The sequence below is a fragment of the Clostridium sp. D33t1_170424_F3 genome, assembly GCF_015667585.1.
In the GTDB taxonomy this organism is placed as follows: Bacteria; Bacillota; Clostridia; order Oscillospirales; family Acutalibacteraceae; genus Anaeromassilibacillus.
Map to the genome: position 1 here is coordinate 1 of NZ_JADPEG010000021.1, position 57671 is coordinate 57671.

The following is a 57671-nucleotide window of genomic DNA, read 5'->3' on the forward strand; positions in this document are numbered from 1 at the left end:
ATCAAGGTCGATTTTCCCGCGCCGTTCTCTCCCATCAGAGCATGCACGCTGCCGGGCCGCACTTTCAAAGTTACTCCGTCCAGCGCTTTTACGCCGGGGAATACTTTTGTTATGTTGTTCATTTCCAGCACATATTCGCCCATACAATCAATCCTCCTTCTTGCTAAAATTAAGCGGGGAACGGAAAGCGCTTGCTTTCGCGTTCCCCGTAGAACAATTTCCTAAAGAAACTCTAAATGAAAGTGTGCTGCGTTCCGCGGTAATTAGGACATGTAATCCTGATAGTTGTCAGCGGTAACCTTGACATAGTCGATCCAGACATACTTGCCGTCTGTGATCTCATAGCCGGTGTTCTCTTTGTTGATCTCTTTGCCCTGAGCAGCAGCAACAGCGATGTTAACAGTTGCTTTACCCTGGTTCTCAGCATCGTTCAGAACAGTACCCAGCAGGGAGCCGTCTTTCATTGCTTCCAGAGCCGGAGCAGTTGCGTCAACGCCAACAACCGGGATGTACTTGGCAGCGTCGCCGGTGTTGTAGCCTTCTGCCTTCAGAGCTTCGATTGCGCCGAGAGCCATGTCGTCGTTGTTGCACAGAACAGCTTCGATTTTATCCACGCCCTGGGAGGAAAGGAACGCCTTCATCAGGTCGGTCGCCTTAACTTTATCCCACATTGCGGTGTCAGCTGCGAGCTGCTCAACGCCGAAGCCAGCTTCTTCGATTGCCTTCGGAGCATACTCGGAACGGAGGGTAGCGTCCTGATGGCCCGGCTCACCCTGGAGCATGACGTACTGGACTTTGCCGTCGCCGTTCTTATCTGCTTCCGGATGCGCGGTGAAGTAGTCAGCGATGATCTGGCCGGACATTGTGCCGGACTGCTCAGCGCGGCAGCCTACATACCATGCCTGATCATAGAGGTTCATGTCGTCCTCGGACGGCTGACGGTTCAGCAGAACGATCGGCAGGCCAGCATCCTTCGCCTTGGTGATGATCGGGCCGGCAGCGGTCAGGTCAACCGGGTTGACAGCCAGAGCGTTAACGCCCTTGGTGATAAAGGTATCAACCTGCTCGTTCTGGGTGGGCTGCTTGTTCTGGGAATCCACGATGTCGATCTTTGCGCCCAGAGTCTCAGCCTGTGCGGTCATGTTGTTACGAACGCCGGTCATGAAGGTATCGTCAAACTTGTAGATACAGGTACCAACGGTGACTTCACCCTGCGGCTCTTCCGGAGCTTCACTGGGAGTTTCGCTGCCAGCGCTCTGCGGCTGGGACTCAGCCTGGGACGGAGCGGGATCATTGCCGCAGCCTACTGCGACGGAAGCCATCATCATGGCAGCCAACATAAATGCTAATACTTTTTTCATACCTGAAAATCCTCCTACTTTCTTGTAAAAATCTTCTTCTGGTTTTGCAAATTCAACCCGTCATGTGTATTTGCACAAATCCGGGCAGGATTGCTGTTTACTATTAGTAAGTATAACTTCCGTGCTTTAAAAAATCTATATAAAATTCTTCGGTCTTCCATGAAATATCTTCGGTCTTTTGCTCGATTCTTTCTATCAAAAACCGATGTTCTTTGTGAATTATAGCGGTTTATTCGAAATAAGAATCCATTTTCACCCCACATAGACGCTGAAAGTCAGGCTTTTTGACGAAAATCCACCAGATGATGTGGTCGCGCTCCTTTCTCCCGGGCCGCGGCATATCCGCCTGCCCCCATGCATAAAATCAAACGATGCAAGTAAGGGAGGGACACGGCAAATGGAAGCTTACGCACTGGCCAAAAACGCGGTGGTTCCGCTTCTGGCGTCGCCGGAAGAGCACGCGGAGCGGGTGGACGAGGCGCTTTGCGGCATGTTTTTGCAGATTCTGGAGAAGTCAGGCCGCTTCTACCGGGTGCGCACCTCCTACCGGTACGAGGGCTGGGCCGCCGGAGAGGGGCTCTGCTTCGGCGAAGAACAGCTCGCGCTGTGGCGCACCGCCCCCAAGCGCGCCGTGTGCATGTCTTTTGCCGACGTACAGGCGGAACCAAAGGTACAGGCGGAACCGCTGCGCAGCCTCACGCGTGGGGCCGCCGTTTCCCCCGTCGGCACGGCGGCGGACGGCTGGCAGAAAATCCGCCTGCCGGACGGAACAGAGGGCTTTGTCCCCTGCCCGGCCATCGCGCAGGTGCTCCCCGCCGACCGGCCGGAGGCGGCGTTCCGCAGCGGCGTGGTACGCACCGCCCTTTCCTACCTGGGAACGCCCTACCGCTGGGGCGGCAAATCGCCGCTGGGGATCGACTGTTCCGGACTGTGCTTCATGGCCTACTATTTAAATGGAAGCGTCATCTTCCGCGATGCGCGCATGGAACCCGGCTTTCCCGTCCATGAAATTCCGTTCCGCAGCGCCAAGCCGGGCGATCTGCTCTATTTCCCGGGCCACATCGCCATGCTGATCGGAAACGGGCGATATGTGCACGCCACCGCGGGCAACGGATGCCACGGCGTGGTAATCAACAGCCTGAATCCCCGCTCCCGGGAATACCGTGCCGACTTACCTCCCAAGCTGACCGCTGTGGGCAGTATTTTCCCCTGCGCCGCGGCGCAAAACAAACGCCGCCTTTTTTAAATATAGAACAGCAAACCGCACGGAGTATTTGCTCCGCGCGGTTTCAGCTAATACATATTAAAAGGAGGAACGTATTTTCAATCATAAAACGGAAAACGGATAATCCGCATCGCACTGCGCCGGATAGGAAAAACTTGACCCATTGGGGGACAATATGCCCGTCGCCTGATGGCTGGCGGAAAAACGATTCGCCCCTTTCAGGAAATAGTCGTACCGGATCGCGCCGCCTATGGGATCGTCCCATGTGACGTCCACCGCGTACCAGCCGCCGCCGACCTGTACGCTGCACCACATATGCGCCGTTCCTCCGGCTGTTCCGCGCACCAGAACGCAGGGGATGCCCAACTCGTCCAAAACGGCCTTGTATGCACGGGAATAGCCCTCACAGACCGCCGTTCCCTTGACCAGCGCACCATAAGCGCCAAACACATTGACGCCCTGCTGGCTGCGGGTCGTATAGGCCGCGCGGGCGGCAAGCGCATCGTGCACCGTCCTGAGCTGCGCGGAAAGATCGGCTTCCTTCCGCGCGGACGCGGCAATCCGGTCAATTTCAGTGTTCAGCTCTGTGATCGCAACGCCAACCCTGCCGGGAGAAATCATCCCTTCAGCAAAATAATCGCTGTCCCCGCTGCCTTTCCCCAGAACTGCCGTACAGTAGCGGCCGCTCTGCGTCGCGCGCAGCGTCAGCTTGGAAAAATCTACATAAAACACATCCGGATAATCATTCATAAACGCATCGCGCCCCGCCTGAAACGCCGCCGTCAAAGAACGGCTGCCGTCCAAGTGCGCGCGCACGTCGCTGACCGCCAGCTGATCGCCTCCAAACGTTCCGCGGATCAGATCGATGCTCCCTGTGCCGCTGCGCAGGCTGCCGTTGCGGTGCATCTCTACCAGCGCATTGTAAAAAATCTTCGCCTGCTTGTCCAGCTGATCTCCAAACCAGCTCTGCACATCCACGACAGCCCCCTGTGATACAGCCGCAGGCGTCTGTTCTGCCGCAGCCAACGCGGGCTGCACCCCCGCGCCGAATACGACAGCTGTCAACAGCAACAATGCCACCCGTGCATTGATTTTCACTTTTTCTTTTCTCTCCCCATTATTCCCGATTATCGTTACGCGGCCCGGCGTTTTCACCAACGGGCAGTCCGCACCTGAGCAGTTTTCCGTACAAAAAAAGCCCTGCTCTCAGCAAGGCGCATCAACCAAACAGGAGGTCTTCAAACAGACTTCCCAAACCGCTTCCCTGACGGGAAGGCAACCGGCTGCCATACTGCCATCGGCAGGTTAGGCCCTTTGACTTTGCGTCCCTGCATTTCTCCAGGTTTGCCAATATGAAATTGTATAAAACGCATCTGTCCATACACTGTGTTAAGTGTATGCTTTTCCTATGAAAAAAGCAAGTGTTTTCTGAAAATTCTGTGGATTTTTTTAATAATCATTTTTATTCTTACCAATAAACAGCTTCCTCTGTGCGGCGTTTCATTCCATTCCGCGCAAAAAGCTTTTTCAGTTTTATGCGCCTTTGATAAGCATAAGAAAAGCGCCCGCGATCGGTCAAAGCCGCCGCTTGGGGAACGGACAGGCCACAAAACCGGGCAGGCGCTCTCTTTCCGAGTCAATCGGACACAACCGGCCGCCGTTCTGGGCCGCCGGATGCCGCATGCCGAGGCATGCTTGAGGATGTGTATGTGGGTAATTGGGGATATTTTCATTATATAGAGTGCGAAAGCGGAATGCAACGGCGATATGGAAGAACAAAATCCAATTTCATCCAGCCCATTTCGTCACATTCTCCAAATTCGCTTTTGCCTAATCAAAAGGAATCGGGCGAAGCGCAACAATCGCACCCTTCGCCCGATCAAACACTCTTTACTTGACGTTTTTCCTTTGGGTTATTCGTCCGCGGAATAGATCAGATTCCCTTCCGGGCGGACCTTCGCGCTGTCCGAATACAGCAGGTCCAGCGTCTCCTGGGTTGCAATGCCGGTCGCCTTGAGCCCATTGACATACTGGAAGTCCATTACGGACTGCTGGGTTCCCTCGCCATACAGGCCGGTGGGCTGCACAAAGAGGTAGCCGAGCTCCGCGAGGCGGTTCTGCATCTTTTTGACCTCATCGCTCTCATCGCCCGGGTTCAGCGTGCCAGTCGTGCTCTGCGGCGGGGTGGAACTGACGTCGCCCACGCCCATGTTCGGATCGCCGCCCATCGGCGCGCTGCTTGTCCCGTCGCCCGGCTCCAAGCTGGTCGTACCCTGTGTGAGCGCCGGATACACCGTGCCCGCCATAAAGCTGACGGCGGTTACCACGCCGTTGCCCTGCCAGCGCATCAGGGAAGGGTCCATCTCATATACGCGGCCCTCCTGCACGGCGGTCAGCGCCTTGTATTTTTCCGTCTGCGCCAGGGTATCCTTTAATCCGGTCGGACAAAAGATGTACTGCGGCTGCACCATCAGCAGCGTGTCTATGCTCATTTGGTTGCCGGCTCCATCGGACGCGGCGTTTACAAGGCCCGCATATTCGATCAGCTTGCCCGCCAGCGTGTCTCCGGTCACCACGCCGCCCGCGGCATCGAGCAGATAGCAGACGGAAACCGGCGTGTCGGTCTGCGGGATCTGGCGGTTGATGTCGTCCATCATGGAGAAAATGCCCTCCGCGATCCGTTCGCCCCGCTCATAGCCTTTATTGCCGCCCTTGACGGCCGCGCCCACCTGCGTGTACAGGCGGGTAAAATCCTCGCGCCCGGTGGCCGGGGCGATCGCCAGCACGTCCACGCCCGCGTCGTTCAGGGCTTTCTTCTGCTCCTCCGTCGGCGCCGTTTCCGTCAGCACCAGGTCCGCGCCCGCGACGCGCAGGGCCTGCGCGTCGTTCAGCGTGAAGTCCGGCAGGACGGAAAGGTCCGTCTGGGTGCACTCCGCGCTTTTGGCGCGCAGCTGCATTTCATAGCCGATGGCGAGGATGACCTCCGCAAGGTTCGGCGAAAGCACCGCCACACCCTCCGGCTCATCCTTGATCGTTACTTCGTTGATGGTCACGGGGTAATCCTGCGCCGCCGCGCCGGAAGTGATATCCCCCTGCGGCCCGCAGCCCGCAAACGCGCCCAGAATCAGCAGGACGCTCAGCAGCGCCGCAAGCGTTCTTTTCAGTATCATTCGGGTACTCCTTCCATTAAGCAAGCGGCTGGCCGCGCCGGATACGGGCCTCCGCGTCGTCCACATACTGTTTTGCACAGCGCGGGGAGCGTCCGCCGCGGGCGATCGCCCAGCGCTCCGCGCCCGCCTGAATCTCCGGCAGGTATTCGTCCAGCTCCCGCTGCCGCGCCAGAAGCTCCACAATCTCCAAAAAGCGCGCCTTGTCCGGCAGGCAGAAATTGATCGACAGGCCGAAGCGGTCCGCCAGCGACATGCTCTCCTGTATGGTATCGCCGAGGTGGATTTCGTCGCCCTCGCGGTCGGAGAAACTCTCGCGCAGCAAATGGCGGCGGTTGGAGGTCGCATAGATCAGCGCGTTCTCCGGCCGGGCCGCGAGGCCGCCCTCCAGCACCGCCTTCAGCGCGGCGTAGGTGTCATCCTGCCGGGAGAACGAGAGGTCGTCGATAAAGATGATGAATTTCAGCGGGATGGCGGCGATCTGGTCCACCAGCGCCGGAAAATCCATCAGGTTTTCCTTGGGAATTTCAATCACACGCAGGCCCTGCGGGTAAAACTCATTCAGCATCGCCTTGACCGTGGAGGATTTGCCCGTGCCGCGGTCGCCGTAAAGCAGGCAGTTGTTGGCGGGCAGCCCCTGTAAAAAGGCCAGCGTGTTGTCAACGGCCAGCTTGCGCTGCAGATCGTAGCCCTTGAGGTCCGCCAGCCGCTGCCCGTCCGGGTAGGCGACCGGCTGGATTTTGTGGCCGCGCCAGATAAACGCGCGGTACCGGGCATACATACCGCAGCCGTTGGCGCGGTAATATGCCGCCATCTTTGGCAGGCACTGTTCCAGCTCCCCGGAAAGCACCGCAACCGGTTCCCCGGTTTTCCATTCCGGCAGCTCCAAAGCGGCGATTTCCTGGGCAAACGCAGAGCCTTCGCGCAGGTCCCGCGGCGTGAGGGAGGCCACCCGGCGGATGACGGAGAGGTCGCGCCGGACCGCATGGCGCACACCCTCCGGAAGCACCGCTGTTCCGGCCGCCGCCGCGAGGGAGAACGCGTTTTCGTCAAACAGCGCGGTGCCGGTGAGGCAGCCCGCGAGGTTTTCGCTGAAGCCGCGCGCCGACAGCGCATCGAAGAACGCGCCCCATGCGTCCAAAAATGCTTCCAGCGAGGCGCCGTTCGCCGTCCACAGCAGGCGGTAAAAGGCTTTGGGAACCGTTCGGTTTAAAATTCCTTTATAGATAGAGAGGGAAGCCAGTTCCATGGCTGCTTCTTTGACAAGATTCAAGAAAAAGACTCCTTTACCGATACAAACTCATATGGATACATGATACCCTGCGGGCGTTTTTATGTCAAGTTATCCAGGGCTCCTGACTTGCGAATTTACAAATTGTTTGCTAGTATGTATGTAAGAATCCATCCGTTATTCCATTCTACAGAAAGGCAGATGGTTATGATGAAGCACAGCTCTTACCGCCTTGCGGCATGGATCGTTGCCGCCTGTATGATATTCCTGTTCACCTCCTGCGACCAGCCCGCCGATCCGGAGGTCATCCTGCGGGAAGCTCTGGCCAATTCGGAAAAGCTCGCCAGCTGTGAAGCTACTTACCGCTATTCCCTCACATACCGCAGCGAAGAAAAGGAAACGCAGGTCTCTACATCGGTTGACTCCACCTACTTCTCCGATCCCTTCCGCCTGAGAGAAGAACGGACAACGGACGGGACGGCTTCCACCACCTATCTCGATGCGGAAGGCCAGGATACCTGGTATTATGCAAAGATGGAAGACGGCTGGAAAAAAGTAAACGTCGAAAACCAGGACCGTTCTCCAACAAAGCTGCTGCCTTCCCTCAGCCTGCTGAAAAGCGCGGAGCAGCCAAAGCTTGTCCGCGAAGAAGAATGGAACGGGACGCCCGCCTATAAGCTGGAGCTTTCCTTCCCGGCGGAAACGCTCCAAAACACCATCGCGGAGATTGTCGCGGCCAGCGGCATGGGCAATGGGTCCCAGACCCTTGTTCCGGCCCTTCTGGAAAGCGTCCCTCCCTTGTTTGGTTATGGCTACATTGCCAGGGACAGCGGGCTGCCTTTGGCTTTGGAATTGGACGCCACCGATGCGCTCAACACCGTTTTCAGCAACATCGACGGAGAGAGCGTCCGGATTACCGTTTCGGAGAGCATCATTTCCGGGACCATCCGCAATCCGAACAGCGCGGCCCCGTTCGACCTTCCCCCCGAAGCCGCCGCCGCTGAAACCATGGAGGCGGCAGGATAAGACCCGCGGCCTGCAAAAGGCAGAACCGCGGCGACGGCGGAAAGCCTTCCGCGCACAGCTCCCGTAAAGGCGGCGCGGAAGGCTGACAGGGGAAACGGTTTCAAGTGTTTTCAGGCAGGATTTATTCCTGTCCGGCCGCCGTATAGCTGTTTTTTTCACGTTTCTTCTCAATTCTTCTGTTTTTATAAGCCGGTTCCGTCAAATGACTTGACTTTTTTGCGTTGTCTCTTTAAAATAGAGAACGTATCTGGAATATGGAACGGAATCGAAGCGGCCATGCCGGGCCTGACCCGGACGCGTGTTAAGACTCTATACAAGAATTGCATATATTTACATGGAAGCGTATCGAAGTGGTCATAACGGGCCTGACTCGAAATCAGGTAGCCCTCACGGGCTCGTGGGTTCGAATCCCACCGCTTCCGCCATAAACCCGCATAGAATCTAATTCTATGCGGGTTTTCCTTTCGCCTTATGTTGCATTGGAATCGCCTCCTTTTTTAAATGGTTCCCAGGAAACCACAAACCGCCATATGGGCCCTATATTCATTCCACTGCATGGCGTGGTCCTTTTTGGTTCCCAAATCCACTAAAAGCCTATAAAAAGAGGCACGGACTTGCAAGAAGATACATGCTATCTTTCCAAATCCGGGCCTTTTCTTTTCGGCGCATTTTCTGATTCAGCCGGTTCCTTTTTAGTTGTTTTTCCATAAAAAAGAGGGTAGAGAGAGAAAACATGAACTTTTCCCGTCTGCTTGATTTTTGGTGCACTTCTCCCTTTGAATAAATTGAGCTAATGCAACAAGCTTGCCTTGCGGCAAGCCTGCATAGATTAGTTTTTGCTTTTAATCTGCAAATCAGGAAATTTAAGAATTTTGGGTGGAACCAATGTGTCTTTTGGCAAATCAAGGAGATACTCAACTTCTTCTGGAGATAGACTTAAACTATAAGAAAATGAAAGTTCATCCATAAATTCTTTGGGCGTAAAGACTTTTTCATTAAGTAACATTATTACAGCCGTTTTCAATAGTGCAGGCGACGCTGTAATCAAAATATCGTCTAACGGTTCCTCTTTCCTAAGTCCTCGTCTTTGAAGTATACGAATCATTGACTGATATTCATCCATAGAAATAATACCCAAATTGTATGCTCTGCGATTCATTGCTTGAATAGAAACTTTCCACTTTCTTTTTAATTCTGTGTAATAAGGAATTCTTAATTCACTACGCAAAGCATCCGCTCGGAACGAATCTTCTGGTAAGAGGAATGCAGAGGCAAATCTATTCGCCTCTGCCTCTCGCTCCTTAAACTCAGTGCGTTCTAACGCCTCTACATCTTCGCTCCACTCATGCAAGCAGATATGACCTAATTCATGGGCAATATCAAAATGAATTCGCGCAGCGGATGTCTTGTTATTAGAATAGCCAATGAGGTATATCATTTCCCCATTGACATCTACCATTTGGCTAAAAGCATCAATGTCGTCTGTGGATGTTGAAAAAGATGTAACTAAAATACCATGCTGTTCAACTTCATGAATCAGGTTGTCGATCGGGCGTTTTCCGAGATTCCACGTTTCACGCAATTTTTGAGCTGCTTGCTCTGGTGAGCATCCGGAAAAATCCGGTAAATCAAGTGGCGGGAATTCGATGTAATCCTGCAAATAGTAATATATTTCTGCAACGAATTCCATTTTTTGAATCTGTTCTGCCCGATATTTTTTATTTGTAGTTAATAGTGCACGGAAATACGTGGAACCAGTTATTACATCCCTGTCGGTTTCTGTAAAAAATTTTGTAGGAAATCCTAAAACTTCTGAAATGTGTTTAACAATAGAATTGTCTATGGGTTTTGACTTTCCATTTTCATACATCGAAACGGTTTGACGTTGGCAATCTATTTTTTGTGCTAATTCTGCAACTGTCAAACCACGATATGTGCGGGCTTTTTTCAAGCGTTCACCATTAAATGATATTTCCATTGAAATATCCTCCCTATTCTCCTAATTGCGGAGGTAGTTATTTTTCTTCACTTTTTTCATCCACTTGACGGAGAGGATTTGACTCTTTACGCGCAGTAGCCTTAGCTGTTAGCTTCAGGCCACGAGCGGGGGTATTAGCAGGATCCTTTGGTTCTTTAACTTGATCGGCAATTACACTTTCTTCCACCAAAATAGAACTACTCCAATTCTGCTCGGAAACAATGTTCAAATTTGTATCTACCATAACTGCACGAACAGAGGTCAATACAAAACGGGCACTTTCAAAAAGCACCAACACATGACGGCGAACAATTGCTCCATCCTCAAGCAAATTAGCTAACAGAGTTTGGATGGATTCGGCAAGCCGTGCTTCATCATCAAAATGAGTCGGAAACATGGATAGTTGCTCAATTGGTGCTTTTAAATCGGAGTTTAGGTGACGTACTAGCATATCAACGTAGTGCATACGTCTGCGCTTTCCTACCTTTGCCCGAATTTCCGCAAAACGCTTTTCGCGCATGAATGTGTACAAAAAGCCAGATTGTTTTTCATATACGAGAATCATTTCCCATGGCCCACGTTTGGATGTATATGCCATACAATCTGGACTATTGAAATGACGGCACAGATCTGTATTTAGCAAGTCCCAAATACGTGTTGGGGTGCTATTTTGGGTTCTTAAACCATGTAACCGAACATCCTCCCTGATTTTATCACCCACTGCATCACTAATGCACTGGGTAATAATAGACCTAATGGCAGGGTCGACTTCCAACGTGTTTTTATTCAAAACTTTACACCTCCATAAACAGCTATCATGCAATTTCTTGTGTGTATTATAGGCGTTTTTTTTGAAAGTGTCAATAGTAACAGTCTAACATTTCTATATTGACGTTTTTAAAGGTCTAATTAAAGAATTTTGTGTGGCTATATTTTATCCTAAAGACCATTTGCCAGCCTAGCCCTATAGTCTTCTATAGCGTCGTCATAGTTCAACAGGAAAAAAAAGAAGTCCCCCATTCCTCCGGAGGTTCGGCCAGTTGTTCCACATCGTCAGAGAATGGCAAGCCCAACACGCTGTACAGCATCCGCAGCACTGTAAATCGGCTCGTGATTCCTCAATAGCTCTCTGCCTTGCAAACGCCATCTGTATGCGAAATAAGCGGGTTTGCGGGGAAATCAGGTAGCCCTCACGGGCTCGTGGGTTCGAATCCCACCGCTTCCGCCATCGAACTGAGTCTGGACGCACATCGCGTTTCGGGCTCAGTTTTTTCTTTCCCCTTTTCGCCCGCGTTTAACTCCGATGCGCCCGTTCCCCTGTCCATCTGGCGGCGTATATTACCTGTTTGGCATTTCTAAATACAAGGCATATTTCATATGAGCGATTCCTGTGCTATACTATGGGCAAAGGGGTGGGAGTATGGAACTGCGCGTTTTGCGTTATTTTCTGATGGTGGCCCGGGAGGAAAACATCACAAGGGCGGCCCAGCTTTTGCACGTGACACAGCCGACCCTATCCCGTCAGCTCATGCAGCTGGAGGAGGAACTGGACGTCAAGCTGTTTCAGCGGAGCAGCCACTGCATTGTCCTCACCGAGGAGGGGATGCTCTTAAAGCGCCGCGCACAGGAAATCATCAGCCTGGCGGAAAAAACGAGGCAGGACCTGGCGCAGAAGGATATCCAACTGTCCGGAGAACTCTCCATCGGCTGCGGCGAGCTGCAAAGCGTGGAGTTCCTTTCCATGCTTCTGGCCAGGTTTCAAGCGGCGAACCCCCTTGTCCGGTTTCATATTTACAGCGGCAACGCAGACAGCATCAAGGAACGCATTGAAAACGGCCTATTGGATATGGGGCTTTTACCCGAGCCTGTGGATATAACGAAATACGCGTTCCTGCACGCGCCGCAAAAGGAAACCTGGGGCGTGCTGGTGCACAAGGACTCTGCGCTTGCCCAAAAGCAGGCGGTCTGTCCCTCCGATCTGTTGGATTCCCCTCTGATGATTTCCAACCGCGATCTGGTTCAGGATTTTATTTCCAACTGGTTTGGCGTTGATCTCGACGATTTGCAGATTATATGCCGATATAATCTGCTTTACAATGCGGCAATTATGGTGCGCAGCAAAATCGGCGTCGCCGTCTGCATCAAGCTGGATTGCAGCTATGCGGATACCCGCTTCGTCCCGTTTTCACCGCCCGTGGAGAGCGGCTCCGTTTTGGTGTGGAAGAAGGATCAGATGACATCCCCTACCACAGCAGCATTTCTTGCATTCTCAAAGAAATGCATTACGGGCATTTCTGAAAATACAATATAAGTATTGGACATATCAACCGGTGAATCTTATGATAAAGGCGTACCCCAAAAGGGTACGCCTTTATTTTTTGCTCACTTTGGAGAGGAGTAAAAGACGGGATGACAAAGACGGAAGCAAGTGAATTTTACAACATTCCTTTGGAGGTACTGGACGAATATGAACGCTGGGGGCTATGCGGGGAAGTCAAAAAAGTGATGGGCGCCTGGCAGTACGACGACAGGGACATCGAGCGCCTCAGCATGATTATGACGCTGCACGACATTGGGTTCAGCAACCGGGAGATCGAAGCCTATATGCGGCTGATGCTGGAGGGAGACTCCACCGAACAGGAGCGTCTGCGCATGCTGGGCCACAGGCGCAGCGATACGCTGGACGCGATCCATCTCCGGGAAAAACAGCTGGACCGGATCGACTATCTTCGCTTCAAAATGAAACAGAAAGGTTGAATGATAATGGAAAAACAAACCGCAGGGCGCGACGCCCTTGGAACCTTTGCTCCGAAATTTGCGGAATTGAACGACGACGTGCTGTTTGGAGAGGTATGGGCCAGAGAGGATCAGCTCTCTGCCCGCGACCGCTCCATTGTGACCGTAACCGCGCTGCTGTCGAAGGGCATTTTGGACAGTTCTCTGCAATACCACATCGGCAACGCCAAAAAGCACGGCGTCACCGCCGGGGAAATGGCGGAGATTTTGACGCACGCAGCCTTTTACGCAGGCTGGCCCAACGCCTGGGCAGCTTTCAAAATGGCAAAAGACGTATACGATAAAGAATAAAACGGAGGTCTGCATCATGAATAACGAAACAGAAAAAGCGGGCATCTTCGGGCTGGGCAACCCCAACGACGCCTTTGCGCAGTATTTTATCGGGCGGAGCTATCTGAACCCGGTCGTCACAGAGGGCATCGGCATTTTTAACGTCACCTTTGAGCCGGGCTGCCGCAACAACTGGCATGTTCACCATGCCGGCAAGGGCGGCGGCCAGATCCTGCTGTGCATGTCCGGCCGGGGCTGGTATCAGGAGTGGGGCGGGGAGCCCCGCGAACTGCATCCCGGCGACGCAGTGGTGATTCCGCCGGAGGTCAAACATTGGCACGGCGCGGCCAAAGACAGCTGGTTTGCGCATCTTGCGCTGGAGGTCCCCGGCGAAAACGCCTCCAACGAATGGTGCGAGACGGTAGACGAGGAAACCTATTCCAAACTCCAATAACTGCCGCGGTTTTTCAGGATGAAATCCATTGGGTTACCGGAACTTGCGCCTCGGTCAGGCTGGCCTGTGGCGAGGAGATATTCGCATATAGCATCACAATGTAAATCTCCAAAGCGCAGATGGATTAAAACAGCATACATGCCAGCGCCCCTACTTCACAGAAAAAGAAGCAGGGGCGCTATTTTTGGAGTGTATGCAGGCTGTAATCAGCGCTGCCACGTTTTCCCGGTGAGGTATTCAAATGATACAAACCACGATACCCTTAACCGGCGGCGGGCCCGGTGGTGATCCACCGGGCCCGCCGACGCAGTTTCTGACAGAAAAGGAGAATCTGGTTCTTCGTTTTTTACTTGCTCCTATTCGATAATAGCTCCCGGAGCCGAGCGCCTTATGCACTCCTGAGAGTGCGCATCATCAGAGATACGGAACAGGATCGGCTGCCGGATTTTCATCCCACTAACCGCAATCCTCCGCAAACTGCCTTTGCGGGCTGCACGCGCAACGAGTGCCTGCTCTAATGAGGCAATCGCTTATCCCACAACCGTGAGATCGCCGCTGTTCACGGCCGCTGTCACAACGCCGTTTTTCCCGATGACCACACGATCCCCGGATACCGTCATCACCGTATAGGTATCCCGGTAGACAAACGCCGCAAGACTGCCGCCGGTATAGGTTTTCGCACCGTTCTTGACCGTAACCTTAGCGCCCTTCGCAATTTTCCCATTCACTTCCGCATACTGCTTGAGAATATCCGCTTCGTCCACCCATCCGTATACCGTGGAGCCGCCGCCGGCAACGGCGACCAGATGGTAGGGATGTTTGCCGTTGTAAATCTGTGTAACGACCGCCTGGCCGGGCTTGCAGGACGCCGCGCTGGATGCGTTGGCATTGGCATAGTGCTTTGCGCCGGTAAAGCTCACGGTGTCGCCCACGCGGATTTCAACCGCCGGATTTCCCTGTACCGGCGGTTCGCCCTGCGGCTGTTCCACACTGGAATCCGTGCTTCCGCCCATGACATAGTTCTGCGCCGTCTTCTTCAACGCCTGGTTGACATCGCCGTTGGCGCGGAATTCCGCGGCAAGGGTGTGGACGCCCGCACCGGCCCGCTGAAACACATTGCTGTAAATGGTGAATTTTGCGACGCTCTCTTCCGCCAGATAATCCACGTTTTTCTCCAGCTTCTGGCCGTCCAGCCACAAGCCCATACATTCGGACAGCGCGCCTTCGACTTCAAATATTTCACCGGCATAGGAAGTCCGGTCGGGAATCCGCCTCGTGACGGCATGGCCCGCGTCGACGGCGGCGTTTACATTCTCGTTGGTGTTTTCCCTGATCTCCAAGGTCAGATTGGCATACGCAGCAGCGGCGGAGGCGCCGCTCATCTTCACCTGGAATGTAAATTTGCCGCTCTCCTTCGGCACGCCGTAAAGCTCGCCGTTGGGCTTGAGCTCCAAACCCGCGGGCAGATTGCCGCTTTGCTTTACGAAGGTGACCGGGCTTCCGGCGTTTGCATTTCCGGCCTGAATTTTCGCGCTGTAAGGAATATACTTAACGCCCGCCGGAACTGCAACGGCGGGAACCGCGGAGCCCACAACCGCCGTGCCGGCGCCCTGCGAAGACGGACTCCGCGAGGACGTGCTGCCGCCGCCGGAAGACTGCCTGCCGGCGGTATAGTTCTGCGCCGCCCTCTTCAAGGCTTTGTTGATGTCTCCATCGACACGGAATTCCGCGGCGATGGTATGCGTGCCGCTGCCCGCCTTCTGGAAGGTCTTTCCATAGATGGTGATCTTTGTGCTTCCCTCTTCCGCCAGGTAGTCCGCGTCTTTTTCCATCTTTTCGCCGTCCAGCCAGAAGTCCATAAATTCGGCCAGGACGCCTTCAATCTCAAATACTTCGTCGGTATAGCTGGTCATCCTGTCCGGCACACGTTCGGTAATCATGTAGCCCTCATCCGTGGCGGCGTTTACATTCGTATTGGTGTTTTCCTTGACCACCAACGTGAAGGTGGCATATGCTTCGCTGAAGTAATAAGTGCTACTGGACATCTTTACTTCAAATGTAAAACTGCCGCTTTCCTTGGGCGTACCGTAGATTTCGCCGTTGGGCTTCAATACAACACCCGCGGGCAGTCTCCCGCTCCATTGGGTAAAGGTGACCTTGTTCCAGTCGTACATGTTGTTGGTCTGGAGCATGGTGCCGTAGGGGACGTATTTGACGCCGGCCGGAATCTCAGTTGTGGTAATAGTGGGATCACCGGCGATGCCGGTCAGTTCGATATCCACTAGCTCCTGTCCTTCGGCGTAGATAGTCAGGGTGCCGCTGATCTCACCTTCGCCGTTTGGGATAATACGCACCTTTGCGACATTTGGCAGCTCGCCATGCGTGCCGTCAGGAATTTCCAGCGTGTCAAAGGCAGCCAGGGTATTGTTGCCTTCGCCGCCGACCGTCCAATAATCGTCCAATCGCACGTGTTGGGCGTCAGTGAGCGTCGCACTAAGCCCGGTCAGCGGTGCAGATCCCACGTTCGCAATAAAAATGTCGTGCACCCGGCCATGAAAGCCATTCAAAAACAGCTCGCGGCGCGCGCCCTGCGGACCATTGATGCCGTTTACATACAGTTTGGGGCCGGAGAAATCCTTCTTGACAAACGTAACCCAGTAATTCTTTACATTTTCCTTATCCCCGGAGGAGGCGGAATACTGTACCGGGCCCTCCGCAAAGTTCTGGACAGACACACCGGATCTTTGCTCCACAGCGGGCGTGCCGGCGTACATCTTGACCTCACGCCCTGTATAAAACTCCGGGGCCAAAGCGGACAAATCCGCATCTTCATCCAGGACCAGTACGGTCTGGAAGCCGTTGTAGTAATAAGTGTCATCCTCATAGGGAACCACATAGTAGTCTCCGACTTCTCTGGATCCCTGCACGCGGAAATAGGTATCTCTGGAGCCGGGACGCTCCACCGGTTCAGGGGATTCTGTGGATTCATCGCCGTCCTCCGCGCGGATGACAACATGAAACACCTTTCCACCAGCAAAGATGGAGAATGTCAATCCTTCTCCGCCGTAGTTGGCCAGATACCCCCTGCTGCTGAACAGAGACTCTTTGACGTCCTTCGCACCGGCGGCAAGAGCGGCGCCCTGATCTGCGTAATCTCCCACGACCGCCAGTTCCACCGCGTCGTTATTCTTTTTTCCCTCCTGATAAAAGGAAAGGCTGTGGTAATATTGGCCGCTGGATGGATACTCCTTGTAGAGGGTATAAGTGAGAGTTTTCACACCGTTTTTATCGGTGGTAGAGTTTCGACTACTAGATACATCAGTACCTGTCTCATCATAAAGCCAATTATTTGTTCCAATGCCAGTAAGCATGGTATCGAAGTTCATGTTAAAGGTTTCCGCCCCAACTAACTCGCTACCTCTGAAAAGGAATATTGAAAACTGATTGAATTCACTTGGATATGGATAACCAGCGTCATCCGCATCCATATCTACATTCCAGGCGTTTGATGTGATGTTATCTTGGCCACCGTCTCTTCTAAATCTTTCGATGCTTAGATGCACAGTATCAAACCGGTCAGCAGCGTCAAAATCTTCGTCAAATGCCAGACCCCATCGGAAGCCATTTTCGATTGGCGCAGTATTAGACACATCAATATATAAATCGCTCGTCGCTCCGTAACTATCATATTGGGTACCAAGGACGGGAATTGGATAATTTTCCTTTCCGGGAATCCACAAGGTAGGGACCAGCCATCCGTCGTCATCGGACTTAATTAAATTAATATCATAGTAGATATTGGTATTGTCCAGTTGTTTGGCGGAACCTACTACGCAGCGAATATTGTCAACCTCATCCCCTTGCAGGTCAATTCTGTCATTTAGGTTGTTAATCGTATAGATGTCATCATATCCTGTACTCCAGGCCACCTTGGCATCAGCCGGGATATCCGGATCGGTCAGAAGATCGCTGAGTTTAAACCGGCGCAGCTCCGGCGGGAGATACGCAGTCAGATCCACCTCTCCGGTCCGCTCCTCCAGGGGCAGCAGGGAGAGGCTGCTCATCAGCTCGCTTTCGCTGATGGTTTCCCTTTGCATCCAAGCGTTCGCATTCGCCGCTGTCTCTTCCACCGCTGTGGGGGCGGCGGGTTGCACGGCTTCCTCCGGGGCGGCGGCCGCCGCGATGGACAGCGTGGAAACCAGCATCACCAGGGCAAGCAGAGACGCAAGCCCCCGTTTCCATTTTCCTGTGTTTCTTTTCTTTTTCATTTTCTTTCCTCCTGCTTATTTGATTTTGCAAGGGTTTTGAGCTCCTGCAAGGAATAAATGCGGCTTTGCCGCAGATTACCCAAATCATCGTCAAAGACCAGCGTTTCCCCCACAACGTCGCACAGGCCGGGCAGATACGCCAGCGTCTCAAATTCCCGGTTCAGAAGAAGCCCGTAGCGTTCCCCCTGACCGGAAAGGTATTGGGTTACAATATACTCCCCCGTCTCCGTAACATAGGTGAGATAGGAGTCTTTTTCCAGTTCCTTATAGAGTTTTCCTGTGCGTTTGTCATAGACAACAGGCGTTTCGTGGAGGGGCGCCGTAATCTTCCACCGGGAAAGTTCAAAGTTCTCCTCCAGGCTTTTATCGGGCTTTTCCCCCCGCCGTTCCCAGAGGACGGAGCCGTCCGCGGCGGAATACGCCCGCACCGTACCGTCCTCGTAGGTAACTTCCAGACGGGACTCCCCGCCTTCCCGGCGGTATTGCTGGTCATAGACCTGCATCGCATCGGGAAAGTTTCCCTGTACGAGAAGTTCTCCCTCCCGTGAAAGGAGATAAAAACGGTCGTATTGGAACAGCATGACCGTTTTTCCGTCGGCGCTCAGGCGGGCCTCCGCATGCGGATACGACGGATCGTAGGAAAGGAGCTGGGCCTCCGGATAGTCTTCCAGCTTCAGGACTTGTACGGTCGGAGTCTCCCGGCTGGCCAGCGCCACATAGGGCCCCGCGATTCCCAGCAGTTCACAGCCCGTTTCCCGCGTTCCCTGAACGACCATCTGGGCGGAACCGTTAAAAAGGAAGTACGCCCCGCCTGCGGCGGACGCCAGCGTATATCCATCGCCGTTCCTCACAAATTTGAGAATATCCGCGGAGGTATAAGCCAGCTCCTTTTGCTCTCCCGTGACCGGGTCAATTTGAACCAACACATTTTCTGACGCCACGCAAATCCCCTGCTCATCCACCTGAAGCCGGAAGGGCGTCTGCGCCGAAAATCCGCCGGTCTGCTCCATTGTCTGTGTATCCACCACCGCAAAGATGCATTCGCTTGTATTCCATGCCGAAAAGGCAAAATACTGCTTGTAAAAACCGCCCTCAAAGTGTGTAAACGCTGATGTGTCAAAAATCTCCGCGTCTTCGCCGCTTCCCAAATCATACAGGGACAGCCCTCCCCCTTCAAAGCTTACCGCGAGAAGGCTGCCGTCCGCATTCAGGGCCAGCAGGCTGTCCTCCGGGTCCGCCAAAACACCGCCGCCGGGCAGGACGCTTTGGCTCCGCCCGCCGAATTCGACCGTCCGCACCGCGGCTCCGGTCGTCGTATCGTACACAGTTGCGTGAGATTCTGCGCCGTACACCCCGGCCGCCCGGCCCTGATCCGCGGAAAGAGCCAGACGGGTAGCCGGCTGGCCGCGCCACAGCGGCGTTCCCGCGCCTGCATCGTAGGCGGACAGGCCGTTTTCCCCCGCATAGAGAAGGGTGTCTGCATCGAGAAAACGCAGGCCGGCCGCGGCAGTGGGCTGCGCGGGCAGATCAGCCAGCTGTTCCCCCGTTTCGGTATCCAGAATCATGATATGGTAGGCATAGAGCGCCGACAGCCTGCTTCCATCCGGCGAAAGCGCCAGCTTCAGCGCCTCCGAGGGCAATTCCAGCGTCAGATGGGGTTTCAGGCCGTCCGAAAGATCATAAACTCCCAACGCGTCCGTCAGGGCCTTCTGGGCCTGCGGAATATCCCCGGCGGAAAAAATAGTCCTTTCCTCCGGCATCGCCGCAAGCGCATAGCGCACCGCCCCCTGCACGTCCCCATCCCGCAACGCGTTTTGGGCGTACTCCGCCAGCACGTATGCGCTTTGCCGCTGTTCCATCTGTTTCAGTCCGGTAAAGGCGGCTCCGCCGCCCAGCAGAAAAAGCCCGGCCAGAAGCCCCGCAACCACACGGATGCGCCGCCGGCGCCGCTTTGTCCTGGGATCGTCTTCCCACAGATGTTCCAGCGCATACCGCATTTCTTCCGCGGTCTGATAGCGGCGCGCCGGGTCCGGCTCCATGGCCTTTTGAATGATCGCGATCACCGCGGGGCTGAACGTCCCGGGAGAAAGCGGGATCACCTCTTTGGCGTTTCGAGCCGGACGAACCCCGCTGAGCAGGTGGTACAGCGTTGCGCCCAGGCCGTAAATATCGGAGCGGACGTCCACATGCACCGGATGATTCCGCATACTGGAACCGGCTTCGCTCTGGCTGCTTTCCCCCGGCAGTACCGTTTCCACGTTGGAGGCAATTTTTGTGCGGGGATCTTCATCCGCCTTCCCATCGCTTTGCGCGTAATCGATCCCATAGTGCTCCGGGGACGCATATCCGGCGCTTTTGCCCACCTGCACCGCTCCCTCTTCCCCAAGGGCCAGGGCGATATTGAAGTCGATCAGGCAGATGTCCCCCTGCGGGGTGAGCATGATATTGGACGGCTTGATGTCCCCGTGGAGGATGCCATAGGGCGGCCTGCTGTGAAGATAGCACAAGGCGTCCAGCAGCTCTCGCGCCCACTTGATCATCTGGGGCTGGGAGAACCGCTCCCCCCGGCTCAGGGGCTTGTCCAGGCTCTCGCCCTCTATGTAGTCCATCACCGTGTAGACGGCGCCGTTCTCCGCCACAAAATCATAGACCCGTGGGATATAGGTATTGCTTAAATTCTTCAGCGCGTCGACTTCCCGGCGAAGCGCCTCCGGCTTTGCGGACAGAGTGCGCTTGTCCGCCTTGAGGACCACCCATTTTCCCAACCGCAGATGCTTTGCGAGATAGACGTACCCGCCGCCGCCGGAACCAATTTCCTTTACAATTTCATATACGCCCGCAATGATCCGGGGCATAGGCTTCCCTCCCTGGCGTCAACGCCGTTTCTTTCCAAATTCTTCTTCCAGACGTTCCGCCAACCGCTTTCCGGAGCGATGAAAGAGCAGGACCGCCGCCACAGCAGCGGCGGCAGCCGCGCCCATGGCCGCAAGCCCTCCGTAAAAAAGGATTTCACTGACTGCCGCTTCCAACATGAGACGCCTCCTTTTTCACTCTTCCCAGAGATAATCCGCGCCGCCGGTGCCAAAGGATATTTTTACGTTTCTCCGCAGCCGATAAGGCAGATTCGGCTGAAGCGGCCTGCCATCCACAAAGGTGCCTGCGCGGGAGGCCATATCCGTAATGGTATAGCCGTCCGCATCCCGTTCGATGGCGGCGTGATGGCGGCGGCTGACCGCCTTGGTGTCCTCACGGAACTCAAAGCTGGATTGCTGCCGCCCGACAGAGGTATCATACCGGCCGATGGTAAAAACTTCCCCCACCTCGATCTGCACCGGGATTACCGGCGGCAGGCCCGCCGCGCCCACCAGCCGCAAGCAGGTTCCAAACTCTTCCAGCTGGGTTTCATTTTCCTCAGCCGCCGGGTAAACCGCGTTCGGCTTTTTCAGTTGGGTCTCGGCGGCGGCCGGCGACGGTCGAACCGCTGCCGGGGGAACGTAAACCGGCAGGTCGGGCCAGGGTTTCTTCCCGGGTTCCCCTTTGGATATGCCGGACGGCTTCCCTACTGGAGACGTTTTTTGTTCCAAATCCTTTTTTTCCTTGCCCTTTTTTCGGACAGCCTTCTCCCCCTTGCCGCCAAACAGAGAAAAGCCGCCCTTTTTCTTCTCTTTTGCTTTTCCGGGGAAATCGATAAAAATGTCTCCGTCCCGGACGGGGACAGGTGCTGGGAGCGGGGCTTTGGGCGGCGGAACCGTCTCCTGCTTTTCCTGCTTGACCGCCGGCAACGGCGGCGGGGGCGGATAAAGCGCATCCACCGGCGCGGGCATTGCAGGCGTCTGGGTCTTATGCAGCGCTTCCAGAAAGGTTCTCGGCTGAAAATCCTTCATCAGCATGCGAAAGATCATGTTCTCCAGTTCCGGGGAACTCACGCTGTTTTTGTCCGCCACCTGCATCGCCATATTTTTCAGCTGGTCGCGGCTGGAAAAATCCGGCCGGGAAGGGATATAAAGGTAACTGATCCGTCCCTGTTTATCCTGATAGAGGTATTCCGGTTCCAGCACAAAGGAAAGCGGCTTGAGGAACCACTCGCCGCAGTCCAGCAGGGGCCGAAGCAGACCTTCCCAAAGGCGGATGTACTCCTCCGGCGTCTTTGCGCCGTAAAAATAGCGCAGTTTGCTCCGTTCTCCAAGCTGGTAGGCCAGCTCCACCTGCCCGTCCACATCGCGATAGCGGAAGGGAACCAGGAACTCCGGCGTTTCATACTGGAGCGTATAGAGGGCTTTTCGGTCCACGTCCCGCTCCGGGATCTGAACCGTCAGCACAGTACCGGAAAGCGAATCTTCTTTTCTCTGAATCTCATAACTCATAGCGTCTCCTCCAAAAGGGTGATGAATTCCCAGCCGTCCGCCGTGCGCACCGGCGCGCTGCCGCCATAAAAACTTTTTGCCTGCGAAAAGAACGGTTCAATGACCACCTTTCCCGAAAGGCTGACATATCCCCAGTCCTGCCCAATCTGGACGGCGGCCAGATGTTCTCCAAAGGAAAGCGCGTCGTCAAACTGAAAATCAATCGTTACATTCCCGTTAGCGTCAATAAACCCCCAGCGGTCCTCCCGTTTTACCGCCGCGTACCCGTCGGCAAAAGGCCGGGCGTCCTGGTAGGGCTCCCCCACCTTCTGCCCGTCCGCCAGCAGAAAGACTTCGTCCCCTGTCCGCGCGAAGACCGCCGACTGGCCATAGCACCGGCCGAGCTCGTCAAGGATGATTTCGTCGTACTCCGGCGGAATATACCACTCTCCCGACTGGTCGATCACGCCCCAGCGCCCGCCCTGCCGGGCGGCGGCATAACCGCCGGCGTAAGTGCCCAGCGCCTCATAGGACGCCGCCCCGATATGGAATTCGCCGTCCGCATTGTGCCAGCCGTCCTCCAGAAGCAGGGAGGTGCGGCCTTCGCTGTAATTTCCAAAATCAGAAGCGTCTGCGTGAAGAAGGGCCACCCTGTTGTCGTCCATGTCCACCGCGGAGATCACGCCGCCTTTTTTGACCAGCACCTGCCCGTTGCTGTACGTGCTGACCTTGTCATAGACGCAGGGGATCACCAGCCCGCCGTCGGCCCGCGCAAGGCCCCATGCGCCCTCTTTCCTGACCTGGATGGCCCCGTTCGCGGCGGTGGAGACATCCTCATAAATCGTGCGGCCGAACGTGTAGTCATACCGATTTTCCTCGTACAGCGCGTTCAGCCCCTCGTCTCCCGTCTTTTGAACGCCCGTCCGCAAAACCTGCAAGGCCTCTTCCCTATCGGGAAGCGCCAGATAATATTGGGCCGCCTCCATGAAGACCTCCGGCCCCGCGTCCTCGCGGGCCATCTGTTGGTTCAGAAGATCGGTGTATTTCTTCCGGTAGCCCTGCCGGTCCGCAAAATCCAGATACACCTTTTTTAACGTCTCTTCGCATTCCGCCGTGCGTTCCCCGGAATACCCCACAGCTTCCTCCAACAGCGGTACCGCGCGGATATAGATTTCATCCTCCATATAAGCCGCTGCCTGCGCCATCAGTTCCGTCTGCTTCTGTGTATCGCTCTTTGCCTGAAAAGCCATTGTCCAGGAGACGAAGAGCAGCAGCACACAGCCCGCCGCCAGTAAAATCCGTTCCCCACGCTTCACCAAGCTCCCTCCTTATCGGAAAAATGTTGTCAACAGGATTCCTATATACAAAAATGGGATCAGGGGCATCGTCCCCTTGCGATCCATCCGCCCGGCAAGAACCAGACCCAGCCCAATGACCGCAGACAGCACCGAGCCCGCCAGCATGGTGGGAAGAACCCCCTGTACCCCCAGATAGAGCCCTGCGACGGCCATGAATTTCACGTCCCCGCCGCCCAGGCCATGGCGGCTCATCAGATAGACGGTAAGGAATACCGCTCCGCCCAGCAGGGCTCCCAGAACGCCGCTCAGCAAAACGGGCAGCGTTTTTTCGATTTGCCAGAAGAGCTGGGGCGTCATGGCCAGCATCCACCCGCCCAGCATCACCAGCACCAGCCGGTTGGGCACCAGCTTGTTCTTGGCGTCTCCCAGCGCGGCCGCATATCCAAAGGCCAGGAGCATCTCCCGCAGCAGCAGGGAAAACCGGTCCAGATCTTCAAAACGGACCAGCCACAACAATGCCATCAGGATGGGCAGGGCCGCCCAGACCGCCGCTTTTTTCCAGTTTAACCGCTTCATCTTTGGTACCCTTCCCCGTCGCCGCCCAGCCACGCCTTTGTCTTCACCGTCTGGCTGATCTTCAGCTTGGGTTCAAAGGGCAGAGGAAGCGCGCCGAACGTATAATCGATCTCATAGTTGACCGTGAGCCAGACGTCCCCGTTGCTGTCCATCAGCGTGCTGTGGCGCGCGCCCGCCTGCAAGCCGGCGCCGCCGTCCGGGTTCTTCAGCACGGCAGAGGGGTCGAAGCTGTAAAATTCCAGCCCTTTCAGACCGCCGGACACATGAAAGGCTTTCAGGTAGTCGTCTCCCGACTGGCTGCCGTTGTCCAGATAGCGGCCCACCAGCGGCCGGATCAGGGCGGAAAAAGCCGCGTCTCCCATCTCCTTCAGGCCGTAATTCAGCATCAGCTGAATCGTCTGTTTGGGGCTCTGGGCCGCGTTTTCCACCCAGTCCTTCACCTGAACCGCCGTGTTTTTCCCCGCCGTCTGATTCTCAGACAGGCTTTTGAGCCCGTCCAATAGTTCGTTGATGTTCTTGCTGATCTGGCCGCTGTTTACCTGTTCGGCCTTTTCCGCGTTGTTTTTGATGCTTTCGGCCATCCCCGTCACCTCCAGCGTATAGCTGTAGAGGGAAACCGTTTCCGCCGCCTGGGTCAGCGCGTAATGGATGCGGGACTGCACCGTTACAATGTTCACCAGGCTCAGAATAGAGACCATCAACAGCACCAGCAGCATGAAAGCCGTGGCCGTCTCCACCACGATGTATCCCTTTTCGTCCTCCTTCATGGTTCAATACCCCCTGTAATCCGTGACAGAAATCGGCACCACCCCGGGTGGTATGGTCCCGTTCACGCCCTGCCGCGCCACGGGCATGGACAAAAAGAGCATCCGCAGGTCCAACGTGGTGGTAATGCTGAAACCGGTTGCAGCTTTTGAAAGGTCTTCCAGCGGCGCCGCGGTCATGGCCGCTTCCCGGGCGGTATGGTCCCCCTTGCTCCCGATGTCGTTTTTCTTGTTTGTCAGGTTCAGCTCGATCAGGTTCTTGGTGCGTTCGGCCAGCGCGTTGTCGCTCACAAAGAGCAGGAAGATGCGCAGGTAATCCGTGTAGCTCATCGCCGTCGGTCCCTCGTCGTCCAGGGAGGATTCTTCTGCCTCCACCTCAAAATCATCTGAAAGGCCCCCCTCCGCCATATTGGCCAGCCCCTTGATGCTGAACCGCCAATCATCCTTCTTCTTGTACAGGACCACCTTATGCCCCGACCGGATGCGCCCCACGTCCAGCGCGGATTCCCCCATTGCCATGGCGATGCGCACCAGTTCGCCCATGAGGAAGGCAAACGGGCCGCTGATGGGAGCAAGCGTTCTCTTTACCGTGCTCACCAGGTCGTTGACCTCTCCGATATGAAAGGACGCGATGTAATTAAAGACAAAGCGCACCAGCAGGATCATCCCGGACACGGTCTTGAGGTTGCTTTTGGCGTCGTAGAGGTTTCCCGCGTAGAGATATTCCAGTTCCGATTGAAAATAGTAGTTCACATCCGTGCTCAGGGGAATGCCCGCCATGTTTTTTTCCGACCCGTCTGCCTTGGTGGCGTAATTGGAGAACATCTCTGTATCATAGGTCAGCAGCAGGCAGCGGTTGGCCACATCGTCCCCCAAATCGCCCAGGCGGCCGATCAAATCCCCGTGCAGCGCCTTTTTGGCCTGTTTTTTCGCTTCGCCTTCCTCGCCCCAATCCCCGTCGGAGCCAAACCCGGATTCCAGAACCTCTCCGGCGTCTCCGGAATCGCCTGAACCGGCTGTGTTGGGCTGATACGTCCAGGCCCCTTCCGGCTCGTATACCAGACAGCCCCGGAAAATCTCCTGGGCTTGCTTGAAAATCTTGGAAATTGACTGTTTTGCCGCTTTCTTTTTTCCATCATCGCCGGAGCCGTTGCAGATCCTTTGCAGTTCCTCATAGAATGCTCTGTTGCGCGTACGGTCAAACGCCGCGCTTTGGAAAAGTTCGTAGGGGTCTTTATCCGGCAGCACCAGTTCGGTAAGTGAAGGTCCCAACAAGCCGATTTTTCCGATTGGATCCTTTTCTGAGGAAGTATATTTCCAGTTATCTTGATTCCAGTCGATCTTGTATTCGGGCATATCGTTCATCTTTTTTAAATCAGCCAGTTCGATTTTCGTCCCATCCTCGATCTTCCCCCATTTCTGGTCGCCGTACTGGAAGGTATCCAGTATTTTCACAACCCGGTCGATCTGTTCGGCGTCGTGGTCCCGCATGGCCTCCCCCATGGGCGCTATATCGTACCCCAAAAGGTTGCGGTAGACCTCAATCGCAGACCGGTTCCCGTTTTCCGCTTGAGGCGTTGTCAGGCCATTCCGCAAATCCTCCGAACAGCCGTCCTCGGCATTCAGTGCGTTTTCCAGCTCGTCCACCTTGCGGGAAAGCTCCCCTTTCTTTTTATCTCCCTCTTTGCAGTAGCGCACCAGCTTATCCAATTCGCCGGTGTACGCTTCTATGGCCTTTTTCTCCTCTTTCAGACATGCTTCCAGCGATTTTTCGACCTGTTCCTGCTGCTGAAATTCCCCCTTGTTCGGGTCCCACCAGCTCTTGATCCTGCCGCCGGCCACCAACGCCGCAACATTCGCCAGACAGCCCTGATAGCGGGTGTGGAACGCGTCCCGCTTCTTTTGATACTCCGGAGACCCGGTGTCGGTATCATCTGAAATTGTGAGCTTTATATATGTATCCCGTACATCGAATGCAGTCCTGAGCTGCTCATTGATCTCTTTCAATATCCCGTTGATTTCCGTTATGGCGTTTTTCTCGGCCGCGGCGCAGCCGTTGACCACCTGGATCTGGTCGTAGATTTTCTGATAGATTTTTTCCAGGTCCTCCATCCTGTCGTCGATGTCCATTTTCTTCTCGATGACTTCTGAATCCTTTTTCACCTTTTTAAACGCTTTCAGCCGTTCCAACAGCTGGTCGATCAGGATCACCGGCGCGCGAAATTTTGCATACTCTTCGATCTGCCTTCGCAGCACATCCAGATTATCCAGATTCTGTCCCGGCGCGGGCTGCACGGTTCCCGGCTTTAAATCGGAGCCGTAGGTCAACTGGAACGTGCCCAGCCCCTGGTTCCGGTTTTCCTGGCCAAAGACGGCAACCTGAACATACTGGTCGACCATGTCCGCCAGTTCCTGATCCGACTGCATGACCCCGAACAGGCCGTAAAGGTCCTGCAAAAGGGCGTCGTAACTGGCCAAAACCGAGTTGGCCGCCAACTGGTTGGCATCCTGCACCACGCTGCGGGCCGCATAGACCCGCGCCAGGTCCACCGCCGTCCCGCTGACCAGGATGGAGGGGATCAGCAGGAGGCTGACAAAGACCGTCACCATCCCCTTGCAGTTATGTCTCAACACCTTCATTCCCTTCCTCTTTATATCCCCAGGACGTCCTTGAACCGATTACACAAATCCCCCGCTTTGGAAAACATCTGCGAAATGTTATATTTCTCATCGAGCCAGGACGCCACATCCGCCGCAATATCCATATTGCGCACAAACTCGTCCCCGTCCTGCACGACCGCCGTAGACGTCACGGTGACGGGGATTTCCCTTGGAAATTTTACAAAGCTCAGGTCCACCGGCACGGGGATGGTGCGGGTGGCGGTGATGGAGATTTCCTTATAGATCACAAAATTGGTCACGCTGTACTCCACCTCCAGCTCTCCCATCCGGCTTTGCATCCCGGAGGACTCGACGTGGGAAACGATCGTTTCCGCCTCCCCGCCGTCCTCTCCGGAGCCGATCGCGTGGAACAGCGCGGCGTAAACATTGTCCAAATCCTTTTTATTCTGCGTCCAATGGTAGCCCTCCCCCTCCGCGTCGTAGTCCAGCCAGGTATCGCTGCGCTGGGTCGCGATGGCGGTCGCGGCATACTGGGTGGCCCGTTGGAGCAGCGCCCGTGTGGGCAAATACATCGCCAGCAAAACAAGACCGGCGTAAATCATAATCATAATGGGAAGGAGGATCGCCGCCTCTACAACGGCGCTCCCCCTGTTGTCTTTTTTAAGCCGAAGCTTCCGCAGCAAGACGGTTCCCTCCTTTTTCTCTCAGCAAGCGCTTAGTGTGAGCTCATGGACCTATTTTAGAGGCTTCACTGGTGATATTTCCCCACATATCTTCTAACCAACCGCTCATCGAACCCCACAAAGCCACGACCGCCAGCACAGCCACAAGCACAAGCAGGACGGCCACCACGATTCCATCGACCCCCCGTTCGTCCTCCTTTAACTTCCGGAAGAATTCCGCAACATGCAGATAAGCCGCAATCGACGCTTTATTGAGTTTTTTCAACATTGCTTTCCCCTCCTTTCCGCAGAATATTTATGTACTTCATCACAGGCCGTTAAAGTTTGTGATGACAGGTACCACAATCATGATGAGAATCGCAAGAAAGAGCAGCATGGTGGGAATCATCAGCCTGGAATTCGCCTTTTCCGAATCCCGCCTGGCGGAATGCTGCCGCTCCTGCCACGCTTCATGGGCCATGCCCTTGAGCAGCCGGCCGATCTCCGCGTTGCCCTTGGACAGGTTTTGAATCATGGCGGTAGCCAGCATCATCGTCTCTTTGGTGGAACACCGGTCCATAAAGTTGGCGTACGCCGCCGCCGGCTCCACCAGATTGGCCAATTCCTCCGAGACCTTCCGCATTTCCAGGTATAGCTCCCCTTCCTGACTGTAGGCTGTCTCCTTCCACGCCCGGTCCATAATCATCCCGGAGGTGACAAGCAGGGCCAGCTTGGATACCACATTGGGAAACTGGCGGCTGATGGCCGCACGGCGCCTGGTTACCTTGTCCTTTACATCGTTGTAGGGCACGTAGGCCAGCACCAATGCCAGCGCCACGCCTATCAGCAGGATGATCGGGCCGTTTTCATTCCCCGCGCTCATCAGGATGGACCCTGCCGCCAACGCCAGCGCCACCCCCAAAATCACGCAGGAAATCATCTGAGCCAAAAGCCGCCGGGTGCGGTTGGCTGCATATTTTTTGCCGTCCAGCTCCGCATACAGGGCATAAATGGATTTGTTGAAACTGCCCTTGCCGATGGCGTCCACCCGCCGCTGCAGGACATAGCCCGGTATTGCAAGGATTCCCACGCTTTTCAGGTTCCCCTTTTGCAGCCGGACATTGTCCTCTTTCCGTTTGGCGATCTGCTTTTCTGAACTGCCCAGGAAAAGCCGCATTACCCTGCCCGCCACGCCGTGATACCGCGCCAGTATCCGGGCGTTTTTACGATCTTTTCGTTCCAGCTTTGCAATCTCGTCCAGATGATCCAGCACCGTATTGTAAGCGGCCTGCACCCAGTCCTCCTCCCGCGCCTGAAACAGGAGCATCAGCCACAGGAGCATCAGCGCCGTTGCAAGAACCGATAAAATAATCACCAGCACGGTCATCCCTCCTCACAGTTCAATATTGCTGAATTTCCGAGCCATGATAAAGCTGACGATAAACACGACAAGCCCCACAGTGGCCACCAGACGCCCCAAAGGCGTGGTATAGAGCGCATCCATAAAACCCGCGCCCGCGTATCCGATGACCAGCAGGATGACCAGCGGCATAAAGAGCATGATATTGACCTCGGATTTGGCGGCAGTCATCATGGTGTCAATTTCCATTTCAATCTCCATTTTGTCCGCGATGATCTGCTGGGTTTCGCGGATGATCTCGTCCGCCCGGCCGGATTTTCCCTCGATGGTGGCGTAAACGGAGGCAAAGCTCTCCACATCCTCCAACCCGCTGCGCCGGGCAAAGTCCAGAAACGCCTCGGAGAGCGGCACGGCGTTGTTGAACCGGCTGAGAATGAGGTTCAGCTCGACCATGATGTCGCTGTCCTCCGGATAGATCATGGAAAGGTCCCCCTGTGCGCTCAAAAGCGCCTTCAGCACAGGGTTCCCCGCCCGCATGGCCACCGACATCGCCTCCAGAAGATCGTAAAACTCCACCCGAAGTTTTGTGAGGCGCTTATGAATGGCGTTTTGGGCGGCGGCAAAGACATATACGATTCCCACAAGCGCACCGCCGGCGACGCTCAGCGGAAGGATTTTATAAAAGATAAACAAGACCGCAAACCCTGCTGCAAAACCGATGAAAAACGCCAGCAGGTGATCCAACGGCCCCGATGGGCTGATCGAGTAATCCGGCACCGCTACCGGCTGCCGGTCCTTCTGCCCGCGTTGGGCGGGGGCCTCCTCCCGCGTGGGTGCAAACAGGTTGTCTTCCATCCTCGTCCCCTCCTAAATCACCCGGTTGATCCCGGCGTTTATCAGCTTCTGTGTGTTTTTCATGGGATTGTCCGTCCGGACCAGGCGTCCGACAACATTCCTCTCCGTGTTCCCCGGCGTCTCGCGGAATCTGTAAAGCGGGTTGATCTCATATTTCCGCGCAGCGGCGTCGTACCCCAGAATCTCCACAATCTCCATCGTCCTCTTGGTCTTGTCGCGCAGGCGGGAAAGATGGATGATAATATCCACCGCCGAGCCGATCTGCTGCCGGATGGCCTCCAGCGGCAGGCCTTCCGCCCCCTGGAGCACCATGGTTTCCAGACGGCGCAGCATATCCTCCGTGGAGTTCGCATGGCCGGTCGAAAGGGAGCCGTCGTGGCCGGTATTCATCGCCTGAAGCATGTCCAGAGCCTCCGCGCCGCGGACCTCGCCCACAATGATGCGGTCGGGCCGCATCCGCAGGGCCGATTTAATCAGATCCCGGATCGTGACGGCCCCGCTGCCGTCCGGACCGGCGTTCCTCGTCTCCAGCCGCACCAGGTTGTCGATGCAGCGGATCTGCAGCTCCGCGGAATCCTCAATGGTAATGATGCGTTCATCCCCGGGGATAAAGTTGGACAGGGCGTTCAAAAAGGTGGTTTTTCCGCTGCCCGTGCCTCCGCTGATAAAAATATTGTATTTTGCCTCGACCAGAATTTGCAGAATCTCGGCCACCTCCCGCGTGAACGAGCCGAAGTTGATGAGCGTTTCCACCGTCATCGCCTCTTTGGGGAAGCGGCGTATCGTGACGATGGGGCCGTTGAGGGCCACGGGCGGCATGACCACGTTCACACGGGACCCGTCTTCCAGGCGGGTATCCACAATGGGTTCGCTTTCATTGACCGACCGGCCCGCCTGTGAAACAAATTTCGTGATGACGGTCTCCAGCTCCTGCCGGCTTTCAAAGCGGCTGTCCAGCCGGGTGAGCCATCCCTTTTTTTCCACAAAGATGTTCTGATGCCCGTTAATCATGACCTCCGTAATCTCGGGATCGGCGATGATCTGCCCCAGCACGCCCAACCCTCTGATGGACTCATAAACGGTCGATACGATTTGATTCCGCTCCCGGAAATTCAGGCCGGAGAGCTCCCGATATGCTTCCGGGCTGCTTGTTTTTGCCCAATTCTGCTTTTCTTCTATTTTCTGTATAATAAAGTTCCGCAGCTGCTCATCGCTCATGACGGTGAGGTCGGGATGGTTCTGCACCTCCGTTTTCAGCTGCCGGATCAGTTCATCGCGCTTTTTATCCGTCACGCCATTTCTCCTCCAGTCCTTTACACGCCGAAATTGACGGCGGACAGGCTCTTATATATGGAAACCGGATTGTCCGAGGGCACATAGGGAAGCGTCACCGATCGTTCGACGGCGGCGCCGGCCTGCGCGCCCATGTTTCCCACCAAAATGCATTTGGGGCGTATCTGTTCAAACAGGTCGTGCTGGCTGCAAAACTGTTCCCACTTCACCCGGCACTTCTGGCTGCCGTCCACAACCGCCAGCACCGTATCCGCCAGTTTCAGCAGGCTCCGGCAGCGCTCGTCGCAAGCCGCGGACAAATCCAGGACGACTTCGTCCGCTCCGCTGGCCGCGGCCGCAACCAACTCCTGGACGTCCCGAACCGAGAGAACGTTCATATCGTCATAATTGTTGGGGCGGCAAAAATAGAAGATCCCCGAACCGTCGTCCTGCCTGCGGATACTCTGCAGGAGCAGCACCAGATTGCCGCCCTGCTTTCCAAACGCTTCGCTGATGCTTTTGCCGTCGTTGGAAAAATACACCGGCACGCTGGAGAAGTATTCCAAATCCAGATAGACCGTCTGCTTTCCGTTCGCCACACACTGGGCGGCATAGGCCAGCGCCACCGTGGTCTTTCCTGTTCCGCCCGCGGGGGACCAGACCGCGGCGACATGCGCGCTCCCGCTTTCCGGAAATTCTTTTTTCCCGGAAATACCCGCGTATTTTCCCAGAACGTCTTCCACAATCGCTGAAACGCGCTGATATTTTCGCACTGCGCCGAACGATTCGGTCTGCGCGCCCGCGCCCGTTATCTCATCCCACAGGAGCAGCGGCAGCGCCACCTCCTTCAACGGTTTCTCCGCCGCCAGTTCCGGGTCCAGCAGCGCCGCGTCATAGCGGTGCGCGGACAGCATTTCCGACAGGCGCGCCGCTGAAGAGCATGTGCTCACCTCAAAACTTTTCGCATATTTATCCAGCAAAACCGCGGAAAGATGGTCGGAATAATCCGTATCTTGCGTTGCAATTAAAAGCTGTATTTTCATCCAAGTCACCTCATTTTTCTGCTTTGGAGCAGGATTGCAGAAATATTGTCCGTCTCACCCAGATCAACCGCCCGGCGGGCCAGACGTCCCAACACTCGCTCCGCGCGCTTTCCCTGATTCTGTTCCATTTCCCGTTGCAGGTCCTCTTTCTCGATGCGCTTATAAAGCCCGTCCGTACACAGGAGGAACGATTTCCCATCCGCCTCCCCCTCTTCATACTGGACGGTGAGCGGGTCCCAGCGGCCGATACAGGCGGTGAGCCGCCCGGCCCCGGAGAGATCGTCCCGGGTCAGCTGGCGCAGCTCCGCGCCGTCGCACTGATAGATTCTGCTGTCTCCAACGTGCACAAGCACATACCGGCCTTTTGTTATCAACAGCGCGGAAAGCGTCGTCGCCGCGTCCAGCCTCCCATCCCGCGCCGCGCTGATGACTTCCCGATTGATGCCGAGCACCCGGTCCCGCAGGGACAGACCGAGCCTGCTGCTGTCCGTTTCCTCCAGCCAGGCCGCCAGCGCCCCTGTCGCATAGCGCGACGCAAAAGCGCCGTCGCGCGTGCTTCCCACGCCGTCGCACACCACCGCCAGCAGCAGCGGCCCCTCCGGCAACCGTTGTTCCTTCCAGAAGATGCTGTCCATATTGGAAGGGCGGGCGTTTTGGAGACTCAATCCACAGCCATACCAACCGTCCAAATTCTGCTTCCTTCCTCCTTCCAGTCCTTCTCAACCGTCAATCCCTGATTCAGCGCTTTGATTGCGTTGAGCTCTTCCCCTTTATATGCCGTTTGACCGTCGTCCCAATCCAGTTTCTTCGGTCAAAAAGTGTACTTTTTGATTGAGGCTGTATTTCCCGTTTTTGGGAAGGCAGTATTCCCGTGATGCATAAAATGATGGAAAACATCTTGTTGTTTTTTGTTGTTTGTGCTATCATGATAAAAGTTTAAGCGCTGTCAAAAAGTACACCTTTTGATAGTTTTCGCATCGATTGCGCCCGGTTCCGCGGCCGCACCAAACCGGACGGCGGCGGGTTTGGAAAATCAATCCGGCACGAGAGGCCAAGGTCGGCTTATTTATTCCGCCTGCCGGTTGCGCAGTTCCCTGAGACGCCGGTAAAACGTCGCCTCACTCATATGGCATTGTTCCACCGCCCAATGGATACTGATCTCCTTTTTCTCCCACGCCTGGACGATCTGGCAAAAATCGTCCGGCGGGCGGATCGCAGGCCGTCCGAAGGTCGTGCCCTTCGCTTTCGCCGCCGCTATGCCCTGCGCCTGGCGCGTCCTGATATTCTCGTGTTCGTTTTGAGAGACAAAGGACAGGATTTGCAGGACCAGATCGGCGATGAACGTCCCCATCAGGTCTTTTCCGTTCCGCGTATCCAACAGGGGCATATCGATCACGCAAATGTCAACGCCCAGTTCTTTGGTCAGCACCCGCCACTGATTTTGAATTTCCTCATAATTGCGCCCCAACCGGTCGATGCTCAGTATGTAGAGCAGATCGCCCGGTTTTAATTTTTTAATCAGCCGTTTATACTGCGGCCGGTTGAAATCTTTTCCGGACTGCTTATCCATATAAATGTGCTTTTCCGGCACAGACTTGCTCTGCATCGCAAGGCGCTGCCGTTCTTCATTCTGATCGGTGCTGGAAACCCGGATGTAACCGTAACTATTTTCTGTCAAAACAACTCCCTCGTTTCTTCTGTATTACAGGCGGCAAATCGCATTTTACGCCAATTGGCCGTTTCAAAAAAGCTCCGTCCGCTGCTGCGGCGAACGGGCGGCGAAACGAGGGATGTCTCTATCCTCTCCATGGCTGGAAGCGGCGCGCCGTCTTTTTAAACACAGATCCATTTAATATGCCGCTCCCGGATGCAGACGTAGAATCGCCTATCCTTTTAAAGGTTGCGGTGAAGTCCATTTTTTGAAAAGCTGCGGCAAAACAGCAGAAAAATGAAGCAGGAGCGCCGCTTCGCCCTTTGGGCGGCCAACGCTCCTGCTTTTTTGTAAAATAATCTGAATTCCTGGTATCACGAAGCTCCTTCGGGCGTCCAAACCGCCGGACCAGTCCCCATCTTCCGCCGTTCTATTGCCATTTTCACCGCCTTCTGTTATACTTTTTTATAAAGTTCTGTGAATCTCTAATAAAGGAACGGAAAGCGTAGCTGTTGCGGATGAAAAAATGGTTGAAGCGCCTGTCGCCAGGTCTTTTGGCTCTCTTGTTCTGTCTGATCAGTATTTTTGCCCTGATGACCATGCTCCACATGCAGGGCAACGCCCGGGTTATCAACTATACCGGAATTGTCCGGGGTGCGACGCAGCAACTGGTAAAACAGGAAATGAACGGCTTTCCGAATGATACGCTGACGGCTCATCTGGACGGGATCGTTTCCGAGCTCTCCACCGGTGAAGGAGAAAACGACCTGGTTGCTCTTCCGGACGAAGCGTATCAAGCGCTGATTCAGCAGCTGCAGCAGGAGTGGGGCGAGTTGAAGGAAGAGATCGTCCGGGTGCGGGAAGGACGCCCCTCCCGGCAGCTGTATGTGTTAAGCGAATCCTATTTTGACCTGGCAAACCGGGCCGTGTCGGCGGCGGAGCGGTATTCGGAAAAATGCGTCACCAAATCCATCTGTGTGCTGCTGTTTCTCAGCGGCGGCTTCGTCGTCCTGTTTGTCCTGCTCCGGGTGAGCGAGGCGCGGCAGAAAAAGGCAAAGCTGGCCCTGGACATGGCGGAAAACGCAAGCCGGGCGAAGAGCGAGTTTCTTTCCCGGATTTCCCATGAGATTCGCACCCCCATGAACGGCATCACGGGTATGACGGCCATCGCCCGGCGGTTTGTGGACGACCCGGAAAAGATGACGGACTGCCTGGACAAAATTGATCTTTCCGCAAGCTACCTGCTGTCTTTACTGAACGATGTGCTGGATATGTCCAAGATTGAGAGCGGAAAGATTCAACTGGATGAGCAGCCCTTCGACGTGACGGAGCTGCTCAATCGCATCCAGGGAATGTTCTGGCGGAAAGCGGAGGACAGCGGCGTCACGCTGCGTATGCGCTGCGACGGACTGCCCGTTACTCAGGTAATCGGAGACAATCTCCGCATCAGCCAGGTGCTGGTCAACCTGGTGTCCAACGCCATGAAGTTTACACCGCCGGGCGGCAGCGTCACGCTGGAAGCGCGGCAGACAGCGGAGGACAAGGAAACGGTCTGCCTGGAATTTACGGTTGCCGATACCGGGATCGGCATCAGTGAAGCGTTTCAGCAGCACATCTTTGAGCCTTTTGAGCAGGCGCAGCCCGCTACAGCGCGCCAATACGGCGGAACGGGCCTGGGCCTTGCGATCAGCAGCAGCTTTGTGAAACTCATGGGAGGAACCATCGATGTGCATAGCAAGCTGGGGGAAGGCACGCAGTTTGTTGTATCCCTGACGCTCCGGCGGAATTTGGCCGGCGCTGCCGGCGGGCCGCAGACGGATGCGAAAGGGATCGTCTGTGACTTCACGGGCGTCCGTATCCTTCTGGCGGAAGACAACGCCATTAACGCGGAAATTGCCACACTGCTTCTGGAAGACGTGGGCGCGAAAGTGGACCATGCCGAGAACGGCAAAGCCGCCGTCGATTTATTTTCGATGTCGCCGGAGGGAACCTTTTCCGCCATTCTTATGGATGTTCAGATGCCGGTGATGGACGGGCTGAAGGCCACCCGCACCATCCGCGCCCTGCACCGTCCGGACGCCGGGCAAATCCCCGTCATTGGCCTGTCCGCCAACGCGTTTCAGGAAGATAGGAAAAAAGCCCGGGAACACGGAATGAACGCCTATTTATCCAAGCCGCTGGACCCGGACCGCCTGTACCAGACGCTGGGGCAGGTCATTCACAGGGAAACGGCGTAAAAACCATCGGATTTCAAAACGACCGTTTCCAGGAGGCTTCGGCAAAAACAGAGGTTCAACCGATTTCTGCCAGAACCGGAACCGAATAAAAAGCAATTCCAAAGCAGCAGGCGGCATGGCTTTCAACCCCACGCCGCCTGCTGTATCTTTTTACATAAAAAACGTTTTACAAACAGATCGCCTGTTAAGCGGACAGACGACCATACTTTTCATCTGGACGGAGGCTGCGCCTCTTTATGGTATCATGAAACCAGCAACGACAGACGGGAGGATACGGCATGGCCAAAAAGAAGGCCCGCAATACGCGGGGCAAAATCATCAGTGCGGCGTGGAGCTTATTTTATGAACAGGGTTATGAGGGAACCACGGTGGAAGAAATCATTGAGCTGTCCCACACCTCGAAGGGCTCCTTTTACCACTACTTCGACGGGAAGGACGCCCTTCTCAGCACATTGAGCGACCTGTTCGACGAAAAGTACCAATCTTTGCAGGAAACCATGGACCCCTGCATGCCCGCTATGAAAAAGCTGTTGTTTCTCAACGCGGAGCTGTTCGGCATGATTGAAAACAGCGTATCCACAGAGCTGCTGGCGCGGCTGCTCTCCACCCAGCTGGTCACCAACGGGGAACGGCACCTGCTGGACCACAAACGCACCTATTACCGCCTCCTGCGGCGGATTATCTCCGAAGGGCAGGCGGCAGGCGAACTAAACACGCTGCGCAATGTGAACGAGATGGTCAAGCTGTACGCCCTGTGCGAGCGGGCGCTGATGTACGACTGGTGCCTTTGCGGCGGGGAATACGCCCTGCGCGATTATGCGGTCCGGGTCTTTCCGTCCTTTTTAAGCAGCTTTTTGCCCGGCGGGCCGGAAAAGCCTGCTCCGGAACAAAACGCTGCCCTGTAGTTTTCTTCCGCCTGAAACGCGGCTGCTTCATCCGCGGCGGGTTTTGCCCTTCTTCCTGTTATTTCTTCTTTTTTATCGGACTTGTTTTATAAGTTTATCCTATAATCGTCTATTATAAAATCCCCATAAATACTGAAAAATCTCTATATATTTGAAAACAAAGTACGGACTATAGTCCGTACTTTGTTCTGTATTGTGGTCTGTTTTTCGTCGTGTTAAGATAATAATACTTATGGCTTCGCCGGTCCGATGTGCGGCATGGTTCCGGCGGACGAAATTGGAGGGAGAACAAATGACCACAGCACAATTCTGTATCATTGCCACCATTATTGTCTATCTGCTGGCAATGATCTATGTCGGTTTCTATTTCAGCCGGAAGGGCGGCGGCTCGTCGTCCAATGAATTCTATCTGGGCGGGCGGCGGCTCGGCCCGATTGTCACCGCCATGAGCGCGGAGGCCTCGGATATGAGCAGCTGGCTGCTCATGGGCCTGCCGGGCCTGGCCTATCTGTGCGGCATCGCGGAACCCGCCTGGACCGCCATCGGGCTCGCGGTGGGCACCTATCTCAACTGGCTGATCGTCGCCAAGCGCCTGCGCCGCTATTCGACGCGTCTGGACGCCATCACCATCCCCGACTTCTTTTCCCGGCGCTACCGGGACAACCGCCATATGCTTTCCTGCATCGCGGCGGTGGTCGTCCTCACCTTTTTTATCCCCTACACCGCCTCCGGATTTAAGGCGGTGGGCACTCTGTTCAACAGCCTGTTCGGCGTGGATTACCATGTGGCAATGATTGTGGGCGCGGTCATCATCATCGGCTATACCGTGATGGGCGGCTTTCTGGCTGTATCCACCACCGACCTGATCCAGAGTATTGTCATGACGGTCGCCCTGGTCGTCATTGTCATCTTTGGCATCCAGCAGGCCGGCGGCTGGAATACCGTGGTACAGAACGCCAGCAGCCTGCCGGGCTATCTCAACCTGACGCAGGGCCACAATATGGCCGCGGGGGAGGCCTCCACCTACAGCGGGCTGAGCATTGTCTCTACCCTGGCCTGGGGCCTCGGCTACTTCGGCATGCCCCACATTCTGCTGCGCTTCATGGCCATCAAGGACGAAAACAAGGTGCGCGTATCCCGCCGCATCGCCTCGGTCTGGGTGGTGATCTCCATGTTCATCGCCATTCTCATCGGCGTGATCGGATACAGCGTGTCCCTGAACGGGAAAATCCCGATGTTTGGCTCCACCGCAGAATCCGAAACGGTCATCATCCAGCTATCCAGCCTGTTAAGCCAGAACGGCATTTTCCTGGCCCTGGTGGCCGGCGTGGTATTGGCCGGCATCCTGGCATGCACCATGTCCACCGCTGATTCCCAGCTGCTGACCGCCGCTTCGAGCGTATCGCAGGATCTCCTGCAGGACTTTTTCAAGATTAAAATGAGCACAAAGGCGTCCCTGCTGGCGGCGCGCGGCACGGTGGTCGCCATCGCGGTGGTCGCCGTCATCCTCGCCTGGGACCCCAACAGCTCCGTGTTTACCATCGTGTCCTTTGCCTGGGCGGGCTTCGGCGCGGCCTTCGGCCCGGTGATGCTCTTTGCGCTGTTCTGGAGGCGGAGCAACAAGTGGGGCGCACTGGCCGGGATGCTTTCCGGCGGCTTGATGGTCTTTGTCTGGAAATATCTTGTCCGTCCCCTGGGCGGCGCGTGGGATATTTACGAGCTGCTGCCCGCCTTCATCGTCGCAAGCATTGCGATTGTCGCGGTTTCTCTGCTCACCGCGCCTCCGGAAAAGGAGATTTGCGAGGAATTCACCGCGATCAAGGAGGGGTAAACTTTCAAAAATGTTCTAAACATAGCACAGGATGCGTTGGTCTGCGACCCAAAACGCCGGGCCGCTCTTCCCATTCTGTTCCATAAACAGAGCCGTCGTGTCCCAAGGCGAAAATGCCATTGGAACACGACGGCTTTTTGCACACGGATTCCTGCGCGCAGGTACAAAAAAAGTCCCGATCTATCGAATCAGCACCGGCGGCATCCGGGGCCGCTCCATGGGAGCGCCATAATGCTCCATGCATAAATTTGCGGCGGGATACTGTTGGTCATCACGCCGTTGAACCGGATACTGACCACATTGCCCTGGCGGAACCAGCGCGCATTGGGCGTGATTACGACAACCCGCTGACGGGTTGCAAAATCCCAAACGAGCAGACGGTCCCACTGTACGCCCATCACAAGCGCATGCATCGTCATACCTACCACCTCCTATCGCTACATACAGCATATGCCGGAAAGCGGTGGACGGGACCTCTTTCCCACGCGTCTGCAAGAGACGGGCGTGCGGCCGATGAAACCGCCGCGTTGATGGATCCGGAGCGAACGCCACTGCAATAATGGGCAAAGCGGGTTTGCAAGGTTTCTTTTTCGCCGGAAAACGGTTACAATATATATTATAAAAATGGAGTTTCTGTTTTCCCGGTATCATTTTGAAAACAGAAATCCCATATTGGGATATAAACGCTGTTTTGCAGACAACGTAAGAAACAAACCGGAGGCCATAATGAAACTGGAAATTTACTTTGATTATCTGTGCGAATTCTGTGAGATAGGCTGGAGGTACTGGCGCGAGCTGCTGCCCGCCTATCCGCAGATTACCCCTGTCTGGCGTCCCTGCGAGGCGCATCCCAGAGCCAGCGAGCCGCGCTACGGACGCCACAGCGACCTAGCCATTCAGGGCCTGCTGTTTCTTCAGGGGCAGGGCGGGGACGCCGCAAAATACAACGACCTGATCTTCTCCGCGGCCTGGCGCAAGGGGGAAAATATCGAGGACCTCGCGCTTTTATCCCGATACGGCGCACGGTGCGGCGCAGAGGAAGCCGCTTTCTGCGAGGCGGTTCGCAGCGGCCGCTATCAGGCGGCGCTGGAAGAAGCCAACCGTCGCGCCTGGGACATATTGGGGTTGCCGGCGGTGCCCAGTTACCTTGCGGAAAACGGCCGGCGGGTAGACGCCAGCCTGGGAATCGGCGTCTCCAAAACGCAATTGAAGCAGTTTTTGGAGGCGCTTTCGCGGGCAGACGGGGATTGAACCCCCATTCCCTATCCACTTTTTCCAGTCAGGAGGATTGATTTGAACGGACAAAACCGGGACGACGTCAAAATCGGCGCGAGGGTCAGCGTCGTGTGCAAAGCCGACCAGCGCTCCGGCAAACAGACCGAGGGCGTCGTGGCGCGGCTTCTGACAAAGAGCCGCTTTCACCCGCACGGCATCAAGGTGATGCTGGAGGACGGACAGGTTGGACGGGTACAGGAAATTCTTGAATAAATACGCGCTGCACACACAAATGACAAAAAACAGATGGCCTCCCGCCGCGGTTCATTTCCGCGGCGGGAGGCCATCTGTTTTTCGATTTTTTACTGTAAAACGTCGTTCTTATCGGACTTTATTGAAACGTCTTTCTCCTGAATGCTCAGTCTTTGACCGAAAAGCAAAGCTTTGTCATATGGTCGTACCGCTCGCCCCTTTTCAGCACCGGAGACGGGAAGTTGGCGCAGTGCATGGCATTCGGGAAATACTGCGTCTCCAGACACAGGCCCATGTTTTTCTCGTAAGCGACGCCCGATTTGCCCACCGGGCCGTCCAGCACGTTGCCGCTGTAGAACTGCACGCCCGGCATCGTGGTGGTGATGGTCAGCGCAATGCCCGTATCCGGCGCGTACAGCACCGCCGCGACGTTCTCCTTTTCCGCGCCGTCCAGAACGAAATTGTGGTCGTACCCCAGCCCGTTTTTCAGCTGCACGCAATCCGCGTGGATGTCGCGTCCCACCTCCTTGGGCTGGCGGAAATCGAACGGCGTCCCTTCCACCTCCAGAATTTTCCCGGTCGGCAGGCAGTTTTCATCGTTCTCCGTAAAGCGCGCGGCGGGAATTTGCAGCACATGGTTCAGAATCGTGCCTTTTCCCTCCCCGCTGAGGTTGAAATAGCAGTGATTGGTCAGGTTCACCACGGTGTCCGCGTCGGTTTCCGCCTCATAGCGGAGAATCAATTCGTTATCGTCTGTGAGCTGATAGGACATACTGACGTCCAGATTGCCCGGATAGCCCTCCTCTCCGTCGGGGGAACGGCGTCCAAATACCAACCGGCCGTCCTCCACCGCGTACTCCCATACCTGCTTGTCAAAGCCGCGCAGGCCGCCGTGCAGATGGTTTGGACCGTTGTTGATCGCCAGACGGTACTCCTTTCCGTTCAGGACAAACACGCCCTGTTCGATGCGGTTGGCGTGGCGGCCGACCACCGCGCCCAGATAACCGTCGTTCTTTTCGTACTCCGCCAGCGTGCGGTATCCCAGACAGACGTCCGTCAGCCTGCCGCCGCGGTCCGGAACCAGAATGGACGTGATGGTACAGCCGTAGTTCATCACGGTGACGGACGCACCGGCGTCGTTTTCCATCCGGAACCGGAAGACCTCTTTCCCGTCCCGGGCAACACCAAAGGGTTCTTTGGTTACTTTCATAGCATTCTCTCCTTCTTAATCGGGCCGCCGTTCCCGGCGGTTAATATTTTCTGCTGCGGATATTGTCCTTCGCGTTTTCTTCTGTAAAGACTTTTTCATCCGTAATGATGCGCAAAGGCAGTTCCTTGCCCGCCATCAGGTCGGTGATGGCCTTCATCAGCTGCGGCCCCAGCAGCGGGCTGCATTCCACGACGCAGTTCAGCCTGCCGTCCACCAGCGCCTGGAATGCCGTGCGCGCGCCGTCCACGGAGATGATTTTGACGTCTTTGCCCGGCTGGATGCCGTGCTCCTCCAACGCGTCCGCCGCGCCCAGCGCCATATCGTCATTGTGGGAGAAAATCGCGTCGATGTCCCACTCGTGCTTCGCCAGATAGTCCTCAATCACCTTGCGGCCTCCCTCATAGGTATAGTCGCCGCAGCCGAAATAGACGATGTTGCAGCCCGGATACTCCTTGAGCACCTCGCGGAAGCCCTGGCTGCGGTCTTCCGTTGGAGACGCGCCGAGCGTCCCCTCCAGCTCCATAATGCGCAGGGAGCTTTGGGGCGTCTCCAGCGTGCCGCCCAGCCAGCGCATGGCGCGCCGCCCCTCTTCGATGAAGTCCGCGCCGATAAACGTCATATACATATTGTCTTCCCTGGTTGTGACGCGCCGGTCTGACAGCAGCACCGGAATCCCCGCGTCGCGCGCTTCCGCCAGCACCTCATCCCAGCCGCTGTCCACGACGGGGCTGATCACGATGACGTCCACATCCATTTTGATAAACCGGCGGATGGCTTCAATCTGCCGGCCCTGATCCTGGTCCGCGTCCTCATACAGCAGGCTGACGCCGAAATCGCGGGCCGCCTTTTTAATCGACTCTGTATTGGCCAGACGCCAGGCGCTCTCCGTGCCGACCTGGGCATATCCGACGGTAATCGCTCTTTTCGTCGCCTCCGGGACCTGATTCAGGCTGGCTTCGTAATCGTCCGCGTTTTCCTTGGTGATGTTGTGGCTGCGCAGGATGACCTGCTTGGGTACGCCGCTGACATTGTTGAGGATTTCCAGCGCATATTGCACCGCCTCACGCCCGCCGGTCGGGCAGGTAATCGTCTCGTCAATCATCCCGCGGCGCACCAGATTCACGCCGTCGTCCTCGCCGGTGAAGCCGTCCACCCCTACAATGCGGATATGGTCGTATCCCAGCTGCTTGACCGCATTATAGGCGCCCAGCGCCATATAGTCGTTGTGGGCAAAGATCACATCGATGCCGCGCAGCCGCGTACCGAATGCCTTGACGATGTCCTCCGCCGAATCGCGCGATTCGCTGACCACCGCCACATGCTCCACCTGGATATCGCCTTCTCCGGAAATCACACTGCTGAAGCCCTCGCTGCGGTCGATGCTTGCCTGGGAGGCCGAGCTGCCGCACAGCTCCAGCACCGAGCCGCTTTTGCCGTTCATCATGCGCAGGGCGGCTTCCCCCGCCTGCTTGCCGATGGTCTTGTTGTCCGGACCGATAAAGAGGGAATAATCGAACCCCTCCACCACGCGGTCCAGCACGATGACCGGGATCGACTGGTTGTACACATTGCTGACCACCGGCGTAATTTTCTTAACGTCGCACGGCGAGACAATCATCAGGTCGACGCCGTAATCCAGCAGGCGCTGGATATCCGTCATCTGTTTGGCGCTGTCGTCCGTCGCGTCTGTAAAGACAAGACGGACATTGGGGTACTTTGCGGCCTCATCCTGTATTTCCCGGGTAAGAACCAGCCGCCACGGCTCACGCATGTTCGCCTGCGACACGCCGATCACATAATCGATCTTATCCGGCTCCTGACGCGCCGCGCATGCCGAAAACATGGAAAACAGCAGCGCAACGGTCAGCAGGCATATCCCGCCGCCTTTCCAGATGCGGCGGCGGTGCCTGACCCAACCTTCTTTCATTGACTCCATTCGTCCGCTGAGCTTCATTTTTTCTGCAGCCCTTTCTTATATTCCATGGGAGAAACGCCCAGCACCTTCTTAAACGCGCTGCTGAAATAATGCTGGCTGGAATAGCCCACCCGCTCCGCAATTTCATACATTTTGAGATCCTCGTCCGCCAGCAGCTCGATCGCCTTGCGGATGCGCACCCGTGTGATATAGTCCATGAACGTAATGCCCGTGCTCTGCCGGAACACGCGGCTAAGATGCTGCGGCGACACATGCGTGTAATCCGCCGCATCGGTCAGGGAAAATGCCTCCATCGAGAAATTTTCTTCTATGTAATGCTTGACGTCCCGCACCAGCTGCGGCGTCTCCAGCAGCGCCCGCATCTCGTCCATGGCCGCCTCATACGCGCCGGGCAGGTCCGAGAACTCCTCCGCGCCCTTGTGCGCAATCGCCACATCCACAGGCAGATATTGCTGCAGCAGGCGCGACAGCCGTTCGCCGGCCGCGAGCCATTCCTCACGCGGCGTGCAGGCCGTAATCAGCACCAGGTCGCCGCCCGCATTGCGGCAGGCGGAAACGGGCTGGAACACCTGAAACACCTCCTCCGCGATATTTTCCGCTGCGTAGAACAGCAGGTCGTCATCCCACTCGCCGCCGATTTCCGCGTTGTCCTTGTCTTCCAGGTGGATCAGCGTGACGCCAAAGTCCTTTGGAAGCTCCAGGCCCAGCGCGGCGATGCGTTCTTCGACCTCCGTCTCGCTGAAATGGCCGTTGAGCCATCCCTCCAGAAATTCCGCGATCAGCGCCGGGCGGTTTTTTTCCACCAGCACCCGCGCCCATTCCAGGTATTTCACCTGCTTCTTGTGCCGGCCCAGCTGTTCCTTGGCGCGGTCCACCGCGTCGTAAAAGGTGTTCTCCATGATGGGCTTGAGCAGATAGTCGAACACGCCCAGACGCAAAGCCTTCTGGGCGTATTTGAAATCGTCGTACCCGGTGATCACAATGATTACCGCATTTTTGAGAATTCCCTCCAGCTTTTCGATGAACTCCAGGCCGTTTAAAAACGGCATGTTGATGTCCACAAACAACAGGTCCGGCAGGTGCTCCGCCGCCAGCTCCAGCGCCATTTCGCCGTCCTCCGCCTGCGCAACCACCTCGATCTCCGGGTCCTTTTTCAGAAAATAGGCAATTCCCCGGCGGATGATATCCTCATCGTCCGCAATCAGCGCCTTATACAACTCCCATCACTCCTCATCAAAATCTTTCACTTCTTTATCCCTGGGAAGCGTAATCGTCACGCAGGTACCCTCGCCCAATTGGCTTTCCATGCGGACGCCGTACTGTTCCCCATAACAGAGCTGGATGCGCTCCCGGATATAGAACATGCCGAAGCTGGCCTTTTCGTCCAGCTCTGAATGCTCGCTCATCCGGCGGTTGAGCTCCTCCACCTTCTCCTGCGGCATGCCCGCGCCGTTGTCGCGGATGGTCAGGATCATATTTTTCTTCTGCGTTTCCCCGTTGACATAGACGGTACCGCCGCCGCGCTTTGCTTTGATACCGTGGTAAATGGCGTTTTCCACCAGAGGCTGCAGGATCAGCTTGGGAACTTTATACGGATACAGGGATTCTTCCACATGGATTTCATAATTCAGCCGATCCTTATAACGGATTTTCTGGATGTATAAGTAGTTGGAAACGTGCGTGATCTCCTCCTGCACGGTGATGATGTCGTTGCCGTGGCTCAAGCCGATGCGGAACATATTGGTCAGGGCGTCCACCAGCTTGACGATGTCCTCCGCCTCATAGTCGCGGGCCATCCAGCTGATGGTATCCAGGGTATTGTAAAGAAAATGCGGTTTGATCTGCTCCTGCAGCGATTTCATTTCCGCCAGCCGTTTGTTTTTCTGCTCCACATAGACCATATGGATCAGATTGTCGATCTGCTCGATCATATGGTTAAAACTCCAGCCCAGCGCGCCGATCTCATCGTTGTAGGGGCTGTCGAACCGGACGCTGAGGTCGCCGGATTCCGCGCGCTTCATCAGCTGCTTCAGGCGCAGGATCGGCTGGGTCATCGTGCGGCCCATATGGAACGACACGGTAACGATTAAAATCAGGGAGATGATAATACTCGCGATTAAAATATATATGATGGTATTGACGCCGGCCATCACCTCGTCCATGGAAAATACGCCCACCGTGCGCCAGCCGGTATAGCCGGACAGCTCGCTGCGGATCTGATAGCTGCCGCCCTGAATCCGTGCATTGACAGGCATGTTTCCGTCCCGCAGCCACTGCGGATTGACGCGGTACACGACGTCGTTGACCGGCGTATAGACAATATTGTCGTTCTCGTCCGTGACAAATACAAACCCTTTTTCTCCAATGGTCGCGCCCTTGATCGACTGCTGGATGATATCGTGCCGGATATCGAACAGGACCACGCCCAGCACTTCCCCGGTATGCGGGTCCTGCACCGCCTTTGTCAGAGAAAACACGTCGTCCACGCTGTAGCTGCGGTTGGTCACGATATTCCGCCCCGCGACGACGCTGATCAGCTGGATTTCGTCGGGCGCGCCTGCCGCCTGCCGGTACCAGGATTCTTCCGCGAACGGATCACGGGAAATGCGGGACATGCCGGTGCTGACGTACATATCATTTTTGGAAGCGACCAGGATTCCCGCCACCTCATGATGGGACCCCGCGATGTTTTCCAGAATTGCGCGAATCTTCGCAGATTCCATCTGCCAATCCGCGTCCAGGTCGGACTGCATATGGAACAGCGGGGAATCCTTCAGGTCCATCTGGATATAGTTGGCCATCTTTTCAATGGTTCCCACATAGACGTCCATGGAATTGCTGACCTGATGGATCATCTGCGCCGTATGTTCCACAGCGGTTTTCTGCGCCTGGTTCAGAAACACCGAGCCGCTGACAATGGAGAAGATAATAAAGGGAATGAGCGCTATAAAGATGTTGGACATGGTCATTCTGCTGCGCAAGCCCACATTTCGGAACATTTGCTTGAATTTTCGCACCACATTCACCTCATTTAACTGAATCGCACAAATAAACTATTACCTATTATATAATACTGGCAAGATTTTTGCAATTATTTAGCAATTGTTAGAATTTTCCTTGGTAAAAAAGCAAAAAAGCAGGGGATGCTCTCCGGGCATTCAGAACGCCCGGACGCAGAGCAATTGGCCCCACGACCGGAACGCAAAGCATTCCGGGAGCATCCCCATTCGTCTTTGGAGGACTTGTACTCAATATGTTTTTCAGACTTCCAGTCGGGTAGGCCCGGACGTGCAACGTCTTTCGCGCCTACGGCGGTTATCCCGGTAAGATTTCATAAAAGAAGATCCTTTATATCCCACTATACAAGATACCTTTATACTCAACATAAAACTGTTGCGGCGGGACGGACGGGACAAGCTCCCGAAGCTTTTGTCTTGCATGTAAGGGCTAAAACGCGTTTTTCCGCTTTTCTGAAAAGCGGCGGGATCAAAGGGCGGCGCCCTTTGCCGTTCTCCGCAGAGAACGGGACTCTCTTTCTGAGAAGAGCGAGTGGGAACGAGTGATATTGTTGTTTATGAGGCTTTGTGCTGCCTCTGGGGCTTTTCTTTGGTTCCCCGGCTTTCGCCGGGGTTTTCGTCGCTTTGAAAAGCGACAGCAAAGACTTTTACTTTAAAAAAGCAAAACAAATTTTACTAATGTAATTTTTATATTGCGAAGGCAATGGGGTTCTTTGCTTTTAAAAAGCGAAAGGAAATTTTCATCACAAAGCAACCGCATTCCTCTCTTTAAAAAGCAAAAGAAACTTCGTTGTACAAACAACATTTCTATAAACCTTTATTTGCTTAAATAAAATCCTGTCTTACAGAATGTTGCATCAAAAACATTACATCAAAATTCTAAATGTCATTATAGGACTTTACATAAAGCAAGCAAATTGATTGCACGCGCCATCTTTATCGTTTATTCGCTTTTGATAAAGCGGGAGAAAACCGCTGGTTTGCCCTCATGCCGGGCGGCACCTCCGGTGGGGACGCTCGCTTGAGGCTAAAGCCTCGCTCGATACTCCAAACGACCATCGCCGGAGGCGCGTCAGACACTGCGTGTCCGTCTTGCCACAAAAGTAAGCAAAAGCACGCGAAGGGGGGCGTGAGAGCTGGGCTCCGGATAGGTACGACTCGCGCCCCCCTTCACCCCCGGTATCCCCCGTATACCTGAGTAGCTCAGGGAGGGCTGCGTGCGTTTCATTGCCGGCGGAACTTTGGCTGGGCAATTCTTTTAGGATTTTCCTTAATTGTCGGCTGGGATGCCACACGGGAGATTGTTCTTTCTGTCGCGGGCATCCGTGGAATTGTGCTTGAATCAACGTCCGCCCGCGCCGTCCCGACCGGAGGTCAGCCGGCGGCTTTGAGTTTTTCCGCGCGGATGGCGATGAGGCGCTGGATAATGATGAAGACGCAGAGCAGACCCGCGATGGTCACCTTGGTCCACCAGGTATTCAGGTTCTGGTAGGTGACGATCGTCTGAATCACACCCTGGATCAACACGCCGACGGTGGTGCCGATCACGTTGCCGACGCCGCCGGTCAGCAGCGTGCCGCCGATGACGGCGGAGGAGATCGCGTCGAGTTCCAGACCGATGTTCTGGAGGGAGTTGCCCGCCAGGGTATAGAAGCTGAACACCACACCGGCAAGCGCCGCGCAGAAGCTGCTGATCGCATAAACGGAAACCTTGGTCCGCGCCACCGGCAGGCCCATCAGGACTGCGGACTGCTCATTGCCGCCCACCGCGTAGACGGTGCGGCCAAATTTGGTCAGCTTGAGGACAAACAGCGCGACAAGCAAGACCGCTACCGCGATAAAGACATAGAAGTAGATTCTGCCTCCCAGAAACGTGATCTTGGAGAGCGCCATCGTCTTGTAAAACTCGTTGGTAATCGGGATGGACTCCGTGCTGATGACCGCGCACATGCCGCGCATGAAGAACTGGCCCGCCAGCGTCACGATAAACGGCTGCAGTTTGTAGTAATGGATCATGAAGCCCATCAGCGCGCCGAACGCCAATCCGATCAGCAGGACCAGTGGGATCACCACAAACGGCGGCACGCCCATGCGCAGCAGAAACGCCGAAAACACGCAGGTAAACGCGATGGTGGACGCGATGGAAATATCAATCCCGCCGGTCAGCAGCACAAACGTGATGCCAATGGACGCAATGATCAGATATCCATTGTCGTTCAACAGGTTGAACAGGGTCGAAAAGGAAAAGAAATTGTCATACGCAACGGAAGCCGCGCCAAACAGGACGATAAAAAGCACGACCGTGATCAGCAGGGAAATGTTCTTAATCGAAAACTTCTTCTTGGTTTTCTGTTCATTCATGCCTGCTTCACCGCCTTCCGGAAATTCAGTTTCTTTGTAATGGACTCCTTGAAAGCTTTGGACTGGAACAGGCAGATCACAACGACGATGATAGATTTGACCACCTGGGTGATCTCCGGTGCAACGCCCATTGCATACACGGACGTGGTGATACTCTGAATGATCAGCGCGCCGAACAGGCTGGCCGGGATGGAGAAACGGCCGCCGTTGAGGGACGTGCCGCCGATGGCGACCGCAAGGATCGCGTCCATCTCGATAAACAGGCCCGCGTTGTTGCAGTCCGCACCCTTGATTCCCGCGCTTTCGATCAGGCCGGCGACCGCCGCCATCACACCGCAGAAGGTGTAAACCATCCATTTGATGCGGTCTACATTGATACCCGCAAAATGGCTGGATACCGGGTTGACGCCCGTGGACTCCAGGAACAGGCCGAATGCCGTCTTTTTAATGAACAGCATCACCAACAACACGATGAACGCCACGATGAACAGCGGGAACGGCAGCCCCAGGATATATCCGCCGTTAATAAAGTAATACGTATCGGAGTTAACCGTAACAATTTTACCATTTGTAATAAGCTGTGCGATACCGCGCCCGGCAACCATCAAAATCATGGTCGCTACAATGGGCTGGATTTTGATCTTGGAAACCAGCAGGCCGTTCCACGCGCCCGCCACGACGCCCGCGAGGATCGCCGCGAGGATCGCCACCGCCACATTGCCGCCGCCCGCCACAATGGTACACGCGACCGCGCCGCTGATCGCCATGACGGAGCCGACGGAAATATCCGTTCCGCCCGTCGCAAGGACCATGGTCATACCGGTTGCCAGCAGCATCAGCTTGCTGCCGTTGCGCAGGATATCGATGATCCTGCTGTACAAATGGCCATCCACAATTCTCATTTCAAAGAACGAGCCGCCCGACACAATTCCATTGACCAGCAGGATCAACAGAAAAATGACGATGGGCCAGAATACCTGATATTTCGACAGCTTTTTAAGCCGGTTCATTCTCCGCACCTCCCGCTATGTAATGCATGATCGCGGCTTCGGAAATTTCCTGTCCGTTCAGCTCCGCGACCTTTTTCTTATCCCTGAGAACAATCATGCGGCCGCAGCAACGCAGCATCTCGTCGATTTCCGAAGAAATAAAGATGACCGCCATGCCCTGTTCCGCAAGCTGGACCACCAGCTTCTGGATTTCCGCCTTGGTACCGATGTCGATGCCGCGCGTCGGTTCGTCCAGCATCAACAGGTCCGGGTTCGTCGCCAGCCAGCGGGCCAGAATCACTTTTTGCTGGTTGCCGCCTGACAGGTTCCGGATGAGCTGGTCCGCGGACGGGGTTTTGATTTCCAGCTTTTCAATGTATTCATCCGCGATTTTCTGTGCCTCCGCACGGGAAATCGCCTTAAACATGCCGCGCTTGGCCTGCAAAGCCAAAATGATATTTTCGCGGATACTCAGATCTCCCACGATGCCTTCCGTTTTCCGGTTTTCCGGGCAAAACGCGAACCCGCTGCGGATCGCCGCCAGGGTTCCTTTATTGTGCAGCTTCTGCCCCTTGAGGTCCATTTCGCCGCCGGACATGTGATCCACGCCGAAGATCAGGCGCACGATCTCAGAACGGCCGGAACCCAACAGGCCCGAAAGACCCAGAACATCGCCCTTGTGTATATCCAGGCTGATGCCCTCTATGCTGCCCGCGCTGGTTGCGTCCTTGAGGGAAAGCAGCGACTCTCCGGTCGCTTCGACGCTCTTTTCACTGATAAACCGCTGGTTCAGGTCGCCGTACTCCTTGCCGATCATCTTGGCAACCAGCTGCACGCGGGGCAGGTCGGCGGTTGTATAGGTGCCCACATAGGCGCCGTTGCGCAGGACGGTGATGGTGTCCGTCACCTCGTAGACCTGGTCGAGGAAGTGGGTGACAAAGACGACACCCAGCCCCTGTTCTTTCAGCATCCGCATAATGTCGAACAGTTTTTCCACCTCTACAGTGGATAAACTGGAGGTCGGTTCGTCCAGGATCAGAACCTTTGCGTCGATGTCCACCGCGCGCGCAATGGCCACCATCTGCTGAACCGCGACGGAGTAGTTATCCAGGTTTTTTGTCACGTCAATATGTAAATCAAACCGCGCAAGCAGCTCCTTGCTTTTCTGGTTAATGGTTTTCCAGTCGATGCGGCCGCCCTTCTTGGGCTCGCGGCCAATATAGACATTTTCCGCTACTGAAAGATTCGGACACAGATTGACTTCCTGATACACGGTGCTGATGCCCGCGTTTTGCGCTTCCTGCGGCGTGCGGGGGGAAATCTCCTCGCCGTCCATCAAAATGGTGCCGCCGTTCCGTTCCTCAACGCCCGTGAGGACCTTAATCAGCGTGGATTTTCCCGCGCCGTTCTCTCCCAGCAGGGCGTGTATTTCCCCGCGCTGTAATGTAAACTGCACGTCGTTGAGCGCAACGACGCCGGGGAAGGTTTTTGATATATGCGACATTTGAATCAATGCCGTTTCGCCACTCATGGCAGACCCTCCTTTAGATTGCAAAATCCGCCTCCGTCTCAGTCGGCGGGGCGGATTTTACAGAGTCGGTAAAACTTACCTGTTATATGGAATGAAGAAGAAAGAAAGTGAAGGAGTAATCAATTTAATGGGTTTTATTAATATACGCGGGTCTTGATATCTTCCGCGGCGGTATCCTGACGGTAGATGCCCTCTTCGGATTTTACCCACTTCTCAACGGACTCGCCGTCCTTGAGCTTCTGGCAGGTCTCGAAGAAGATCGGTCCCAGCAGCGGGTTGCACTCGACGGTGACGTTTGCTTCGCCGGCAACCATCGCCTCGAAGATGCCCTTAACGCCGTCGCAGGAAACGGTTACAACATCGGTGCCCGGCTTGAGGCCCGCTTCTTTAATGGCCTCGATTGCGCCGAGAACCATGTCGTCGTTATGTCCATAAACGCCCTTGATATCGGCGCCGTAGGTCTTCAGGAAGGACTCCATGACTTCTTTGCCCTTTGCACGGGTAAAGTCGCCGGTCTGTGATGCGATGATCTCGATGTCCGGATACTGGGCAGCCATCTGATCCTCAAAGCCCTTTTTGCGGTCATTCGCAGCGGAAGCGCCAACGGTGCCTTCGAGCTGTACAACCTTGCCCTTGCCGCCGAGCAGCTTTGCCATTTCGTCCGCCGCGTTCTTGCCCTCTTCAATGAAGTCGGAGCCGATGAACGTTGCATAGAGGTCTTCCGGAACGTCCGCCATACGGTCTACCAGGACAATCGGGATGCCCGCATCCTTTGCCTCGGTGAAAACCGCGTCCCAGCCGGTCTCAACAACCGGAGCCAGGCCGATGACGTCAACGTCCATATCAATAAAGGATTTAATTGCTTTGATCTGGTTTTCCTGTTTTGCCTGTGCGTCCGCAAACTTGAAGTCGATGGTATCGACGTTCTGGCCCGCGTAGAACTGGATGGAAGCGGTCTCCGCATCGCGCCAGCCGGATTCCTGTCCGATCTGCGCAAAGCCGACCTTCAGCTTGCCGTCGTCGGTCTCTTTGTCGCCGTCGTCCGGTGTGGGATTGTTCTCAACCGGTGCGGACGAAGGATCGTTGGTTGTCGGTGCGGCGGGCTCGTTGCCGCAGCCTGTGAACGCTGCACCCAGCATCAGTACGGAAAGCATAGCCGCGACGATTCTTCTTGTTGTCTTCATAAAATTTGTCCTCCTTAAACGAAATCCTCTTTATTTTCGGTTCAGGCGTTCTCTCGATCCGCCTTAGGGCCGTTCCCCTTTCGATGTCTCTATTCTACTGCGCGCAACGGATAAAGTCTTTACGATAACAAAACCGGAATTTACGATTTTTTAGCACGCTTAAAAAGGGGACAAACTGCAAAAAAGCAGCGAAAAGCGCGGCACACCGCTGTACGCCGCGCTTTTTTACTGTTTTCCACTGCTCTGTTTCAAATCCATATATTCCGGTCTACTCCGCCCGTCAAATAGAATCATCCAGGTGATCGGAAGCTCCAATCAGAAAAGAAATTCAGATTGGGAAATATGAAAGATAAATATTATAAGTATCTGCAAGCTCGTTCATCTCGCAATCAGAAATATATGGATCAAACTTGATACACAAACGCAAATAGAATAAAATAATAGAAACCACTGGATCACATTCTTTCCTGTTTTACTGAAAAGCACATCTATCAAGATATTTTTTACAAACAGAAGACAACGCATTTGAAAGGCGGTTCCCATGCAGCAATTGACTTTGACAAGTCCCGCGTTCACAGAGGGCGGGTGGATTCCTCTGGACCACACCGCGCGGGGCAAAGATCTTTCCCCCGAATTGCGCCTGAGCGGGTTGGACGTGAAAGCCGTTTCCCTTGCCGTTACGATGGACGACGCTTCCTACCCGCTTTTTCCAAACTATAACCACTGGGTACTGTGGAACGTACCCGCGCAGGAGGTCATTCCAGCCGCTATCCCCGCGGGAGGCTCCATCCCTGTTCTGTCAGGCGCGATTCAGGGCGTCGCTTACGGAAGAAACCGGTATAAAGGTCCGAAACCGCCGCTTAAAGCGGTTCACTCATACACCTTTACCGTTTATGTGCTGGACTGCACCGTTTCTCTTCCGCCGCACTGCAGACGAACGGATTTGCTGGCGGAAATCGAAGGGCATATCCTGCAAAGAGCGACGCTGACCGGAAAATTCCAGAACGGCCGGCGGAGATAAATCCATTGATTCAAAAAATCGTTATACAGAAAAAACAGGAGTATTCTCTCATGAAAGATAGAATACTCCTATTGACAATTTGTATCAAACAGGGCATTGTTCTGATAATTGAAATTTATCTCAATGAAATACACAACAAGGAGGAAACCATATGCTGATCAGGCAAGAAACGGAAAAGGATTACGACGAGGTATACGACCTTATAAAGGAAGCCTTTGCAACGGCGGAACACAGGGATGGAACCGAACAGGATCTGGCCGCCGCCCTGAGAAAAAGCCCTGCTTTTATCAAAGAGCTGTCGCTGGTGGCAGAAGTGGACGGCAGGCTCGCCGGACAGATTCTCTTTACCGAAGCCAAAGTCGGAACGGAACCCGTGCTTGTTTTGGCGCCCCTTTCCGTACGTCCTGCTTTTCAGAAAAGCGGCGTTGGTACGGCATTGATCAACGAGGCGCATAAAATTGCCGCGGAAGCAGGGTATTCGTATTCTTTTGTTTTAGGAAGTGAATTCTACTATCCCCGCTTCGGTTATCTTCCCGCGGCGCAGTTCGGTGTGGAGGTCCCCGCCGGTATGCCTTCCGCCAATTTTATGGCAGTCAGGCTTTCGGAAGATGCAAAACCGTTAAGCGGTACGATTACCTACGCCAAAGAGTTTGGTATTTGACCGCTGTCAAATTTGCTCCAAAAATTTCCTATGGTACTCTATCATTACAAATGTTGCAAAGAAAGGTTTATACATGTTTGTGAGAATCTTCGGAGAAACATCTTATGCTTAAAAATAAACCATCTAATAAAAACAGGTAGGATCGCTGCTCTACAACGGTCCTACCTGTTTTTATTTCTTCCGCGCAGAGACAATCAACATCATCGGGCGGCGCATTTCGTCCTTCATGCCTTCGATATGGAACATATGCGCCGGCGGCTGCGGTTCCACAATCCGCTGAATCGCAAAGCCGTTGGTCAGCAGGCCGTCCAGATAGGTGGTCAGGGTCTTGTGGTACTTGGTCACCTTTTCGCCCAGGAACACCGCCTCGCGCTTTCCTTCATAAAAATAGTTGTCTACAGGGAAATGCAGGATCGCGCCGGTCTCATCATAATACCAGTCCTGCGTCCCGTAGGCGGTGAAGACCGGGTGCTCCGCTGAGAAGACAAACGCGCCGCCCGGCGCAAGGCACGCGTTTACCTTTTTTGCGACCGCGTCAAATGACGGGACATAATGCAGCGCCAGCGAACTGACGACGATATCAAAGCTGTTTTCCGGATAGTCAATGTCTTCGATTGGCATGCACTGATATTGTACCTGCGGGAATTGGGTCTTTTCCCGGGCAACGGCAAGCATCTTTTCTGACAGGTCGATGCCCGTGACGGAAGACGCGCCGTGCTCCGCCGCGTAGATGCAGTGCCAGCCGTAGCCGCAGCCGAGGTCCAGCACGCGCTTTCCGGCAAAGCCGGGCAGCAGCTTTTGCAGCGTCTCCCACTCGCCCGCGCCCTCCAGCCCCTGCTGGGAGCGGCTCATCTGGCTGTATTTTGTAAAGAATACCGGGTCGTCGTATTTATTTTCTTTCATATGGGGTTCCCCCTTCTGTTTCCACCAGATTCCAAAGCTGCTGCAGCGAACGGGTCTGATACTGGTTTCGATTCACCACGATCGTCAGGCTGTTCGTCAAGCACAGATCGGAAACGGTTATTTTTTGCAGGCTTCCCCGTTCGACTTCCGGGGCGACAAGGATTTCCGGCAGCACGGCGATTCCCAGCCCCGCCTTTGCCGCCTCGATCAGCGGCTGGGAATCCACGCTGACCCACTGGGCAGACGTCTGATAGCCCGCCAGCGTGACGGCGGACTCGAACACCTCGCGGACCGCGCTTCCGCGCTCCCGCAGCAGCAGCGTCTCCTGCAAAAGCTGTTCCAGGGTGCGGACGGGGGCACAATACCCCGGCGCGGCCACCGCCCACAGCGCATAAGAGGCAAACTTTTTGGCGATAAATTGACCCTGTGCGATGCTCCCCTCAATGAATGCGGCGTCCACCTTCCGCTGTTTGAGCAGCTCCAGCGCCTCGGAGGCCCGGTTCACCTGCACATGAACAGGGACCTCCGGGCATTCCCGCCGGAACCGTTGCAGAATTGGGATCAGCCAAGCCTGCGCGATGGTGATGCAGGAGGCGATCCGGAGCGGGGCCTCCTGCTCCAGGCGCCGGATGCGGGATTCCATCCGCTCAAATTCCTCCAATATCGGGTTGACCTCCTGCAGCAGCCGTTCCCCGCTGGGCGTCAGCCGGACGCTCTTATGCAACCGCTCAAAGAGCCTGGTTCCGGCCGCCTCTTCCAGTTCCCTGATTGCGTGGGAAACCGCCGACTGCGTCAGGAACAGCCGCTCCGCCGCCTTTGTAAAGTTCCGTTCCGCCGCGACCTCCCGAAAAATGACATAATACCGTATATGCATACTGCCCCTCTTATCATGAATTCTGTTCATGCCTGTCATCCTATTTTAGCATTTCACAAATGGCAAAGCAATCGGTATAATGGATTTACATCATATGGAAAGGAAGATTGTATGAAAAAACCCCGGCTTTACCTGTGGCTTTGCGGTGTGAACCTGCTGATCAGCGCCTTTACCTTCGGCGGCGGATACGTCGTCGTCCCGATGATCAAAAAATATTATGTGACGCAAAAACACCTGTTCACCGAACCCGAGCTGATGGAAATGGCGGCAATCGCGCAATCGTCCCCCGGCGCGATTGCAATCAACCTGAGTATTCTGGCGGGAAAACGGGCCGCGGGCACGATGGGCGTGCTGATCAGCGGCGTCTGCTCGCTGATCCCGCCGATCATCATCCTGAGCTTTGTATCCCAGTGGTACGCGGCGTTTTCCGCCAACCCGTACCTGGCGGCGGTTTTAAAGGGCATGCAGGCCTGCGTCGCCGCGATGATGGCAGACCTGATTCTGAATATGTACCAGGCGATCTTAAAGGAGAAGTCCGCGTTGCTGTGCTTTCTCGCGCCCGCCGCTTTTATCGCCTGCTTTTTCCTCAATGTCAACGTGATCCTGATCCTGCTTGTCAGCAGCCTGCTGTGTCTGCTGACGCTGTTCTGGAAGCTGCGCTTCGGGAAGGAGGGGCCCGCCGCGTGATTATCCAACTCATCTTTACCTTTCTGAAAATCGGCATGTTCAGCATTGGCGGAGGCTACGCGATTATCCCCCTGATTCAGGAGCAGGTCGTTACCCAGCAGGGCTGGATCGGCGAAAAGGTCTTCACGGACATCATCACGATTTCCCAGATGACGCCCGGCCCGCTGGCCGTCAACACCTCCACGTTTGTCGGCATTCAGATTGCGGGCATTCCGGGGGCGATCGCGGCCACGTGCAGCTGCGTGATCTCCGGCGTGTTGATTTCCATCCTGCTTTATGAGTTTTTTAAAAAATACAAAAGCTCACAGTATATCTTCCGCATTCTGAACGGGCTGAAGGCTTCCTCGCTGGGACTGATCATGGCGGCGGGCCTGACCATCCTGCTGCTGACCTTCTTCGGCGCCTCCGACTACCACGACGTCAACCTTTGGAATGTGGACCTGGTCGCCGTTGCGCTGTTCTGCGCATCGCTGTTCTGCATGCGGAAATGGAAGACCGGGCCGGTCTGCACGATGCTCGTCTGTGGGGTGGTCGGCCTGTTCGCCTATTCCATTTTTTAAGCAAAACAGGGAGCCGGGCAAATCGCCCGGCTCCCTGCCTGTTTATCGATCTTCCGCTGTTTCCACGCACCAGTC

Annotated in this window: 50 protein-coding genes, 1 tRNA gene and 1 riboswitch (1 of these 52 running past the window's edge); of the genes, 16 read left to right on the forward strand and 35 right to left on the reverse strand. The window is 55.3% G+C overall.

The window, feature by feature from the left end:
- A partial coding sequence (locus tag I4V53_RS12695) for an ATP-binding cassette domain-containing protein (protein WP_195986066.1) occupies positions 1-143 on the reverse strand: 143 nt, incomplete at its 3' end.
- A 120-nt stretch (positions 144-263) separates the two neighbouring features.
- On the reverse strand, positions 264-1361 hold the full coding sequence (locus I4V53_RS12700) for a galactose ABC transporter substrate-binding protein (protein WP_195986067.1): 1098 nt from the start codon (positions 1359-1361) through the stop codon (positions 264-266).
- Between the two features lie 397 nt (positions 1362-1758).
- Here I4V53_RS12700 and I4V53_RS12705 point away from each other — a divergent pair, with 397 nt between their 5' ends.
- Positions 1759-2607, forward strand: coding sequence for a C40 family peptidase (locus I4V53_RS12705; RefSeq protein WP_195986068.1), 849 nt, complete (start codon positions 1759-1761; stop codon positions 2605-2607).
- A gap of 81 nt (positions 2608-2688) precedes the next feature.
- Here I4V53_RS12705 and I4V53_RS14245 read toward each other — a convergent pair whose 3' ends face one another.
- The 3 genes from I4V53_RS14245 to I4V53_RS12720 all read right to left on the reverse strand — a co-directional run bounded on the left by I4V53_RS14245 (position 2689) and on the right by I4V53_RS12720 (position 7026).
- Positions 2689-3684, reverse strand: a complete 996-nt coding sequence (locus I4V53_RS14245) for a transglutaminase domain-containing protein (RefSeq protein ID WP_195986069.1) — start codon at positions 3682-3684, stop codon at positions 2689-2691.
- Positions 3685-3857: 173 nt separating this feature from the next.
- Positions 3858-3945: riboswitch (cyclic di-GMP riboswitch) on the reverse strand.
- A 554-nt stretch (positions 3946-4499) separates the two neighbouring features.
- On the reverse strand, positions 4500-5756 hold the full coding sequence (locus I4V53_RS12715) for a peptidoglycan-binding protein (RefSeq protein ID WP_195986070.1): 1257 nt from the start codon (positions 5754-5756) through the stop codon (positions 4500-4502).
- Between the two features lie 16 nt (positions 5757-5772).
- A complete protein-coding gene (locus tag I4V53_RS12720; protein WP_286167153.1) occupies positions 5773-7026 on the reverse strand; it encodes an ATP-binding protein in 1254 nt (417 codons plus the stop codon).
- Positions 7027-7191: 165 nt separating this feature from the next.
- Here I4V53_RS12720 and I4V53_RS12725 point away from each other — a divergent pair, with 165 nt between their 5' ends.
- Together I4V53_RS12725 and I4V53_RS12730 are read left to right on the forward strand one after the other, a co-directional pair.
- Entirely contained in the window at positions 7192-8010 is an 819-nt protein-coding gene (locus I4V53_RS12725) for a DUF6612 family protein (RefSeq protein WP_195986071.1), read from the forward strand.
- Between the two features lie 336 nt (positions 8011-8346).
- Positions 8347-8435 (forward strand) — tRNA-Ser (locus I4V53_RS12730).
- Between the two features lie 404 nt (positions 8436-8839).
- On the opposite strand, the gene I4V53_RS12735 is transcribed toward I4V53_RS12730, so the two are convergent.
- Positions 8840-9988 carry a helix-turn-helix domain-containing protein gene (locus I4V53_RS12735; RefSeq protein ID WP_195986072.1) on the reverse strand — a complete coding sequence of 383 codons (1149 nt, stop codon included), beginning with the start codon at positions 9986-9988 and terminating at the stop codon, positions 8840-8842.
- A 37-nt stretch (positions 9989-10025) separates the two neighbouring features.
- Positions 10026-10778 (reverse strand): DUF5986 family protein, encoded by a 753-nt coding sequence (locus tag I4V53_RS12740; RefSeq protein WP_195986073.1) that lies wholly within the window; start codon positions 10776-10778, stop codon positions 10026-10028.
- 630 nt (positions 10779-11408) lie between these two features.
- Between I4V53_RS12740 and I4V53_RS12745 the strand changes: the two genes are divergently transcribed.
- From I4V53_RS12745 to I4V53_RS12760, 4 genes are all read left to right on the forward strand, one after another.
- A complete protein-coding gene (locus tag I4V53_RS12745; RefSeq protein ID WP_195986074.1) occupies positions 11409-12299 on the forward strand; it encodes a LysR family transcriptional regulator in 891 nt (296 codons plus the stop codon).
- Between the two features lie 98 nt (positions 12300-12397).
- The gene (locus I4V53_RS12750; protein ID WP_195986075.1) at positions 12398-12745 is read left to right on the forward strand and encodes a MerR family transcriptional regulator; all 348 of its coding nucleotides are present in this window, start codon (positions 12398-12400) and stop codon (positions 12743-12745) included.
- Between the two features lie 6 nt (positions 12746-12751).
- Entirely contained in the window at positions 12752-13075 is a 324-nt protein-coding gene (locus tag I4V53_RS12755; protein WP_195986076.1) for a carboxymuconolactone decarboxylase family protein, read from the forward strand.
- Positions 13076-13091: 16 nt separating this feature from the next.
- Positions 13092-13508, forward strand: coding sequence for a cupin domain-containing protein (locus I4V53_RS12760; protein ID WP_195986077.1), 417 nt, complete (start codon positions 13092-13094; stop codon positions 13506-13508).
- A gap of 530 nt (positions 13509-14038) precedes the next feature.
- Here I4V53_RS12760 and I4V53_RS12765 read toward each other — a convergent pair.
- From I4V53_RS12765 to I4V53_RS12840, 16 genes are all read right to left on the reverse strand, one after another.
- Positions 14039-17776, reverse strand: coding sequence for an Ig domain-containing protein (locus I4V53_RS12765; protein WP_195986078.1), 3738 nt, complete (start codon positions 17774-17776; stop codon positions 14039-14041).
- Positions 17773-20631, reverse strand: coding sequence for a serine/threonine-protein kinase (locus I4V53_RS12770; RefSeq protein ID WP_195986079.1), 2859 nt, complete (start codon positions 20629-20631; stop codon positions 17773-17775). The genes I4V53_RS12765 and I4V53_RS12770 overlap by 4 nt, the downstream gene beginning before the upstream one ends.
- An 18-nt stretch (positions 20632-20649) precedes the next feature.
- Entirely contained in the window at positions 20650-20808 is a 159-nt protein-coding gene (locus I4V53_RS12775; protein WP_195986080.1) for a hypothetical protein, read from the reverse strand.
- A gap of 15 nt (positions 20809-20823) precedes the next feature.
- Positions 20824-22140, reverse strand: coding sequence for a DUF6382 and FHA domain-containing protein (locus tag I4V53_RS12780; RefSeq protein ID WP_195986081.1), 1317 nt, complete (start codon positions 22138-22140; stop codon positions 20824-20826).
- Entirely contained in the window at positions 22137-23435 is a 1299-nt protein-coding gene (locus I4V53_RS12785) for a WG repeat-containing protein (RefSeq protein WP_195986082.1), read from the reverse strand. Before I4V53_RS12785 ends, I4V53_RS12780 begins: the two co-directional genes overlap by 4 nt.
- Positions 23436-23447: 12 nt before the next feature.
- On the reverse strand, positions 23448-23993 hold the full coding sequence (locus tag I4V53_RS12790; protein ID WP_195986083.1) for a prepilin peptidase: 546 nt from the start codon (positions 23991-23993) through the stop codon (positions 23448-23450).
- Positions 23990-24760 carry a TadE/TadG family type IV pilus assembly protein gene (locus I4V53_RS12795; protein WP_195986084.1) on the reverse strand — a complete coding sequence of 257 codons (771 nt, stop codon included), beginning with the start codon at positions 24758-24760 and terminating at the stop codon, positions 23990-23992. The genes I4V53_RS12790 and I4V53_RS12795 overlap by 4 nt, the downstream gene beginning before the upstream one ends.
- A 3-nt stretch (positions 24761-24763) precedes the next feature.
- The gene (locus tag I4V53_RS12800; RefSeq protein WP_195986085.1) at positions 24764-27397 is read right to left on the reverse strand and encodes a DUF5702 domain-containing protein; all 2634 of its coding nucleotides are present in this window, start codon (positions 27395-27397) and stop codon (positions 24764-24766) included.
- 11 nt (positions 27398-27408) lie between these two features.
- Entirely contained in the window at positions 27409-28062 is a 654-nt protein-coding gene (locus tag I4V53_RS12805) for a TadE/TadG family type IV pilus assembly protein (protein WP_195986086.1), read from the reverse strand.
- 43 nt (positions 28063-28105) lie between these two features.
- Entirely contained in the window at positions 28106-28330 is a 225-nt protein-coding gene (locus tag I4V53_RS12810) for a hypothetical protein (protein WP_195986087.1), read from the reverse strand.
- A 39-nt stretch (positions 28331-28369) separates the two neighbouring features.
- Positions 28370-29422: a type II secretion system F family protein gene (locus tag I4V53_RS12815; protein WP_195986088.1), complete on the reverse strand. Its 1053-nt coding sequence runs from the start codon at positions 29420-29422 to the stop codon at positions 28370-28372.
- A gap of 12 nt (positions 29423-29434) precedes the next feature.
- Positions 29435-30256: a type II secretion system F family protein gene (locus I4V53_RS12820; protein WP_195986089.1), complete on the reverse strand. Its 822-nt coding sequence runs from the start codon at positions 30254-30256 to the stop codon at positions 29435-29437.
- 12 nt (positions 30257-30268) lie between these two features.
- Complete coding sequence (locus I4V53_RS12825; RefSeq protein ID WP_353616528.1) at positions 30269-31549, reverse strand: TadA family conjugal transfer-associated ATPase; 1281 nt, start codon at positions 31547-31549, stop codon at positions 30269-30271.
- Between the two features lie 20 nt (positions 31550-31569).
- Complete coding sequence (locus I4V53_RS12830; RefSeq protein ID WP_195986090.1) at positions 31570-32571, reverse strand: P-loop NTPase family protein; 1002 nt, start codon at positions 32569-32571, stop codon at positions 31570-31572.
- 5 nt (positions 32572-32576) lie between these two features.
- Positions 32577-33260 carry a PP2C family protein-serine/threonine phosphatase gene (locus tag I4V53_RS12835; protein ID WP_195986091.1) on the reverse strand — a complete coding sequence of 228 codons (684 nt, stop codon included), beginning with the start codon at positions 33258-33260 and terminating at the stop codon, positions 32577-32579.
- Between the two features lie 377 nt (positions 33261-33637).
- Complete coding sequence (locus I4V53_RS12840) at positions 33638-34249, reverse strand: recombinase family protein (RefSeq protein ID WP_195986092.1); 612 nt, start codon at positions 34247-34249, stop codon at positions 33638-33640.
- 503 nt (positions 34250-34752) lie between these two features.
- On the opposite strand from I4V53_RS12840, the gene I4V53_RS12845 reads away from it, so the two are divergent.
- From I4V53_RS12845 to putP, 3 genes are all read left to right on the forward strand, one after another.
- Positions 34753-36459, forward strand: coding sequence for an ATP-binding protein (locus tag I4V53_RS12845; RefSeq protein WP_286167154.1), 1707 nt, complete (start codon positions 34753-34755; stop codon positions 36457-36459).
- A 278-nt stretch (positions 36460-36737) separates the two neighbouring features.
- Positions 36738-37364, forward strand: coding sequence for a TetR/AcrR family transcriptional regulator (locus tag I4V53_RS12850; RefSeq protein WP_195986094.1), 627 nt, complete (start codon positions 36738-36740; stop codon positions 37362-37364).
- A gap of 292 nt (positions 37365-37656) precedes the next feature.
- On the forward strand, positions 37657-39195 hold the full coding sequence (putP, locus tag I4V53_RS12855) for a sodium/proline symporter PutP (RefSeq protein ID WP_195986095.1): 1539 nt from the start codon (positions 37657-37659) through the stop codon (positions 39193-39195).
- Positions 39196-39383: 188 nt separating this feature from the next.
- Here the strand turns inward: putP and I4V53_RS12860 are convergent, their stop codons facing one another.
- Positions 39384-39614, reverse strand: a complete 231-nt coding sequence (locus I4V53_RS12860) for a hypothetical protein (protein ID WP_195986096.1) — start codon at positions 39612-39614, stop codon at positions 39384-39386.
- 307 nt (positions 39615-39921) lie between these two features.
- Here I4V53_RS12860 and I4V53_RS12865 point away from each other — a divergent pair, with 307 nt between their 5' ends.
- Together I4V53_RS12865 and I4V53_RS12870 are read left to right on the forward strand one after the other, a co-directional pair.
- Positions 39922-40446, forward strand: coding sequence for a DsbA family oxidoreductase (locus I4V53_RS12865; RefSeq protein WP_195986097.1), 525 nt, complete (start codon positions 39922-39924; stop codon positions 40444-40446).
- A 42-nt stretch (positions 40447-40488) separates the two neighbouring features.
- The gene (locus I4V53_RS12870) at positions 40489-40683 is read left to right on the forward strand and encodes a YwbE family protein (RefSeq protein ID WP_195986098.1); all 195 of its coding nucleotides are present in this window, start codon (positions 40489-40491) and stop codon (positions 40681-40683) included.
- A gap of 145 nt (positions 40684-40828) precedes the next feature.
- Here I4V53_RS12870 and I4V53_RS12875 read toward each other — a convergent pair whose 3' ends face one another.
- From I4V53_RS12875 to I4V53_RS12910, 8 genes are all read right to left on the reverse strand, one after another.
- Positions 40829-41872: an aldose epimerase family protein gene (locus I4V53_RS12875; RefSeq protein WP_195986099.1), complete on the reverse strand. Its 1044-nt coding sequence runs from the start codon at positions 41870-41872 to the stop codon at positions 40829-40831.
- 40 nt (positions 41873-41912) lie between these two features.
- Complete coding sequence (locus tag I4V53_RS12880) at positions 41913-43799, reverse strand: substrate-binding domain-containing protein (RefSeq protein ID WP_195986100.1); 1887 nt, start codon at positions 43797-43799, stop codon at positions 41913-41915.
- 23 nt (positions 43800-43822) lie between these two features.
- Entirely contained in the window at positions 43823-45025 is a 1203-nt protein-coding gene (locus I4V53_RS12885; protein WP_195986101.1) for a response regulator, read from the reverse strand.
- A gap of 6 nt (positions 45026-45031) precedes the next feature.
- Complete coding sequence (locus tag I4V53_RS12890) at positions 45032-46825, reverse strand: cache domain-containing sensor histidine kinase (protein ID WP_353616529.1); 1794 nt, start codon at positions 46823-46825, stop codon at positions 45032-45034.
- 1374 nt (positions 46826-48199) lie between these two features.
- Entirely contained in the window at positions 48200-49186 is a 987-nt protein-coding gene (gene yjfF / locus I4V53_RS12895) for a galactofuranose ABC transporter, permease protein YjfF (RefSeq protein WP_195986102.1), read from the reverse strand.
- Positions 49183-50196 carry an ABC transporter permease gene (locus tag I4V53_RS12900; protein ID WP_195986103.1) on the reverse strand — a complete coding sequence of 338 codons (1014 nt, stop codon included), beginning with the start codon at positions 50194-50196 and terminating at the stop codon, positions 49183-49185. Before I4V53_RS12900 ends, yjfF begins: the two co-directional genes overlap by 4 nt.
- Positions 50183-51706 carry a sugar ABC transporter ATP-binding protein gene (locus tag I4V53_RS12905; RefSeq protein WP_195986104.1) on the reverse strand — a complete coding sequence of 508 codons (1524 nt, stop codon included), beginning with the start codon at positions 51704-51706 and terminating at the stop codon, positions 50183-50185. The genes I4V53_RS12900 and I4V53_RS12905 overlap by 14 nt, the downstream gene beginning before the upstream one ends.
- A 137-nt stretch (positions 51707-51843) precedes the next feature.
- Positions 51844-52890, reverse strand: coding sequence for an ABC transporter substrate-binding protein (locus tag I4V53_RS12910; protein ID WP_195986105.1), 1047 nt, complete (start codon positions 52888-52890; stop codon positions 51844-51846).
- A gap of 541 nt (positions 52891-53431) precedes the next feature.
- Here I4V53_RS12910 and I4V53_RS12915 point away from each other — a divergent pair.
- Both I4V53_RS12915 and I4V53_RS12920 read left to right on the forward strand, forming a co-directional pair.
- Positions 53432-53911, forward strand: coding sequence for a YbhB/YbcL family Raf kinase inhibitor-like protein (locus I4V53_RS12915; RefSeq protein ID WP_195986106.1), 480 nt, complete (start codon positions 53432-53434; stop codon positions 53909-53911).
- A 151-nt stretch (positions 53912-54062) separates the two neighbouring features.
- On the forward strand, positions 54063-54572 hold the full coding sequence (locus I4V53_RS12920) for a GNAT family N-acetyltransferase (protein ID WP_195986107.1): 510 nt from the start codon (positions 54063-54065) through the stop codon (positions 54570-54572).
- A gap of 171 nt (positions 54573-54743) precedes the next feature.
- Here the strand turns inward: I4V53_RS12920 and I4V53_RS12925 are convergent, their stop codons facing one another.
- Both I4V53_RS12925 and I4V53_RS12930 read right to left on the reverse strand, forming a co-directional pair.
- Positions 54744-55475 (reverse strand): class I SAM-dependent methyltransferase, encoded by a 732-nt coding sequence (locus I4V53_RS12925; RefSeq protein ID WP_195986108.1) that lies wholly within the window; start codon positions 55473-55475, stop codon positions 54744-54746.
- The gene (locus tag I4V53_RS12930; RefSeq protein WP_195986109.1) at positions 55462-56349 is read right to left on the reverse strand and encodes a LysR family transcriptional regulator; all 888 of its coding nucleotides are present in this window, start codon (positions 56347-56349) and stop codon (positions 55462-55464) included. The genes I4V53_RS12925 and I4V53_RS12930 overlap by 14 nt, the downstream gene beginning before the upstream one ends.
- 111 nt (positions 56350-56460) lie before the next feature.
- Between I4V53_RS12930 and I4V53_RS12935 the strand changes: the two genes are divergently transcribed.
- Together I4V53_RS12935 and I4V53_RS12940 are read left to right on the forward strand one after the other, a co-directional pair.
- Positions 56461-57036: a chromate transporter gene (locus tag I4V53_RS12935; RefSeq protein WP_195986110.1), complete on the forward strand. Its 576-nt coding sequence runs from the start codon at positions 56461-56463 to the stop codon at positions 57034-57036.
- Positions 57033-57596, forward strand: a complete 564-nt coding sequence (locus tag I4V53_RS12940) for a chromate transporter (protein ID WP_278275340.1) — start codon at positions 57033-57035, stop codon at positions 57594-57596. The genes I4V53_RS12935 and I4V53_RS12940 overlap by 4 nt, the downstream gene beginning before the upstream one ends.
- Before the next feature lie 42 nt (positions 57597-57638).
- Here the strand turns inward: I4V53_RS12940 and I4V53_RS12945 are convergent, their stop codons facing one another.
- On the reverse strand, positions 57639-57671 hold the 3' end of the coding sequence (locus I4V53_RS12945) for a MerR family transcriptional regulator (RefSeq protein ID WP_195986111.1). The gene runs 693 nt beyond the window's last position; the window shows 33 of its 726 coding nt (coding positions 694-726); its start codon lies beyond the right edge, outside the window — the gene reads right to left on this strand; its stop codon occupies positions 57639-57641.

Excerpts from the sequence above, each read along its gene's own strand:
- I4V53_RS12700 (WP_195986067.1), bottom strand. The coding sequence starts at position 1,361 with ATGAAAAAAGTATTAGCATTTATGTTGGCTGCCATGATGATGGCTTCC.
- I4V53_RS12705 (WP_195986068.1), top strand. The coding sequence starts at position 1,759 with ATGGAAGCTTACGCACTGGCCAAAAACGCGGTGGTTCCGCTTCTGGCG.
- I4V53_RS12715 (WP_195986070.1), bottom strand. The coding sequence starts at position 5,756 with ATGATACTGAAAAGAACGCTTGCGGCGCTGCTGAGCGTCCTGCTGATT.
- I4V53_RS12725 (WP_195986071.1), top strand. The coding sequence starts at position 7,192 with ATGATGAAGCACAGCTCTTACCGCCTTGCGGCATGGATCGTTGCCGCC.
- I4V53_RS12735 (WP_195986072.1), bottom strand. The coding sequence starts at position 9,988 with ATGGAAATATCATTTAATGGTGAACGCTTGAAAAAAGCCCGCACATAT.
- I4V53_RS12745 (WP_195986074.1), top strand. The coding sequence starts at position 11,409 with ATGGAACTGCGCGTTTTGCGTTATTTTCTGATGGTGGCCCGGGAGGAA.
- I4V53_RS12750 (WP_195986075.1), top strand. The coding sequence starts at position 12,398 with ATGACAAAGACGGAAGCAAGTGAATTTTACAACATTCCTTTGGAGGTA.
- I4V53_RS12755 (WP_195986076.1), top strand. The coding sequence starts at position 12,752 with ATGGAAAAACAAACCGCAGGGCGCGACGCCCTTGGAACCTTTGCTCCG.
- I4V53_RS12760 (WP_195986077.1), top strand. The coding sequence starts at position 13,092 with ATGAATAACGAAACAGAAAAAGCGGGCATCTTCGGGCTGGGCAACCCC.
- I4V53_RS12765 (WP_195986078.1), bottom strand. The coding sequence starts at position 17,776 with ATGAAAAAGAAAAGAAACACAGGAAAATGGAAACGGGGGCTTGCGTCT.
- I4V53_RS12770 (WP_195986079.1), bottom strand. The coding sequence starts at position 20,631 with ATGCCCCGGATCATTGCGGGCGTATATGAAATTGTAAAGGAAATTGGT.
- I4V53_RS12775 (WP_195986080.1), bottom strand. The coding sequence starts at position 20,808 with ATGTTGGAAGCGGCAGTCAGTGAAATCCTTTTTTACGGAGGGCTTGCG.
- I4V53_RS12780 (WP_195986081.1), bottom strand. The coding sequence starts at position 22,140 with ATGAGTTATGAGATTCAGAGAAAAGAAGATTCGCTTTCCGGTACTGTG.
- I4V53_RS12790 (WP_195986083.1), bottom strand. The coding sequence starts at position 23,993 with ATGAAGCGGTTAAACTGGAAAAAAGCGGCGGTCTGGGCGGCCCTGCCC.
- I4V53_RS12795 (WP_195986084.1), bottom strand. The coding sequence starts at position 24,760 with ATGAAGGAGGACGAAAAGGGATACATCGTGGTGGAGACGGCCACGGCT.
- I4V53_RS12800 (WP_195986085.1), bottom strand. The coding sequence starts at position 27,397 with ATGAAGGTGTTGAGACATAACTGCAAGGGGATGGTGACGGTCTTTGTC.
- I4V53_RS12810 (WP_195986087.1), bottom strand. The coding sequence starts at position 28,330 with ATGTTGAAAAAACTCAATAAAGCGTCGATTGCGGCTTATCTGCATGTT.
- I4V53_RS12820 (WP_195986089.1), bottom strand. The coding sequence starts at position 30,256 with ATGGAAGACAACCTGTTTGCACCCACGCGGGAGGAGGCCCCCGCCCAA.
- I4V53_RS12830 (WP_195986090.1), bottom strand. The coding sequence starts at position 32,571 with ATGAAAATACAGCTTTTAATTGCAACGCAAGATACGGATTATTCCGAC.
- I4V53_RS12850 (WP_195986094.1), top strand. The coding sequence starts at position 36,738 with ATGGCCAAAAAGAAGGCCCGCAATACGCGGGGCAAAATCATCAGTGCG.
- putP (WP_195986095.1), top strand. The coding sequence starts at position 37,657 with ATGACCACAGCACAATTCTGTATCATTGCCACCATTATTGTCTATCTG.
- I4V53_RS12860 (WP_195986096.1), bottom strand. The coding sequence starts at position 39,614 with ATGACGATGCATGCGCTTGTGATGGGCGTACAGTGGGACCGTCTGCTC.
- I4V53_RS12865 (WP_195986097.1), top strand. The coding sequence starts at position 39,922 with ATGAAACTGGAAATTTACTTTGATTATCTGTGCGAATTCTGTGAGATA.
- I4V53_RS12875 (WP_195986099.1), bottom strand. The coding sequence starts at position 41,872 with ATGAAAGTAACCAAAGAACCCTTTGGTGTTGCCCGGGACGGGAAAGAG.
- I4V53_RS12880 (WP_195986100.1), bottom strand. The coding sequence starts at position 43,799 with ATGAAAGAAGGTTGGGTCAGGCACCGCCGCCGCATCTGGAAAGGCGGC.
- yjfF (WP_195986102.1), bottom strand. The coding sequence starts at position 49,186 with ATGAATGAACAGAAAACCAAGAAGAAGTTTTCGATTAAGAACATTTCC.
- I4V53_RS12900 (WP_195986103.1), bottom strand. The coding sequence starts at position 50,196 with ATGAACCGGCTTAAAAAGCTGTCGAAATATCAGGTATTCTGGCCCATC.
- I4V53_RS12905 (WP_195986104.1), bottom strand. The coding sequence starts at position 51,706 with ATGAGTGGCGAAACGGCATTGATTCAAATGTCGCATATATCAAAAACC.
- I4V53_RS12910 (WP_195986105.1), bottom strand. The coding sequence starts at position 52,890 with ATGAAGACAACAAGAAGAATCGTCGCGGCTATGCTTTCCGTACTGATG.
- I4V53_RS12915 (WP_195986106.1), top strand. The coding sequence starts at position 53,432 with ATGCAGCAATTGACTTTGACAAGTCCCGCGTTCACAGAGGGCGGGTGG.
- I4V53_RS12920 (WP_195986107.1), top strand. The coding sequence starts at position 54,063 with ATGCTGATCAGGCAAGAAACGGAAAAGGATTACGACGAGGTATACGAC.
- I4V53_RS12925 (WP_195986108.1), bottom strand. The coding sequence starts at position 55,475 with ATGAAAGAAAATAAATACGACGACCCGGTATTCTTTACAAAATACAGC.
- I4V53_RS12930 (WP_195986109.1), bottom strand. The coding sequence starts at position 56,349 with ATGCATATACGGTATTATGTCATTTTTCGGGAGGTCGCGGCGGAACGG.
- I4V53_RS12935 (WP_195986110.1), top strand. The coding sequence starts at position 56,461 with ATGAAAAAACCCCGGCTTTACCTGTGGCTTTGCGGTGTGAACCTGCTG.